Raw genomic sequence first — 57,671 nt, forward strand, 5'->3', positions numbered from 1 at the left:
GAAAATGCAAACGGGAGAACCCTTACCTTGCAGCCACTCAAGGACATCCATTTCTATTCGGCAGATATTGAGAATACGCTAGGCAGAGCCGGAGATATTTTCTATGTCTATGTATTTTCCATTATCGGCGTATTTGTGCTGTTTATTGCCAGCATCAATTATATGAACCTGGCAACTGCCCGTTCGGCCGGTAGAGCAAAAGAAGTAGGAATCCGCAAGGTAGTAGGTGCTCAGCGAGGCAGTTTGATAGGCCAGTTCCTGACAGAGTCCTTATTGATTGCATTTATCTCCCTGATTTTTGCAGCGCTGGTGGTGCAATTTATATTGCCTGCCTTCAATGAATTTACAGAGAAAAAACTTGCGTTAAATTTTGCTACAGACGTGCGAATCTGGCTGGGCGTATTTGGCGCTACCTTGCTCATAGGCCTTATTTCCGGAAGTTATCCGGCCTTCTTTCTTTCCAGATACCGGCCTTATGAAGTGCTGAAAGGAAAGGTAGTAAATGAACGGGGCAATTTGAGTTTGCGCAGAGTATTGGTGGTAGGCCAGTTTACCCTCTCTATCACCATGATTATTGCCACTTTCCTGGTGTATGCCCAATTGCAATATGTGCGGCACAAGAACCTGGGGTTTGATAAAGAAAAGTTAGTGATCGTAGATATTAACAGTGGCAAAGTGAGGCAAAGTGCTCAAACCATTAAAGCAGAATATGCAAAGCTGGCACATGTAAAAGAAGTTTCTGTTACCTCGCGTGTACCCGGTGAATGGAAAAACCTGATGCAGGTGAAAGTAAAAAAAGAGGGAATCACCTCAGCAGAGGGCATGGATAGTTATTTTTTGGGAGTAGATGAGAATTTTATCCAAACCTATGAGATTGATCTGGTGCAAGGTAGAAACTTCAGTACAGCTGCTCCGGCAGATTCAACAGCTATTATATTGAATGAAACAGCAGCCAAGGCACTTGGCATACAGGAAGCTTCCGAACAACTCATAGAAATTCCGGCTATTAACAATGCAGGCAGCCCATCTCCTTTAGACCAACCTTTGAAAGTACGGGTAATTGGAATTGCTAAAGATTTTCATTTTCAATCGCTGCACCAGACGATTGCACCCATGATTCTGGCAAATGCTAAAAATCCTATCCAGTATATTGACTATTTTACCGTACGCCTTTCCGGAGCAGACCTTGCCAGTACCATTAGCCAGATGGAAGCTGTGTTACAGACTATTGATCCTTCCCATTTGTTCGAATATCATTTCCTCGACGAGCAACTGGATTTGTTTTATCAGGAAGATGTAAAGCGGGAAAAAATCTTTATTGCTTCTTCGGCAGCTACTATTTTTATTGCTTGCCTGGGCTTATTTGGTTTAGCGGCCTTCACGGCTCAGCAACGCACCAAGGAAATAGGTATCCGTAAAGTACTGGGAGCCTCGGTAGGGAATATTGTCACCTTGTTGTCTAAAGATTTTCTGACACTGGTAGCCATTGCCTTTATCCTGTCCATCCCTATTGCCTGGCTGGCGATGCATGGCTGGTTACAGAATTTTGCCTACCGGATTTCTATCAGTCCCTGGCTGTTTATATTGGCTGGTGTATTAGCCATATCGGTTGCCTTGCTTACCGTGAGTTTCCAGGCTATTAAAGCCGCCCTGGCCGATCCGGTGAAAAGCTTACGAAACGAGTAAGGATTCTAATTATTGATAAATGAACTTAGAGTAATGCTGATTACTCATTAGGTATTAGATAAAGTATGCTAAAAAACTATCTTACAGTCGCCCTACGTCACCTATGGAAAAACCGTATGTATTCGCTGCTAACCACTATTGGCTTGTCTGTAGGAATAGTGTATCTGTTATTGGCAGTACTTTATGCACAAGATGAATGGAGCTATGACCAGTTTCATGAAAAAAATCCGCATCTGTACCGTATCACGACGGCAATGGTAGAACATCGGGGCGATAAGCCTCAGGTTACCGGCGGCACCGGGCAGGTACAAGGCCCGGCTTTTAAAGCGCAGGTGCCCGAAATAGAGGAATATGTACGGGTAATGGGAGGCGACATTTTTGCGGATGTAAAGGGCAACAATAAAATCCTGAAATTGCAAACATTGTATGTAGATGATTCCTTTTTTAATGTATTTACCTTCAAACTTGTACATGGCAATCCTAAAACTGTATTGCAGGAAGTAAATGCAGTCGTGGTCACCGAACAAACGGCTCAACGGTTCTTTAACCGGACTGATGTAGTAGGTGAATTTTTGTATATGGATGCAGACCCCTCGGTAAAGAGAATTGGCAAGCCGCTGATTATTTCCGGTGTGGTACAAAACCCTCCTAAAAATTCATCTATTCAGTTTGATTTATTGCATCCTTTTCGCTTCATGCAGGTGTCTTTTGATGATACTAACTGGCTCAATGCCTATTTAGGAACATTTGTTGTTCTGCGTCCGGATGCCGATTTGCAAACAGTCACCCAAAAATTTAACCGTATTTATGAGCTGGAAGCAAAAGAACAACTTACCCAACGGCTAAGCGAGCAAGCCCTTAATCCCAGAATCAGTTATGGATTGCAGCGTATCACCGATATTCACCTAAAGCCATTATACCAAACTACCGGCAACCGGGAGGGAGGAATTGTACAGGGCAGTAGTCCGGTTTATGCCTATTTGTTTCTGGGTATTGCTTCATTTATTTTACTGATGGCAAGTATTAACTTTATAAATATCAGCCTTGCCGGTTCCCTCAAACGGGCCAAAGAGGTAGGCATCCGCAAAGTTACTGGTAGCAGTCAGGCTCAGATTATAGGTCAGTTTCTCATCGAATCATTTTTTCTGTGTCTGATAGCCTTTAGTCTGGCATGTATATGGTTACAAATAATGCTACCCGTTTTTAATGAATTATCCGGCAAACAGATCACCTTAGGAAAAGCATGGAACCTTGAATTAGCTGGTTATTTTGCTTGTATACTTCTTGTCAATTGTTTATTAACAGGGCTGTATCCATCTTATGTAGTATCTGGCTTTAAACCAATAGAAGCCCTATATAATAAACAAAAGCTGGGTGGACGGAGCTCATTCGGCCGCGGCTTGGTAGTGTTCCAGTTCATTTTATCCGTTACCATGGTTATTGTCTCTTTCGTATTTTACAGGCAAATGGACTATATCCGTACCAAAGATCTGGGTTATAATCCGCATCAGGTCATCCGTACACACATCAATGGCAACCGGGATTACAAGGCTATTCAACAATTTTTAAAAAATGAGGTATCCCGTGAGTCATCTATTACAGGTATCTCATTTGGCCAGGAATATGGCAGCCAGCTGACAGATACGAAAGTTGGCCACCAGGCACTCCTTAGCAGCTATCAGGCCATTGATGAAGCATACATCCCACTGTTAGGTATTAAAATTAAAGAAGGACGAAACTTCTCGAAGGATTTTCCAAGAGATAAACTGGAGAGTGCTATTGTTAATGAAGCCTTTGTACGGGCAACCGGATTAAAAAATCCTATCGGCGTAACTATTACCAGTGACCAGGTAGACAAACGAAACCTGACTATTATTGGTGTGGTGAAAGATTTTCATTTCGGCTCCTTGCGGGATCGGATTCAGCCTAGAGTATTATTTATGACACCTGGTGAAAGGGGCGGCATCTGGCTTAAAGTGGAGAAAAGCCGTCAACCAGAAGCCATCCAGGCTTTGGAAAAGATTTACCGGAAAGCCATGCCCGATGCATCCTACGAATATGGCTTTCTGGATGAATTGAATGCCCGCGAATACGAGCAGGAACAACGCTGGCAAAAGATAATAGGTTTTACTACCGGCGTTTCTATTGTTATTTGTTGCCTAGGGCTATTTGGGTTAATACACCTGGCGGCGCAACAGCTTACCAAAGAAATAGGTATCCGCAAAGTGTTAGGAGCCTCAGTCAGCCAGATTGCTACGCTGCTTTCCAAAGAATTTCTCCGGCTGGTACTGCTGGCGTTTGTCATTGCTATACCCATCTCCTGGTATGTCATGAATCAGTGGCTGCAAGACTTCGCTTACCGGATTGAAATTAGTTGGTGGGTTTTTGCCCTGTCTGGTGTGTTGGCTTTTACTATTGCCCTACTAACGGTGAGCTTCCAGGCTATTAAAGCCGCCCTGGCCGATCCGGTGAAAAGCTTACGCAATGAATAAGGATTACTGAGGAATAACTACTAAAGTATATACTACGCTAAGTAAGGATACCAAATCAGTCAATAACCATTACAGATATGCTGAAAAACTACCTAACTATTGCCTTGCGGAATCTGCTCCGGAACAAGGTGTATGCTATATTAAATATTGCTGGGTTGGCTTTAGGGGTGGCTTCGTGCCTGCTGCTTTTGCTGGTTGTCCGCAATGAGTTAGGCTATGATAACTTTCATTCAAAAGCCGACCGGATTTACCGGGTAACACTGAATGCGTTGGATTTCAATTCCAATGTTTCCCTGGCCGTAGCCCCAGCCATGCGCAATGATTTCAGTCAACTGGAGCAAATCACCCAGACTTTTTATCAGCGGGATGGCATGGTTGAGATCGGTGGCAACCGGTATAATGAAAAAAGCTTTGCCTATGCAGATGAACATTATTTCAACGTATTTGACTATGAATGGATAGCAGGCGACCGTAATACAGCTTTGCAGGAACCTAATACCGTTGTGCTTACCCAATCAATCGCAGCGAAGTATTTTGGTGATCAAAATCCCATAGGCCAAACCATCCGGCTCAATAACCAGTATGACTTGCAAGTGACTGGTCTTATCAAAGATGTACCCTCTAACACCCATTTTCCTTTTATCTTTCTGGCCTCCTGGAAAACCTTAGAGAAAAATTTCAAAAACGGGTTAACTAATTTCTGGAACATTCCCGGGGGGAGTTACTTATATATTCTGCTGCCGGAAAGCTATTCGGTAAAGCAACTGGAAGCAGGTATTAAACCGTTTCTTAAGAAGAATTGGGGCGAAGAGGTGGCAAAGTCTGCCAATATGCCTATTCAGCCTCTCCACAATATTCATTTCGATCAGCGGTATATAAACAATATTATTACCCCTACCGGCCGGGAAACCTTTTATGCACTGGCTGGCGTAGCCTTATTCATTATCATTACGGCTTGTATCAACTTTGTGAATCTGGCCACGGCACAAGCCATTAAACGTTCAAAAGAAGTGGGCGTGCGGAAAGTACTCGGCGCACAACGGGTAGAACTGATCTGGCAGTTTCTGGGCGAAGTTACGTTATTGGTGCTATTATCTGTGTTCATTGCTTTAGTAACCACCCGGTTGGCATTGCCTGCCATGAGCCAGTACCTGGATATTAACATCAGTGTATCACAGCTACTAGCCCCTTCTTTTATTGCCATTATTCTTACGCTTACCATTAGCATGATCTTACTTTCTGGTATATATCCGGCACTGGTACAATCAGGGTTTAGGCCGGCACTGGCATTGAAAAGCAAAATGGCAGCTCCCTCTTCTAAAGGCTTAACGCTGCGTAAAAGTCTGGTAGTTATTCAGTTCTGCATTTCGCAAATACTGATTATTGGCACTGTGGTAGTAGCCAGCCAGATGGATTTTTTCCGTAATCAAAACTTAGGCTTTAGCAAAGAAGCTGTTTTAACATTCGGGCTCCCGGGAGCCGACCAAAATAAACGCGATGTACTACGGACAGCATTATTGAGTTATCCTGGTGTACAGGAAATCAGCTTTGCTTCGGGTGCCCCGGCTTATAACAATAATTTCACCTCCTTTCAATCCAAAGAACTAGGACTAACGGAAGACGACGTAACAGAAGTAAAATTCGTAGACGAAAAGTATATGGGTATGTTTGGCTTTGAGCTGCTTGCCGGCAAAGCCATTACAGAAGCCAATAGAAAAGACAGCACCTTTAATATAGTCGTGAATGAAACCCTGATACATAAGCTGGGCATTACCGATCCGGGAGAGGCGATTGGCAAAACTATCACCATTAATGGAGATTTGACAGTGCCGATTATGGGCGTAGTACGTGATTTTCAGAGTGAATCGAAACACAAAAAAATACGGGCTTGTGTAATGGCCTATCTGCCAGATGCCTTTGGGCAGGTTAGTGTACGAATAGAGCCCAAACAAATGCGGCAAACTATACAAGCTATAGATAAATTATGGTCGGCTACTTTTCCGGAATACTTATTTGAATATGAGTTTCTAGATGAGCACATTGCCAGTATGTACAAACAGGAAGAACGGATGTATATGGCTTTTCAGTTGTTTTCTGCCATTGCCATATTCATTGGATGCCTGGGTTTATATGGCCTGGTATCTTTCATGGCCCTTCAAAAAACAAAAGAAATAGGTATCCGCAAAGTACTGGGAGCCTCCGTATGGAATATTGTCTACTTGTTTACCAGAGAATTTGCCGGATTAATTCTGATTTCTTTCCTGATAGCTGCGCCAATAGCGTATTATATGATGTATGCCTGGCTCCAGAATTTTGCCTATAGCATTAGTATTGGCTGGACTGTATTCCTGGTAGCTGTTCTGGCTTCCTTTATAATTGCCGCCCTTACGGTGAGTTACCGGTCTATAACTGCAGCTTTGGTAAATCCGGTGAAAAGTTTGAGGAGTGAATAAACCTGGTGCATACGGCAGAGAGCCTGGCAGGTAAATACATTTTATAAGTCCGGCTTTCTGCTAAGCTTGCCATTACGGTTCCGCAATTGATCAAACAAATAATCTGCGATTTAGTTAAGTTATTATTCCTCATAGTTTTATGCTGAAAAATTACCTGCAGATTGCCTGGAGAAATCTGCGCAAACAGAAATTTTACGCCTTTCTCAATATTACGGGTCTTACTTTAGGCCTTGCTTGTTGTTTGCTCATTGGTTTGTATATGCTGGATGCTACCAGTTACGATGCTTTTCATGAGAAAGCCGACCGGATCATGCTTTTTCAGCAGTGGGAAGGGCAGTCGGGCAGCGGCAATGGATTTGCCCCCAGATTAAAGGAGCAAATTTCCCAGATAGAAAAAACGGTGCGGTTAGCCGGAAACAATGCCTTGCTTGCCACGCCTACCACAGCGTATTATGAACCCTATTTCTATTTTGCTGACAGTACGGTTTTTGATGTGTTTACCTTTACATTCTTACAAGGAAATGCCTCCACAGCTCTACAATCGCCGTATGGCCTGGTTATTTCCCGGCGGATGGCTACCAAATATTTTCCTAACGAAAATCCTATTGGTAAAACCCTGAAGTTTGGTAATAAATATCCTTTAACTATTAGTGGTGTGATAGAGAACTTGCCTTCTAATTCGCATATGACGGTAGATTTTCTCTGCAACTATGTGCATGCAAAAGAATTAGCCGGCTTTATGCGTGAATCGTACTGGGAGGCTCCCGGCGCTACGTATTTGTTGCTTTCCGAAGGCAGTACGAAAGAGGATGTACTAGCCCAATTTCCGAACTTTATAAAAAACACCGGCGATCAGAATGCAGGTGTGTGGAAGTTAGGTGTAATTCCGCTACGGGATATTTACCTGAAAGCTACCTTAGACGGGCAGGTAAAGGCACAGCGGGCTATTGAATATGTCTATATTTTTGGCGCAGTAGGGCTGTTTATTCTGATTCTGGCTTGTTTTAACTACATCAACCTGACACTTGCCCGTTCTTCCAAGCGGGGTAAGGAAGTGGGAGTCCGCAAAGTGGCTGGGGCTACCCGTAGCCAGTTAGTATATCAGTTTTTAACAGAATCGGCCATGTTTACTGGCATTGCAGTGGTTCTGGCTTTGGCAATTGTGTACGTATTTTTGCCTTACTTTAATACTCTGGCCGAAAAAAATCTTTCTACAGGAATCCTTTATACGCCTTTCCGGATAGCCGTGCTGGCACTAACAGTGGTTTTGTTGAGTTTACTAACGGGTGTATATCCGGCGCTGGCTTTGTCTTCATTCAAACCCATACGTGTGCTGAAAAGCGATGTGGTGAAGGGGGTGAGTAATGGCCTTTTCCGAAAGGTCCTGGTAGTTACTCAATTTGCCGTATCCGTCATTATGATTGTAGCTACGGTGGTTGTGTGGAATCAGTTGGAGTACATAAATAACAAAAGTCTTGGATACGCGCAGGAACAAGTACTTACCATTTCTTTTAGAGATGTGCCGGAGAATAGCAAAGAAACATTTAAGAAAGAAGTAGAAAGCCTGGCAGCAGTACAATCGGCTACCATTTGTACAGGATTACCAGGCACTGGTGAGGCCAGAGGCGATAAGCTGGTGGCTGCATTTGTACCATCCGGAGCTGCTTCAGGAGGTATCATGCATATCAATACAGACCCTGGCTTTGCAGCTACCTTTGATATACAGGTAAAGGCCGGACGGAATTTTGATAATACCCGCCCCGCCGATAAAGAAGCATTTCTAGTAAATGAGGCGGCGATGAAGTATTTTGGGTGGGAGACAATAGAAGGGAAAAGAGTTGGCTACTATACCTACCAGTATACACCAGAGGGCGGCTATAAAGAAGTACCTGTTACTGGTGAAGTAATAGGCGTACTGGCAGATTATCACCATGCCGATTTAAAAAGCCTGATTATGCCCATGATCTTTTCCTATAATACAGCCTGGGCTAACAAAATGGCTATAAAAGTTAATACAACTGCATCGCTGAGTGAGACCGTGAAGGCGATAGAGAAAAAATGGAATGCCCTTTTCCCCGAACAGCCGTTTGAGTACCAGTTTCTGGACGATACCTTCCAGAAAGCCTACCTCGCTGAAATGAAAACGGGTCAGGTATTTAGCCTGTTTGCCTTGCTGGCTATTACTATTTCCTGTTTAGGCTTATTTGGTCTGGCTGCCTATACCGCCGAGCAACGGACTAAAGAAATAGGTATCCGCAAAGTCTTAGGCGCTTCTGTGAGCAATATTACTTCCCTGCTTTCCAAAGATTTTCTGCTACTGGTAGCCTTATCCACCGGTATTGCCTGGCCATTGGCCTGGTATGCCATGAGCAAATGGCTGGAGAATTTTGCTTATCACATTGATCTTAGCCCATGGATATTTATTGCATCCGGTGGAATAGCACTAGTTATTGCCTTGTTTACTGTCAGCTTTCAATCCATTAAAGCAGCCATAGCAAACCCAGTAAAAAGTCTGAGGAGCGAGTAATATGCATGCGTAAACTGGATTAGCAAATACATGAAATGCATCAATTCTTTTCTAATGCTGTACTAATTACAAGCTTACCACTTGCTGTTCAAGGCTATCATGCAAAATTTAAGATATTCCCCTTTTGGATATGTTGGTATAAAGTTATAAGTTTGCACCTCCAATTAAATTCTTAGTACCATGGGCGTCACTAGATTAAAAAGAAAAGAAAGAAAAAACAGAGCTATAGCTAATAATAAACAGTCGGCTATCAAAGACTTAATTAAAAAGCCTGTTATTAAAAATGTGGATATTGAAGCAATAAAGAAAGAATTTGCTGAGAAAGCTAAATCTGAGAAAAAGGCTTAATTTTACATATATATTCACTGGCAAAATTTAGGTGAGGGCAATAGCTTCACCTTTTTTTGTTTCTATATCGTAAAATATGTTATTTAATGTAATAGTACATCTATTAACAGACTAGTTACACTTTCGTATGAAAAATTATATTCATAGCATTTTTGTTTTCTTTTGGATAGCCATTACTCTACCTGCTTGCACCTCCGGAGAAAAGACAGCTTCAAGTCTGGAACCAAAAGTATTTGCCGAGCAGGTGAACCAGGGAATTGTGCTGGATGTACGTACAACGGAAGAGTTTACAGAAAGCCATTTACCAGATGCCCGGAACATAGACTATAAAAACGAAGCCTTTAAAGATTCTATCCAAACACTAGATAAAAGCAAACCTTATTACGTGTATTGCAAATCCGGCGTGCGATCCGGAAAGGCAGCTGAGATTATGCGGGAAATGGGATTTACCCGGGTGTATAATATGGAGGGAGGCATTGATGCCTGGAAGAAAGAAGGTATGCCACTCAATAACTAAGCAACTAATTTAATCGCACAATCGCCTTTGCAAGCCTGTTTGTGAAGGCGATTATTTTTTCATCGCATCTCATACAACAAAGTACGGGCATTTTTCAGTATATTAATCCATTAGCACCTAATTGCTCCTGTATATGCTTAAAGAAATAGGCCTAGGTTTTTCTACGTATTTTCAAGCACTTAGCTTTATTCAGGCAAACCGGCTTTGGAAATATGTGATTATCCCTGCTCTGCTTAATGTATTGCTGTTTGTAGGTGCTACTGTGCTGGTATGGCAATTTACAGGATTCATCAGCACTTGGATTATTGATATAACAAATCTAGATACAGTTTCTGGAGAGACAGGCAATGTACTGGAGTGGATTGTAAGTGCTCTGATAACAATCATCAGCTTTTTTATTTATTTTAAACTCTACCGCTATACGATCCTCTTTCTGTCTGCTCCGGCACTGGCCCTACTGGCGGAAAAAACCCAGGAAATTCTCACAGGAATTACTCATCCATTCAATAGTGCACAATTAATAAAGGATGTAGTAAGAGGCCTGGGCATTACCTTGAAGAACCTGATTAAAGAACTGGCTTTTACCATTCCATTGTATTTGCTGGCACTCATTCCTCTGATTACGCCTTTTGCAACTGTAGCCATTTTGCTCATAGAAAGCTATTTTGTAGGCTTCTCCATGATTGATTACCGCAATGAGTTCCGAAGATTATCCGCCAGAGAGAGTAACCGCATTATTAAAAAACACCGGGGGCTAGCAGTAGGCAATGGCCTGGCTTTTAACCTGCTTTTGTTACTACCAATAATAGGTGTATTACTTGCGCCACCCTTAGGTGCGGTAGCTGCCGGGCTTGCGTCTAATCAAGTATTAGATAAAGAACCAAATTTGCGGTGAAACTCTACGTTATACACGTATAAATGTTTGTTTCATATTGAATAGCTGGTGCCCCATATTACTAGCCAGTGTTTGTAAGAGGCACTTCAAAAACTCCAGTTTAACCAAATTAACCATGCCCATACAATCCATAAATCCCTATACGAATAAAGTAATCAAATCTTTTGAAGAAGATTCCGAAGATAAGGTAAACCAGGTTGTAGAGCTGGCTGGAGATACCTTCCGGTTCTGGAAAAAAACGACGTTTACCCACCGGAGCGAATTGATGCGGAAAACAGCTAAAATCTTGCGGGCGAAAGCACAGGTATTAGCTAAACTAATGGCTCAGGAAATGGGCAAGCCGCTAAAAGAAGGCATAGAAGAAATAAACAAATGTGCCCTTACCTGCGATTATTACGCAGATAATGCTGAAAAATTTCTCCAGGATGAAGTAATACAGGCTGAAGGCACAAAAAATCTACTTATCTATCAACCCATTGGAGCTATATTGGCTATTATGCCCTGGAATTTTCCCTTCTGGCAGGTATTCCGCTTTGCGGCTCCTACCCTGATGGCTGGTAATGTTGGGTTGTTAAAACATGCGTCTAATGTGCCGCAATGTGCCATGGCTATAGAATCTATCTTTCTGGAGGCAGGCTTTCCGCAAGGCGTATTCCAGACACTTCTGGTTGGTTCCGATAAGGTAGAAAAGCTGATTGCCCATGATTATGTACAAGCCGTTACCTTAACCGGGAGTGAAGCGGCGGGTTCTAAAGTAGCTGCGTTGGCTGGCAAGTATATAAAGAAATCGGTAATGGAACTGGGAGGCAGCGATCCTTTTATTGTTCTTCCCGATGCAGACCTTGATTATGCTGCCCAGATGGCTGTAAAAGGACGCATGATTAATACTGGCCAGAGTTGTATATGTGCCAAACGGTTTATTGTGTTTCAGAATGTAGCCGATAAGTTTACGCAACTGATGACCAATTATATGCTGAAATTGAAGATGGGCAACCCCCTAGAAGAAGGCGTAGATTATGGCCCTATGGCCCGTCAAGATCTGGCTAATGAACTGGTAGATCAGGTAAAACGCTCGGTAGATAAGGGAGCGGTTATTGTCACTGGGGGTGGCCGGCCGGTACGGGAAGGTGCTTTTTTCAACGCTACTATTCTGACCAATGTACGCCCTGGTACCCCTGCTTATGAAGAAGAAATGTTTGGTCCGGTGGCAGCTATTATTACCGTACGGGATGAAGAAGAAGCCATTGCAATTGCCAACGATTCCAGATATGGACTAGGCGGGTCAGTATGGACTAAAGACTTGAAGAAAGGCGAAGCCATCGCCAGAAAAATTGAGTCAGGCTTTGTTACAGTGAATGATATTGTAAAATCTGATCCCAGGTTGCCGTTTGGGGGTATTAAAAAATCTGGCTACGGCCGGGAACTGTCTCACCTGGGTATCCGGGAGTTTATGAATATTAAAACCCTGCGGATAAAGTAATTACGCTTTTCTTACCCGGATAGTAAACGCTTCCATCGGATTTTGGATAAGCAACTGGTCAATATCTTTTTGGCTGAATCCTTTTTGTTTCAGGGCCGGAAGAAATTCGGTAAACAACCGGTTGAATGGCTGGAACTTGCCGCCGTCTGGCTCACCTACATGGTACCAGCCGGCATCTTGTGACACCAGAACCCGGTCCAACAAATTTTGCTTTTTCAGGTGAGTGACCATTTCTACATGCCGGCCTTCGTTGTCCCAGCCTATGCCATCTAATGATATCCAGCCGCCCTGTTTGGCGGCTTTTACATGAAAAGACAGATCTTCTTCGGCCTGGGCATGCACCCATATCCAGGCACTGGGATGCACTTTTTCTGTTTTTAGCACCTCTAGTTCATCCATGGCTCCAGTGGCTTTTCCGGTATGTACGGCTATGGTAAGCCCGGTTTGCAGATGGGTCCGTGCAGCCGCCTGTATCAATTTCTGGTCAATAGCTGATAATTTGCCTTCATCTACGCCAATTTTAATAAAACCAGGCCGGATGCCAGTGCCCTCTATTCCTTGCTTAAATTCTTGTATCCACCGTTGTGCCAGCTGGTCTGCGGATTCGGTAAAGGCATGCGGAGGGAGACTTTCATCGTTGCGGGCACCATAATAACCGGTATTGGTCAGTATCTGCAATCCGCTGGCATCGGCCAGTTGCTTCAAAAGTAAAGGGTCACGGGCCAGGAAAGCAGGCGTACATTCTACCATTGTCTGGCAGCCCAGTTCTCTGGCTTGTTGCAGGTAAGGCAATACCTTGGTAAATACTTCTTCACGGTTGTAGCGGCTGGTACTCACTTTTTCGGCACCCACAAAATCAACCATTACATGCTCATGAATGAGAGATAATCCCATTTGCCGGGCAGGTATTTCACCATTCACCGTAATAATGTTTTTCTCTTTTTGCAAAAATGCAGATATTGGCAAGGATGCAGCCAAACATCCGGCAGCTAGAGATGTTTTAATGAAGTGGCGGCGATTCGGCATAAGGGTTTTCTGGTAAGTCATACACTTAATTTAAGGCATTTGTAGCAGGCATCAAACTCTTTACCAGGGTTTATCATCTCATTGAAAATAATTTACATACATACACCAGGCAGATCATCTGCAAACAACCTATTCCTTTATGACTCCTGAACACATACGGCTGGAAGAAAGCAACAAAGGCTTAAAAAAATGGAAACTCTTTGGCCCGTATCTGGCAGAACGGCAATGGGGCACCGTACGGGAAGACTACAGTGCCAATGGTGATGCCTGGAATTATATTACGCACGACAAGGCCAGAAGTAAAGCATACCGCTGGGGAGAAGATGGCATTGGTGGTATTTGTGACGATCGTCAGCTACTCTGTTTTGCTCTGGCTTTCTGGAATAAAAAAGATAGTATCATTAAAGAACGGATGTTTGGCCTTACCAATGGCGAAGCCAATCATGGCGAGGATGTAAAGGAGTATTATTACTATCTGGACAGCACACCTACGCATTCCTACATGAAAATGCTGTATAAGTATCCGCAGCAGGCTTTTCCCTATGAACAACTAGTACAGGAAAACCGCAGGCGCGGCAAGCAGGATGTGGAATACAACTTAGTAGATACCGGAATTTTCGAGGAGAATAAATACTTCGACATTTTTGTGGAATATGCCAAAGCAGATGTGCAGGATATTCTTATTCAGATAACCATACACAATAGGGGTACGGAAGAAGCTCTGCTGCATGTGTTGCCACATATCTGGTTCCGCAATACCTGGTCATGGGGCTACGATCCATATAAGCCCTCTATGTTTTTAACCAACCGGGATATTATTGATGTAAAACATGAGCTGTTAGGCGACATGTATCTGTATTGCGAAACGGCAGGTCAGGAGTTATTCTGTGAGAATGAAACAAATGCTGCCCGTTTGTATGGATTGCCTCAGGATCATGGGTATTATAAAGATGGCATCAATGACTACCTTGTACAAGGGCAGCATGGAGCCGTAAATCCTGAAAAACGGGGCACCAAAGCAGCTGTTAATTACGAATTAACTATTCGGGGTGGCCAGAGTACCACACTCAAATTACGGCTAACTAACAAAGTGCTAAAAAAGCCTTTCCGGGATTTTGATTTTATTTTTGCTACCTGCTTAAAAGAGGCAGATGATTTTTATGATAAGCTTCATGATAAAGTAACAGATGCTGATGAACGGAATGTGCAGCGGCAGGCATTAGCTGGTATGCTCTGGACCAAGCAATTTTATTATTACGATGTACCTCAATGGCTGAATGGCGACCCAACGATGCCTCCTCCGCCTCCCGACCGTAAAAAAGGGCGTAACAGCACCTGGTTCCATCTCAACAATGCGGATATTATTTCCATGCCCGATAAGTGGGAGTATCCCTGGTATGCTGCCTGGGATCTGGCTTTCCATTGCATTCCACTGGCCATGGTAGACCCGCATTTTGCCAAAGAACAATTAACCCTGCTTACCTGCGAGTGGTATATGCACCCCAATGGCCAGTTTCCTGCCTATGAGTGGAATTTTAGTGACGTAAATCCGCCGGTACATGCCTGGGCATCCTGGCGGGTATACCGGATGGAGCAGCGGATAAACAATGGCGTAGGAGATACGGTATTTCTGGAAGCCATCTTTCATAAACTCTTATTGAATTTTACCTGGTGGGTAAACAGAAAAGATAAAGATGGCAACAACATTTTTCAGGGGGGATTCCTTGGCCTGGATAACATAGGAGTATTCGACCGCAGTTCGGAGCTACCAACAGGTGGGCACATAGAACAAGCCGATGGCACCAGCTGGATGGCTATGTATTCGCTGAACCTGATGCGCATGGCGTTAGAACTGGCCAAAACCAACTCTATTTACCAGAATCTGGCTACTAAGTTTTTTGAACATTTCCTGTACATTGCCGGAGCTATGCGCAACATTGGTGAATTGGATTTTAGCTTGTGGGACGAAGAAGATGAGTTTTTCTACGATGTATTGCATTTGCCGTCTAATAAGCAGATAAGTCTGAAAGTGCGGTCTATGGTGGGCCTCGTACCGCTGTTTGCCGTGGAAGTACTGGACCACGACATATTTGAAGAGATGCCAGAGTTTACCACCAGGCTGAAATGGTTTCTGGAATACCGGCCCGATTTAGCGAATTTAATATCCAGATGGCTGGAGCCTGGGAAAGGGGAGCGTCACTTACTTTCCTTGTTGCGCGGCCACCGGATGAAACGCCTGCTCCGGCGGATGCTGGACGAAACAGAGTTCCTGTCAGAGTATGGGATACGGGCATTATCCAGGTATCATCTGGAGCACCCCTATGTGTTCAATAATAATGGCAGTTCGTTCACCGTAAAATATCAGCCAGGGGAATCGGATACGTATATGTTTGGAGGCAACTCCAACTGGCGGGGGCCGATCTGGTTTCCGGTGAATTATTTAATTATTGAATCACTGCAACGTTTCCACCAGTACTATGGAGATGATTTTAAGGTAGAATATCCGACACATTCCGGGAATTATTTAACTATCCATGATATTGCCGTAGAACTAGCCAAACGGTTATCCAGAATATTCCTCAAAGATGCTACTGGTAAGCGGCCTGTTTTCGCCAATGATCCCAAAGCCCAGAACGATCCGCACTTCCGGGATAATATTTTGTTTTACGAATATTTCCATGGAGACAATGGCAGTGGATTAGGCGCCTCCCACCAAACCGGCTGGACCGGCCTCATTGCAAGACTATTGCAAATGATCAAGGAGTAAAATGGATAGATAGTCTATCAATGTAATTCGACTGCTGCTTATCCTGGTTTTTTAACAAATTTAACAGCCATGCATCTCCACTTATCATTAATTCTTTTACTTTTTTCTGTGTTGACTCAAGCTGTTTTTGGGCAAACTAGTCCTATTTTCAGTTATGAAGGGAGGGGTTTGGATAGTATGGGTCTGGAAAAATTTCTTTATAAAAATATAATATACCCTTCTGCTCTTAGGGAAGATCAAACTAAGGCTGGCTTTATGGTAGGGATGATGTTTGAAGTTAGTAGCCGTGGTACTATAGATAGTATCTATATATATATGCAAGCAGTGATTCTTTGGCTACGGACGAAGTAAAACGGGTACTTAAATTATCAAATGGGCTTTGGTTGCCAAGCAGGTTAGAAGATGGCCGTACGGTTAAGAGTAAACCATTCATCATACCCATTATCTATGTGATAGAAGGGCGGGAAGGCGATGGAGAAGTACGGCAGCGATTTAAAGATTATTTTTCCACCTTGCCTCATTTATCAGAATTTTCAGATTGTAAAATAAATAACCGTTGCATTGTATATAAGCCGATAGAAATTGCAACTTATGAGCCACAGAAATAACCAGCAGGGAAAATGAGCCTGTATGGTAGTGTTTTACTGAAATAACACTTATTAACGGCCATTTATAGAAAACAGGCCATATCCTATGCCGTTTCCTTGGCATTGCGGACATCTTCTGGTTTCAGACGGACGGCTTCCTCTTCTTCTTTAGATTCCAGCAGGTATTGATTAAGCTTGTTGCGTAATTCCTGACCAGAAAGGTTATGCATAACCCGGCCATTTACCACCAGAGATATCTGGCCAGTTTCTTCCGACACTACCAGCACGACAGCATCGGTAATTTCGGTGAGGCCAATAGCTGCCCGGTGGCGCAAGCCGAAAGAGGCTGGCAACGCATCATTTTCAGAAACGGGTAATATACAGCGGGCAGCTTTTATACGGTTTTTCACGATAATTACGGCACCATCGTGCATCGGGCTATATTTATTGAAGATAGAGATTAACAAGCGTTTGGAAATAATTGCATCTAGTTCGTCGCCTGAGTCTGTATAAAATTTTAATTCCGAATCCCGGGCAAACACGATTAAAGCTCCGGTATTGGCTGCCGACATGGTTTTCGCTGCTTCTACAATTGGGGTAATGGAAATTTGTTTTTCAGACAAGGCGCGCCGCCAGGGAAAACTGAATAAATGTTCGTTATTAAAAACTGTACTTTTGCCAATTAATAAAAGAAACTTACGGATTTCCTGTTGAAATAAAATCAGGGCTGCAATAACACCTACACCCATAAACTGCCCAAGAATTGCGGTGAGCAATTCCATTTCAGCCGCTTTTACGATGAGATACGAAAGATAGATAGATAAGAAACCCAGGAAGACTTTTATGGCTACACTACCCCGCATAAGCTTATACAACTGGTAGAGCAGGTAAGTAACTAGAGAAATGTCTATCACATCCACCCAGGAGATCTGTAAAAAGCCTATGGAAAAAAGTAGCCTCATCCAGTTGTAATTTTATCTAGTAATCAAATGTACTTGCTTTTCAATTATCTTATCCGGCATTCAGATAGCCGGTAAAATATTGGGGTGAATGGTATGTATAACGTAATTGTTACCTTTCCACATATAGGTTAATCGTTATATGCCTGAAAAAGTTTTACCGTTTCTACCGCTTCCTTTACATCATGTACGCGCAAAATTGATGCCCCTTTTGTAAGTGCAAGCGTGTTTAACACAGTTGTGCCATTTAGGCTTTCACTCACCGGAATATTCAATTTTTTATAAATTAAAGATTTTCTGGAAAGCCCGGCTAATAGGGGTAATCCTAAAATCTGAAAGACCTCCATATTTTTCAACAGAAAATAATTCTGTTCAATCGCTTTGGCAAAGCCGAATCCTACATCCAGAATAATATCCTTTATGTTTGCCTGCCGCAGCTGGTAAACCTTCTGCTGAAAATAATCAATCAATTCCTTCAACAGATTTTCGTAGCTTGTTAATAATTTCATAGTCTGCGGTGTACCACGCATGTGCATTACTACATAGGGTACTTGCAAACTAGCTACTGTTTCAAACATACGGTCATCGAGTGAACCTCCGGAAATATCATTCACCAGACAAGCGCCAGCTTCTACTGATTGCCTGGCCACTTCTGCCCGGAAAGTGTCTATAGAAATATAGGTATCCGGAAATTGATGAAGGATAGCCTCAATAACAGGTAGAACCCGGTCTAGTTCTTCTTCAAGACTTATGGCTGATGCTCCCGGCCGCGACGAATACCCGCCTATATCTAGTATAGTTGCCCCATCCGTTATCATTTGTCCGGCTCGTTCTACGGCTGTTTCTACATTGCTGGCCCGGCTTCCTGCATAAAAGGAATCAGGAGTAATATTGAGAATACCCATTACCAGAGGTGCAGAAAGGTCTAGAAGATTACCGCGCAAACGAAGTGTACTATTGGTGCGAAAAACACTGTCTCGGGTATCGGGCATTACATTAGTCTACAATTTTTTCTGCGAACAATCAAATTTATGTAAATTTGAGCTCTTACTCACTACAAAATCACTAAAAGTTTTGGTTACGCAGACAGAAAAAGATTATCAGCATATCGTAAGTATATGTCAGGAGTTATTTGAGAAAAAAACCAAAGATTACGGCACATCCTGGCGAATACTACGGCTGCCTTCTATTACCGACCAGATCTTCATTAAAGCCCAGCGTATCCGCTCCATTCAGGAAAAAGGTAGTCAGAAAGTGGAAGATCCGATTGCTTCTGAATTTATTGGCATTATTAACTATTGCATTATCGCCTTAATTCAGATGCGCTTACCGGCAGATGCACCTCTGGATATGCCCTACGAAGATCTGAAGGAGTTATATGAAAAGGAAGCCAGCAATACCCTTTATTTGCTAATGAATAAAAACCACGATTATGGAGAAGCCTGGCGCGATATGCGTGTCAGTTCCATGACGGATATCATTTTGATGAAGCTTTTCCGCATTAAGCAAATAGAAGACAATAAGGGTAAAACACTGGTTTCGGAAGGCGTGGACGCCGGCTATCAGGATATTATTAATTATTCTGTGTTCTGCCTGATAAAAATGGGTTTAGGTAAAAAGGCAGAATGATTGTGCCATTTAAAAGGAAAGATTTAGCCAAGAAAAAGAATATTTCATACGTAGCTTAATATGTCCCTCAAATCAATAATTTAGAAAATTTCTTAAATTCGATGGGGATGTTTATATACTGCTGGTTGCCTATTACAAAGCTACCAGCTAGCAAACCAACAACAAATTTCTAATTTTTCACATCCTCCTAGCAGCTTATGTATCTTCTTACGCAGATAGCCCGGTATTTTGTAGGCATTCTATTTGTATTTTCCGGATTAATAAAACTGAATGATCCGGTAGGTACGCAAATTAAACTGGAAGAATATTTTGATGTATTTGCTACAGATATTCCGGCTATGGCTGGTCTTTTCCATGGGCTGATTCCGCTGGCATTATATATTTCGGTTTTGTTATGTGTGGCAGAGGTAATACTTGGAGTTGCCGTACTTATTAAATATAAGATGCGTACCACTCTATGGATTTTGCTGCTGCTGATTATATTTTTTACTTTTCTTACTTTTTACTCGGCCTATTTTAATAAGGTAACTGATTGTGGTTGTTTTGGCGATGCCATTAAACTTACCCCCTGGAGTTCCTTTACCAAAGATGTGATATTGCTTGTACTCACTCTCTTCCTGTTTAGCCAGAAGAGGCACTTGGCAACTAATACGCCTTCCAGGACTGGAAATGTAGTTATGGGTGCTTCATTGCTAGGTTCTGTCTTCGTAGCGGTCTATGCCATTGTGTACATGCCTCCGGTAGATTTCCTGCCATATAAGCAAGGAGCCAACTTGCCAAAATTAATGCAGCCTTCGGCTAAACTGGAATATGCTTACAAGATGGAAAAAGATGGAAAAATTGTAGAACTTACCCAATACCCCACTGATACCACCTATGTATTTAAGGAAATGGTGTTGCTAAACCCGGAAGCACAACCCAAAGTAACAGACTATGCCGTATGGAACAGCGAAGGAGATCATACGCAGGAAACTTTTACAGGCAACAAGCTGCTTATTATTATTCAAAATGTAGAGAAAACTAACACTGAAGGTGTTAAGAAAGTAAATACACTAGCCAAATCCTTAAAAGGCAGTAACATTGAGCCTGTCGTATTAACAGCAGCAGATGAAGCTACTTTTGAGGCTTTCAGACACGAACATCAACTGGCCATGCCTTACTACTTCGCGGATGCCACGGTACTGAAATCCATGAGCCGGACCAATCCTGGAGTGCTGTTCATGCAAAACGGAACGATAGTAGGCAAATGGCCTACCGCATCTTTGCCTGATGCCGAAACAATACAAACATTAGCTGGCGGAAGTAAAGCAGCTCAGAAGTAGCACTACAAGAACATTTAACTTAAACCATCTAACCAAACCATAAGATTACACATGATACTATATGTATAAAATATTTACCCTATGCTGAAATTTATACTCAAACGGATGGCTTATGGCTCTCTGGTAATTCTAGGAGTATTAATTGTGGTGTTTTTTCTCTTCCAGGCCCTTCCGGGAGATCCGGTAGCTATGATGGCCGGGCAGCGTACCGATGTTTCTACCCGTGAGGCCATTGCCAAAGATTTTGGTCTGGATAAGTCTTTACCAGTGCAGCTGGTACTCTATATGAAAGATTTATCACCGATTGCTATCTACGAAGATACTCCTGAAAATCAGGCTAAATACGATTATTCGGTATTAACTAATTTGGGAGATAATGTCTTGGTGGCTAAAACTCCTTATTTGCGTCGCTCTTTCCAGACAAATAAGCGTGTAGATGAAATTATTATTGAAAACCTGGAAGGCACCCTTTGGCTGGCTTTTGTCGCCATGTTATTTGCTACTGGGGTTGGTATTCTATTCGGGTTAATTGCGGCACTTAAACAAAATACCTTTTGGGACCATGCCTTAGTCAGCTTATCAGTAATAGGTATTTCGGCTCCTTCGTTTGTGGCAGCTATTATTATTTCTATTGTATTTGGGTATTACCTGGCAGACTATACCGGACTAAACATGACCGGTCAGCTCTGGGTTACTGATCCTATTTATGGCCGGGAGTTACATCTGGAAAACATTATTCTTCCGGCATTTACCCTGGGTATCCGTCCTTTAGCTATTATTACTCAACTTACCCGTAGTTCTATGCTGGATGTATTGTCGCAGGATTATATCCGTACGGCCCATGCCAAAGGCCTAAATTTTTATGTAATTGTAGTAAAGCATGCCCTGAAGAATGCTTTGAATCCGGTTATTACGGCGGTGTCCGGTTGGCTGGCTTCGCTAATGGCAGGTGCATTTTTCGTGGAAGTTATCTTCAACTGGAAGGGACTTGGATGGGTAACTATAAAATCCGTTGAAACAAAAGATTTTCCGGTAGTAATGGGGGCAACCCTGTTTGTGGCGCTTATATTTGTGGTAGTAAACATTATTGTAGATATACTATATGCCGCTACAGATCCCCGCATACGGCTGAGCGACTAACCTGCAAGCTTTTATATGAGAATATACCTGGTGGGCATGCCCGGCTCCGGAAAAACAACCTTAGGAAAATCATTAGCCAGTAAACGTAGCTACATATTTGTAGACCTCGACGAACGCATTGTTCATGCAGAGGGAATGCCGATCAGCGAAATTTTCAACCAGAAAGGAGAAGAATATTTCAGGAAGCTGGAAAGCTCACTTCTGCAAGCGACAGGCGCAGAAGATAATATAGTAGTAGCTACGGGTGGGGGGGCACCCTGTTTTTACGATAACATGAAGCAGATAAACCATATGGGTATTAGTCTGCTGCTACAAATTCCTGTTGAACAACTCGCTAGCCGCGTAGCTCCGGCTAAAAATCAGGTCCAGACTCGCCCCTTATTTGCCGGGAAAAATCAGGCAGAGATTATAGAAACGCTGCAGGGAATGTGGCAGAAGCGGGCTCCCTTCTATCAGCAAGCCCATATTCTGCTTTCTCCTAAAGATATCAAAGCGGATAAGGTCTGGCAACTAATTGAAAAGTTTATACAGCAAAAAGCTTCATAAACAGCTTGTTAAAAAAATAGATTGTTCCCCTTCGCACCTCCCGTTCATCAAAAATTTAAACTTTTCTTTTTAAAATTTATACCCATTTTGAACCTTCTCTCATTTTTACCGTTATATTAGGCATAGGGAATTTAAGTCAGATTGTTTTCATAAGTAGTGTTGCGAAGTGACTTAAATTAGTTTATTGTTTTCATTTGTAAAATGCAGAGAGGTTTCTCCCTGCATTTTATTATTTTATGGCCATTCTATTTTTTAGCCTGTATATAATCTGCCAACTTTGCAGCAGACATCTATAGTAGATTGCTGAGCTATTTTCTACATGTGCGACAGATATTCTTTTACACTTTCAAAAGAGAAAACCATCCGGAGGTTTGGATTGAAAATAAAGCAGGTACCTGCGCCTAATTTTAACTTTGCTCCAGGTATGCAAATTCCGGCTATTATGCAACAGGCTCCGGTGGAGATAACATTGCTGCATTGGGGAATGGATATTCCACAAGTTAAAGACCCAAGCAAATTCAAACAGGTATCGGTTATTAGCACAGACCCTCTTCCCTCACAACCTTCCCTGCATGAGCTACTTACTACTAACCGTTGCATTATTCCGGCCGATGGCTTTTACTTATGGAAGCGGGTATCCAAAAAAGGAAAATTACCCTACAGAGTAGTATTGAAGTGGAGTCTGCCGTTTGCTATGGCCGGTGTATGGAATACTAGTAAAACTAAGGAATCGCAGAAAGATTGTTCTATATTAACCACCTCTTCTACTTCTGTCATTCAACATATCAGCAAGCATATGCCTGCCATACTTCCTCTAGAGCATGAAAAAGCATGGCTCTATGAGAACTTATCTGCCGAGGAGACTTTAAAGTTACTGCTGCCTTATCCTGCGGAAAATATGAAAGCTTACCCAGTATCGGCCCAATTGCTACAGGCTAATGAAAATTCTGAGCTGCTTACCAAACCTGCACAGCCCACCGACCAGTTTGGCAATTATATATTATTTGAAGACCTTTAAAAAATAGCTCGACATTTGGCTAATTTAGTTTAATTTCACGGCCGGAAAAGCTAATAGGTTTTTGTAGGAGTTTATATATTAACTGTCCGCCTGATCTTGAAAAAACATATCCCGAATTTACTTACCTGCGGTAATCTGTTTTGCGGATGCATTGGCATTGTAGCTACTTTTCAGGACAACCTGGTATTAGCTGCTTACCTCACTGGCATTGCCGGCGTGCTTGATTTTTTTGATGGTTTTGTGGCCAGATGGCTAAAAGCTTATTCATCCATCGGCAAAGAACTGGATTCCCTGGCCGATTGTGTTACGTTTGGTGTATTGCCAGGCATGATTCTGTTTCACCTAATTGGCAAAAGTATGAGTAACGGGAGTTTACCAGAAGGAAGTAGTTGGTTGCCTTTCGTGGCTTTTGTGATAAGTATATTTTCAGCCTTGCGCCTGGCTAAATTTAATGTAGATACCCGGCAGACTACCTCTTTTATTGGGGTGCCTACGCCTGCAAATGCTTTACTGATCAGCTCTTTTCCCTTGATACTCTGGCAATATCCACCTGCCGAAACCCTGATTCTGAATACCTATTTTCTGGTTGGCCTTACGTTGCTTATGTCTTACTTATTAGTAGCCGAAATACCTTTGTTTGCCTTAAAGTTTACTTCCTATGCATTTTCAAAGAACCGGCCTAAGTACATATTTCTGTTTTTATCTTTAGTTTTGCTTTTTACCTTACAATTCATTGCTATTCCGTTTATTATTGCCTTGTATATTTTAATATCCTTGTTTAACCGGAACGATGTGAGTTAACATCTAGTAACTATTATTTATCAGCCTATCAGCTTATTAACACATTGAATTATGAAATTTATTGCCGAAATTGATGTAATGCCCCTAAAAGAAATTTTGGACCCCCAAGGCAAAGCTGTAAAGCTGGGATTGAGAAATTTAGGTATAACCCAGGTAGAAGATGTACGTATTGGGAGACACATTACCCTGGAACTGGAAGCAGCTGATGAGAATACGGCCCGGCAACTGGTAGAAACAGCTTGTAAAAAATTATTAGCTAACCTTATTATGGAAGGCTATACATACAAAATTACTTCCCTGGCATAGCTATATGCTAAAAAGGCTTTTAGGTCAGTAATTTTAAACACCTGAACCCCATGAAGCCAATACAAGTAAAATTAAAATTTAATGCAGCAACCAAAGACCATGGGGATAGGAAACCCATACGCGATGGGTTGTCTTCTATTGTAAAAGTAGGTGAGTATTTATGGCTTGCCTGTGATGAAGGCATAAGCCTGGAACGGCTAAAGAAAACGGACGATGGGTATCATGAACATACCCTTTTTAAGCTGTCTGATTATATTACTTTATCTGAAGAAGAAATTTCAGAAATAGATATTGAAGGCATAGATTTCGAAAACCATTATCTGTGGATTACAGGTTCTCATGGATTGAAACGCAAAAAACCTTCAGAGGACGATTCTGTTAAAAAGCAGATAAAACACATAGCCAAAGTTGAAGCAGAACCTAACCGGTATTTACTCGCCCGTATTCCACTTGTAAAAGATGATAAAACCGGCGAATTAGTCCTGTGTAAGTCTTGCCCTCATCCGGAAGACCCGGACAAAAAGTTGACAGCCGCCCGGTTAAAAGGCGATGCTAATTCTAATGAGTTAATGGATGCTTTGAAGAAAGATAAGCATCTGAAAAATTTCTTAAAAATACCGGGCAAAGACAATGGGTTTGATATTGAAGGCCTTGCACTGGATGGCTCCAGAATATTTCTGGGCTTGCGTGGTCCGGTACTCAGAGGTTGGGCAATTATATTGGAGATTGAAACCAAAGAGGTAGATAAACAGACAATAGAGTTAAAGTCCATAGGCCCCAAAGACAAAAAATACAAGAAGCATTTTCTATATCTGGCTGGCATGGGCATACGGGAAATAACCCCCGCTGGAAAAGATTTATTAGTATTAGCCGGGCCGACCATGGAACTGGATGGAACTATAGCCGTATACCGCTGGAAAAATGCCTTGGCAGCAACCAAAGAAGTAAAGAAATCTCTAGTGTATGAAGAGCAGGTAGAGCGGGTGTTTGATATTCCACATGGTACGGGGAAGGATGCTGGCAAAGATAAAGCTGAAGGCATTACATTGATATCTGAACACGAACTGCTCGTAGTATTTGATAGTCCGGCAGAGAAACGGAAGAGTGGCAAAACAGACGTCGTAGCAGATATTTACTTATTGGCAGGAAAGAATAAGAAACCGTCAGAAAAATAAAGGCTCTGCATAGCAGATTTTTATAGAAAAAATACCCCCTCACAAGATTCAGGATTGTGAGGGGGTATTTTCAATTTAAAACAATTTAAAGCCTACACTTAGCTGAAATACTTTAGCCCGCTGGTTAAAATAAGAATTAATCAGATTTAACCCAGTTTCATAGCGGGCATCAAATGTAAGGTTACCCAGATCGAATCCTACGCCTGTTTGTATCCCAATGTTAGACTTATTAAACTCATAGCTATTCTCATTTAACAGCTTCAGGTCATTTTCTTTCTCTTTCAACACAAAAGAAGCTACAGGGCCACCATAAATTCTGAAGTTAGATTTTTTGCGTTTGCCTTCAGCCAGTTTATAACCAATAAGTAAAGGAGTATCCAGGGAAGAGAGCCTGATTCGGCCATTCACGTTCTGAGAAGCAGGATTGCTAGGGTCTTGCCGGATTTGCAAATTGCTGCCTTTGGTATTAAAATAGGCTTCGGGTTGTACATAAAATTTACCCAGATTAGCTCTCACAAATGCACCGCCAGACCAGGTACGGATATACTCATAATTTACATTCGATTGATTATCGCTAGAGATTTTGGTATAATTTAGGCCGACACGTGGACCTATGGTAAACGTAGATTGCGCCATTATATGGGAAGCTGCTACAAGCATTACCACTAAAACAAACAGTTTTTTCATAGGATTATATAGTTAGGTGAACAAAATGAAAAACTGCATAATTTGCAGATTTTCAATCGTTTGTGATAAATAGGGAAGGCCTTCCGTGCTTTTGTATATAGCTACTCTTGTGCCAAAAAGTTTTTATCGAACTTTATTCTGATAAAAATTACTTTAACAAATACAGGTTTGGCAAACAAGTGTCTGAAAAACAGCCGATTGAAATTTAAGAAAAGTTAAATTGTTTTTTAAACATACATCTTGCCAGTAAAAGTAAACACTCGGATCTACCTGCAGTTCACATATAAAATTTACCGGTTTAACATGCCTTTTATACAGTTCATCACTATTGACTTTACCGCCTGTGCTCTCCTAGGTATATTTGGTTCACCAATCGGAACCTACCCTTATGAATCGTTTAACCTACCCGTATACAGAAGAATTAAAGAAAATACATAAAATCAAGTTGTTTTATACCCATGCCACCATTTTTCTGATCGTCAATACGCTTCTGTTCATACTCAATATGGCTACGAACCCTGCCTATTTATGGTTCTGGTGGCCATTGTTTTTTTGGACAAAGGGAATTGTACTACATGCCTTAAGCACATTTGATACCTCCCCTGGTATGCCGGCAGAAGATATTAGTCCCAGCTTACTTCAGAATAATAGCAATAAGTAGTAAAGGGATAGTATTTAGTAAAACTTTACGTATAGGAATACATCCCTCCATTATTGTAGTTACCCAATCCTGAGAACATACAGCCTCTTGCCTGCGTACTTACAGCAGAAAGACGTATATTTGCCAGATAAATTATTAGCTTATGACCACAGAACAGATGAAAGATCTGAAAGCGCGAATAGCCGCTTTGAGGAGGTATCTTTGACTATGATGCCAAACATGCCGAAATTCAAGATCTGGAGAAAATAACCGTACAACCTACCTTCTGGGACGATCCAAAAGAAGCCGAAAAGACACTAAAGGCAATGAAGTCCCTTAAAATGTGGACAGATGATTATGACGATATAGAGACTATGTTCGGCGACCTGGAAGCACTGGACGAGTTTTACCAGGCTGGCGATGTGTCGGATGAGGAAATAGGTGCGGAATATAAAAAAGTTGCGAAAGCCGTAGAAGAACTGGAATTCAAAAAAATGCTTAGTAATGAGGAAGACCAACTCAGTGCTATCATAGAAATAAATCCTGGGGCGGGTGGTACCGAAAGCCAGGACTGGGCCGAGATGCTGATGCGGATGTACATTATGTGGGGCGAAAGCCACAAATTTGCTGTGCGGCAGTTAAATTACCAGCCAGGCGAAGGAGCCGGCATTAAGTCGGCAACGCTTGAAATTGATGGGCCTTTTGCCTATGGCTATTTAAAGGCTGAAATAGGCGTACACCGGCTGGTGCGTATTTCTCCTTTTGATTCCGGAGGCAGGCGGCATACCTCTTTTGCTTCTGTTTTTGCTTACCCAGTAGTAGACGATACCATAGAAATTGAAATAAACCCGGCAGATATTGAATGGGATACCTTCCGTTCCGGTGGTGCCGGTGGGCAGAACGTAAATAAGGTAGAAACAGCCGTTCGGGTGCGCCATAGGCCTTCTGGTTTAGTGGTAGAATGTCAGCAAGAGCGTTCGCAGTTGCAGAATAAAGAAAAGGCCTTGCAAATGTTAAAATCGCGCTTGTACCAGTTAGAAGTTGACAAAAGGAATGAAGAGCGCGACAAAGTAGAAAGCACTAAAAAGCGGGTAGATTTTGGCTCCCAAATCCGCAATTATGTAATGCACCCTTACAAGCTAGTAAAAGACTTGCGGACTGGTATAGAACGTTCGGATGTGCAGAATGTGATGGATGGCGATCTGGATGAATATATTAAAGCGTATCTGATGGAGCAATAAACATTATATATTACAAAGCGTATTTTAGGCACATGCTGTATAGTATGTGCCTTTCTATTTTAGATAGGTTTCACGGCTACTACTTGTGCTGCTCCAGGAATAGCAATAAATTTAATCTGTTTTTTTGGTTTGAAACCTGCTTCTTTTTGCCATCTGGAAATTTCATTAACGGCCCATGTACCGGAAGTGGACGTAAGGGCAAAAAAGACATCCAACACGGAACCTACCTGATCGGCCGATGTAGGTGTTTCGGGGCGGATAAACTCCTGAATTATTATATGCCCACCAGGTTTTAAGGCTTTATATATTTTTTTACATAAGGCCACATTTTGCTCATGCGTAAAGTGGTGCACCAAGTTCGCCATAAATACAAGGTCATATTGGTTATTACCTAAATCATCTTGCAACGCATCGCCAGGCAGATAATGAATCTTATCTTTTACTGGCGAAGAGGCTAGAATAGGTTTTGCCTTTTCTACGGCTGCAGGCAAGTCCAGTATGGTGGAGTGAAGGAGTGGATGCCGACGGCACAATTCTTCAGAGTATAATCCGTGTGAGCCGCCTATATCCAACATTTTAGTAGCTCCTTTGGGCAAAGGGGTTCTCTGGCCTACTTCCGGAGACGTAACTCTGGCAATGGCATACATTCCTTTTTGATAACTATCCCATTGGGCCGCTGTAAATGTATCGTGGTATTGAAGTCCTCTGCCAGTTTTCATGAATTCCCTTAATCCTCCCATAAAATCCCACATGATTTCTGAAAACAACATCTGGTAGTATAAGGATTGTTTAGCATCTTTTAAGAGCCATTTTTTAGCCTGTGGTGCCAGTCCGAATTTTTCATTGGCATAGGTTAAATAGTCGGCTGAGGTAAGAGCCCCTAACATACTGCGTAGGGCAGTGGCATTCAGATTGCAGGCAGCAGCAATCTCTGGCAACGATTTTTTTTCTCCTTTTAGTGCCTCGAATATTCCTAAATGTACGGCGTCAAAAATTATTCGGGCTTTTATGAATGCAATATTTGTATGAACCAATGGCATAGGAGCCATGCCACTCCACTTAGCTATAGTTTCCAGAACGTTATCCGGACTTACGGTTAATTTCATAAATAGTATGCAGGCGATAGATATCAGGGCATCTGCCCAAAGCGCAGACAAAATAAAACAGCAGATTTTTCTCAAATCTGCTGCAAACTAAATATATAGAATTTTCACTGTAGTTTACTTACTAAACTTCAAAATACTACAGGTTGTTTTCACCTTATGAAAAATGATTAAAGGTCAAATACAGGTTTATCCTCAGTTCCTGATTTCAGTTGCTTAGTATCAACACTTGAGCTTGACAAACGATTTCTGTTTCTCACAGTGAATTCATAGGCTACATAAGTGCCTATAGCAATAACAAACATTGTTTTAAGTATAGTCATAGTTGTATAAAGTAAAAATTGATTACTTCCTACATGTACGCAAACCTAGCCGGAATGTTATTTCAATCACTTATAGACGATTGTACTCATATAAATCTTATAATGCTTGTTACCAGCCCACACCTATTGTATTTGTTTTTATACGGCACAAATACATATCGGCGGTAATATACAATACCGAGCCATCGTCGCCCCATGCGCAGTTAGCAGTGGGTACGCCAGTTTCTATGCGGCCAAGTAGTTTGCCAGTTGGTGTAAATATATAAATGCCTCCTGGTCCTGTAGCGAATATGTTCCCTTGCTTATCTACTTTCATTCCGTCGGGAGATCCGGGCATTTTGTTCATAGCGGCAGAGGCATCATAAAAAATGCGGCTTTTGCCCAATGTGCCATCGGCGTTTACCGGAAAAGCTTTCCAGATAGCTACATTATCCGATTGAGCTACATAGAGTGTTTTTTCATCCGGTGAAAAAGCTATGCCATTGGGGCGGGTCATCTCTTTGGTGAGCAGGGTTAGTTTGCCATCCGTAGACCAGCGGAATACACCAAAGAAGTCTAATTCACGTTGTGGATCGTCTTGTTTTTTTGGCAGCCCATACGGGGGATCGGTAAAATAAACATCTCCATTAGACTTTACCACAGCGTCATTCGGGCTATTGAACCGCTTTCCCATATAGTTGTCAGCCAGGGTTTGCTTGCCGCCATTCCAGTCCATGCGGGAGATGCGGCGGTCGCCGTGTTCACATATTATCAATCTGCCTTGTTTATCTAGCGTTAAACCATTACTTCCTGGTTCATCTCCGTAGGTGGCTACACCAGTATAGCCGGCTGGTTTCATAAATTCTCGTATTCCTTCTCCGGCTTTCCATTTCATAATAGCATTGTTAGGAATATCTGAAAAAAGTAAATACCCACCGTCCTTTATCCATAAAGGGCCTTCTGTCCATTCGAATCCGGTGGCTAGTACTTCTATTTTTGCATCTTTGGGAATCAACTGATCTAATTGCGGATCCTCCCTTACAACTCTACCTAACGTTGGATAGGGAGGGTTATCCTGAGCAAAAGTTGTAACAGAAATACTTACCAGACATATAATACGCAGAGAAGTAACTAATTTCTTGAATGGCATAAAGCTATTTTATAATCATTACCAGATAAAATAGCAAGTAAGAAGTTTATTCCATCTAACAAAGGGCTTAGCCACATTTTTTATAGGCACTTATTTCTTTATTGCCCTTTAGGAAAAGGAACAGCCTCGTTGTTAAGCTGAGTAGCCATGGAAGCTGCCGGACCCACTAATGTTGCCTGCTGAGGTATATGATCTACATCCATACGGGTGCGTGGCAAGCTATTCGGATAATTTTTCTGCAGGAAGCCAATCATTTTCTCCCGGACCAGGCAACGCAGGTCGAAAGCTTCCCCTGAGTTGGTGGCACTCATAATCATGCGGATTTCTATACTTTTATCCGTAGCATTGGTTACCTGCAAAGCAGCTACTTTTTTGTCCCAAAGGGGAGAACTGTTAAGTGTGCGGTTAAATTCTTCCCGAAGGGCATCAATAGGTGCTGTATAGTCGGCATAAAGAAAAACACTGCCAATTAGTTCGGTAGTGACCCGTGTCCAGTTCTGAAAAGGTTTATCCAGAAAGTAATTAATAGGCACAATGAGCCTGCGTTGATCCCATAATTTTAGCACAACATAGGTTAATGTTATTTCTTCTACCCGGCCGAACTCTCCTTCCACAATTACGGCATCGTCTATCCGGATGGGTTGTGCAATGGCTATTTGAATACCAGCTAGCAAGGTACCCAGGCTTTTTTGGGCAGCAAAACCTACAATTATACCTGCAATACCTGCCGATGCCAGAAGACTTACCCCAATCTCCCGGATCTCATTGAAAGTCATTAAGGCAATACCTATAGCAAAGAGTACAATCAGAAAAACAGCTAATCTTTCAATGATCTTAAACTGAGTATAAACCTTGCGGGCCGTTAAATTATTTGCTGCTTGCAGGTCGTAATACTTAATAAGTACATCACGGCCGAAAGAAATGGCCCGGATAAACATAAACGCTACCGCAGCAATAAGGGAAATGCTTAAAATATGGCCCAGTACATGCGAAATAGAAATGCCTAGCAAGGGCGAAATACTAACGACTGCCAAAATCAACACAACAAATCTGGTAGGATAGTAGAGATGTTTATTTAACAAATGCCCTACAGACATTTCTGACCGGTGGCTCCAGCGTTCCAGTACTTTAAACAGGGCCTTGTGTATAAAAAATGCAGCGATGAGGGTACCTATAAGCAGGCCAACTGAACCGACAATGCCCCACTCGGTACGTACTTGGGTGATTAATTGCTCTAAATTCATTCGTAACGGGTATTCAGTATCTATCTATTACAGTGCTAACCTACGGGTGAAAGGGTATATAGTTTAAAAACAGCCGGCATTCCTGTCAGATTGTAAGAAAATTACTAAAAAATAAAAGGATAGTAGAATATGCTGAAATTTTATTTTAGTGATTCCACAGTAGAAAAAGAAGGTGTTTTATTCTTCCGGCACTTATCGCTACAATACTTAACTGCTTCCCAGCAGTTTTGCCACTTCTTGCGCCAGCTAAAAGGCCGCTTACACACTTCACAGATCTTTTGCGGTAAATCAGCTTTTTTCCGAATCTTCATAGAGCTAAAACAAAGTGCATTTCTAATTGTTTACTTACTATGGGTAACTCTCGTGATACAAACTTAAACACAACTGACCTAAACCGCATTATTGAAATGGCCTGGGAAGACCGCACGCCATTTGAAGCTATTCTGGTGCAGTTTGGGCTGAGCGAACAAGAAGTAATAAACCTAATGCGTAAAGAGCTGAAGCCTGGCAGCTGGCGTTTGTGGCGGGCAAGAGTACAAGGCAGAGTAACCAAGCATGCTTTAAGGCGCAGCAATTTAGTAGGCCGGTTTAAATGCAGCAGGCAAAAAGCTATCTCTCTCAACAAAATTTCCAAACGTGCCGGGAACAAATAGTGCCAGATATAGCTTTAGTCCTGTATACAAGTGTATGAAGTTTTCTGTAGCTAATTGTGTTCTACAGAAATTGCAATTTTTTACTATACATTTGATTTCAGGGTATGTGGGTCAAAAAAATTTGGGGGTACATTTCTATTTTCAAAGATGCTTACGAAAGGTTTAAGTCTAACAAACCTTTGCGTATGGCCTCTTCTACTGCTTATTTCACCATATTTGCCTTGCCTCCTATTCTAATTATTCTTATCAATTTATTAGGGGTGTTTCTGAATGAAAGAATCGTAAGTGGGGAATTGTTTGGAGAGTTGAAGGAAAGTTTTGGGGAAGCAGGTACAGCTCAATTAGAAACTATTTTTAATAACCTTCAGCAAAGAGAGGGCAACTGGCTTTTTACAGTGGGTGGAATTATCTTGCTTTTCTTTATTTCTACTACTCTATTTATTGTAGTACAAGGCTATATTGATGAGTTATGGGATATTAAACCCAGAAAAAGTAGCAAAAAAGAGGAGCTGACCCTTAGATTGAAACAACGGATTATATCTCTGGGTATTATTATTTTTAGTGGCTTACTGGTGCTTTCCTCTCTAGTATCAGATACACTGCTCTATTTATTAGGCAGATACCTGGCCAAAACAATTCCCCGCTACGATTTTGATATCATACATATTATTAGCCATTTTATTTCTATTGTGGTAGAAACTACCTGGTTTGCTGTGCTTTTTAAGTATTTGCCAAGTATGCGTACCGCATGGAAAGCCGTATTTGCCGGAGCAGTAGTAACCGGAATTATGTTTGAGTCGGGCAAAGTTATTATGGGGAAATTACTGGTAAACAGCGGCGTATCTTCTATTTATGGTGCCGCGGGCTCATTTGTTATTTTGCTCTTATTTATCTTTTATTCTTCGATGATCTTGTTTTACGGGGCCTCTTTTACCAAAACATTTGCCCAACATACCGGAAAGTATATGACACCTAAACCGTATGCAATTAAGTACGAAATTAAAGAACTATAAATAAGAGCAGGCTTACATTTTTTGCAAGCCTGCTCCTGTAAATTACGCTACCATTCCTCCATCTACATGCAGCACAGTTCCATTAATAAATCCTGCTTCATCGGAAGCCAGGAACAAATAGGCATGGGTAACATCTTCTGGTGTGCCCATCCGGCCAACTGGTATCCGTTCTTTTGCCTGATTGATTAAATGGGGTGGAATATCTGCAGTCATCTCAGTGGCAATATACCCCGGAGCCACTGCATTTACTGTAATGCCTTTTCTGCCTAATTCCCTAGCCCATACCTTAGTCATGCCAATAATACCGGCTTTGGAAGCGGCATAGTTGGTCTGTCCGAAGTTGCCATATACCCCTACTACGGAAGATGTATTAATAATTCTGCCATGTCCCTGCTCGAGCATATAAGGAGCTACAGCTTTAGTGCAGTTAAAAGCTCCTTTCAGGTTTACATCTATTACTTCGTCAAACTGCTCGGTGGTCATCTTTAGCAGCGAAGCATCTCTGATAATACCGGCATTATTAATCAAGATATCTATCCGGCCATACCGTTCAAAGACTGTTTTAGCTGCTGCTGCGGTAGAAACCAGGCTTGTAATATCTACTTCCGTGGAATCAGCAATCCAACCCTCACTAATAAGTTGTGTTATAAGAGCCGATGTTTTCTGCGCATTAATATCCCATATACAAACAATTGCTCCTTCTTCTGCAAATCGTTGCACAGCGGCCTTACCAATTCCCTGGGCGCCGCCTGTAATAATTGCTACTTTATCGGTTAGCTTGGCCATAGCATTACTGGTTTTAGTTGATGTTAAGGAAATAAGGGTTAATCAGTATTTTGGGCACAAAATATACAAAAAAGTAGGCTGCTAGGCAATATGAGTAGTTAGTAGAGCTAAGCATAAGGGGCTACCTCTCAGCTAAAAACTAGACACCATTTAGGCGACATTAACAATGTTTTCACTATGAAGGACTTACCAGATTGGATACACCACCCGATAAATTTAGAAAGGGCTATTCTTGTAGAAGAAGCGAAAAGCACCTAATTTCACTTACTCAATTATTATCCTCCTATTCCTATGCAACAGTATATAGAGTTGATGCGCCATATTTTAGAAAAAGGTGTGCAGAAAGAAGACCGCACCGGTACAGGTACTCTAAGTGTATTTGGCTATCAAATGCGCTTTGATCTGGCTGAAGGATTCCCGCTGGTTACTACTAAAAAAGTGCATTTACGGTCTATTATACACGAACTGCTGTGGTTTTTAAAAGGAGCAACAAACATACAGTATCTTAAGGAAAATGGCGTATCTATCTGGGATGAATGGGCTGATGTGAATGGGGAACTAGGGCCAGTATATGGAAAACAGTGGCGGAGCTGGGCTACTCCTTCCGGCGAAACGATCGATCAGATTTCGCAAGTTATCCGGCAGGTTAAAAGCAATCCTGATTCTCGCCGCCTCATTGTAAGTGCATGGAATGTAGCAGATGTAGATAAAATGAAGCTGCCTCCCTGCCATGCTTTTTTCCAATTCTATGTAGCCAATGGAAGGCTTTCCTGCCAGTTATACCAGAGAAGTGCTGATGTATTCCTTTTGTAAGAGTAAAAATAAACTGGTGAATACAAGGATTAATTATTACAGCTTTTTAGGATACCATTTGAATTAATTTAAGATGGCATACTAAGTTCTGTTCAAACTTAACATTTATCTATTCTAAACTAGCCCATCAGTAGCGACATACGCATATATATGTCAAACAAAAAGCGGCTAATTAGTCATCCTCCAGGACTTATCAATGGAGTAGCATAAGTTAATCTAATATATTGTAATGGATGATTAATTTAAAAGATACTAAAGAGCAATATATGACAACAAAACTTTTCTCCCTAGCCTTTATTATGCTCTTTAATCTAATAGCCTTGCTAGGCAAGCTCTCATTATCCTGTTTGTAAGATGGATAAGCCAAAAAAGAGAACCCTGTTGGAAAGTTATACTTGCTATGTTCCACCTGTTTCACCTATCACCATGTACATTAGGCAGGATTAGCCTTTCAGAAGGGTTAAAAAACAAACAAAAAAGTACATTTTAATATAGAGAATAAAAAAAGACCGTTAGAGGAAGAAAATACATCCTGTTCAACTTTTAACCCAAGGCTTATTTTATGAAAAAAACTCTTTTAGGCACCCTGTTTCTTCTTTTCACTTTCGCTCTTTCACTGCCAGGCTTTAGCCAGGTTAGCTGGGGTATTAAAGGGGGAGCAAATGTAGCTAATTTCAAAAGCCGGGACATAAATTACCTGGGCGGCAACCATAACCGGCTGGGCTATCACGCCGGTTTGTTTGCAGAGATTACTCTTAGCAGGAAAGTATTCTTTCAGCCCTCGCTGCTCTACTCGCTAAAAGGTTGGCATTCCAAACCGGATGCTGGCTATGGCGCAGGAAGGGTAAGTTTTGATTATATAGATCTTCCCTTGCTTGCAGGCTACAGGCTTACAGATAAACTATCCCTTATGGCAGGGCCAGGGCTTGGCTATCTGATAAAAGCAAGAGCCATCCAGGAAGCTTCAGTAGATATTACAGGCCAATACAAAAAATTTGATGTGGGCATTTCAGGGACGGCCTCTTACAGCTTCACCCCCAGGCTAGGAATGCAGGTTAGCTATAGCTATGGACTGCGAAGGATTCATACGATTGGCATGTTGGAGCAGAATGGGAATTTTCGCAATGTTACCCGTGGAACAAACCGGGTGCTACAGGTGAGTGCCTATTATCTGATCAAAAAAAGGGGTTAGCAAACTAACAATCACAAAACAAAAAAGGATAAAGATGATCTCTATCCTTTTTTGTAATAAGTAGTTTTTATTTCTACAAGGGAGCGATGGGAAGAGCAGTACGCAAATTGAAAGTTCCTACCCAGTCATCTGTTAATGAATTCTGTTCCCGCTTGTAGAAAACTCCAATATTGAGTTTGGACTTGTTTCCATCTCCATAGAAATATACCCCACCTTCCCAGGCATGCGTATTGGCTAGCTGGTAGAGTTCTCTTTCAGCATTTTCAATTACAATAGATTTGACGTTGCCAAAGAGGGCTACTTGTTGGATAGGGGCAAGAATTGCTTCCAATGAATAAGTTGTCGTCGTATACTGACGGAATTCTCCCTCATAGGCAATCTTGCTATCTATCACTTGCCTGACAGTTCCACTACCAGGATCTATATATGCTGAAGTGATCGTTTGAACAGACTGCTTTTTAAGGCCACCTATATTATTATCTAAACCTCTGGTAATGTTAAAATTCATGTATATAAAGTCAGGCCGCCAAGGAAGACCTAAGGTGTATTTTCTGGCAAGCCACCCGACATCGGTTTTATTCCATGAAAAAAGGGTGTTTACGTCAAATCTTACAGACCAGCTACGATGATAAGGGTTGCTCAACTGTGAAGCAAAAACATTTGAAGATTTAAAAAACGCATATTTCGCATAATCAAATTTTGATCTTAAACTAAGCCAAGATATGCGTTTAGCCGTGTATAACCTTCCATTGGCTCCCCCAACTTTGCCTTCAATAATCTTTTCCCGCAAAGGTTCTCTATACTCAAAAGGTGTTTCATAGCCTGGGCTGGCGGTAGGAATAGAACCGAGACTAATAAATGGATTAGCTAATTGAGAAAGATTATTATCTATTTCTGGAGCATAAAAATATTTAGTTGCCGGCGAAGGAAGTAAAAAATGAACAATTACTTCGCCAGAGGAAGCAGGAAGCACCTGCTGGTCAAATAACCCGGTTAGATTCGTCGTCGTTCCCACAGATCCATTTGCTTGAGCATAAAACCTGTGGTAAATTGGCCTTACCAATTTTCCTTCAATACTGGTTTTGTCTTTCGTATAGGCTAGTTCAAATCCTTGCTGAAATCCTTTGATAAGTTTTGTAAAGTCAGTCTTCAGAACTTCTTGAAAGTCTATTGGATTTTCTGTAGAAGGAGATTGATCGTTTTGACACAATGCGGTCAGGCTGAGCATGGAACATGCCAGCAGTACAAGTACTGTTTTTAGCATAAAATTTGGTGTAGTTTTTAGGTAATAACTTTCTGTAAGGAGGGCTTATAGTAAGTCTTTTTGCAGCAAATCTTGTTCCTGAAAAATGCATTTCTCTCTTATACATGAAATTTATTTTTCAAAAAAAACCATTGCTATTTTCCCCTTTTACCCATTCTTTAAAGGCTTAATCTATATTATTTCCGCAAAAGCTTTTGAAAAGGTGTATGCACAAATCAATTAAAAAAACATCATAAAATATACATCAAAATGAAGATATTGATGTGGTAGAACTAGCCTTCCTATAAAATGCAGTAAAGCAGGTGTTTTCTAAGGAGTTTGCTGCAAAAAGGGTGGAGAAGAGAGATAAAGCACGTTGGAAATTACTTAAAGCCTAGAGAGGGGGTTGAATTAGAAAACTTCGTTCTCATTTTTCTAAATAAGATTTCTTTTAATAAACAAAGGCTCTCTTAATGGCAAACTTAGAAAATAATTTTAAACAGCAGTACAAAGTATTAGGCATCATAGATGATGTCAATGAGTGTGGCTGTTGTGGAAGAATCAACTCAAAGGCCACTGTAGCCATGAAATCCTATACTAGCGGACAGGTGAGGTGCATTATTTTGACTCCCATTGTGCGCTGGTGATGAAGCTAATCAGCGTGGAAGAGGAAAAAGAATTTAAAAAGAAGATAGCCCGGATTGCCCCTTATTGGCAGAAAGTGATGAGAGAGGCTCATAGCTATACCTTTGAGCGGGTAATCACCGGCAATGGCTTTAGAGTGAAAGACCATGCTACCCTGCAAGAGCTACGCAATAAAGGCATCTCTTATGCTAAAGAGGCCCTTTCGGATTACCGCCGTATGCTCCATGAGTATGAGACTTCCCATAAGATGAAACTCACCAGATTTGAAGACTAAGTTATGCAAACAAACAAAGTACAGGAGTGGATAGAAACCCTTGCCTGCAGAAAAGGAATTATGGATCTAGCCGGGCGGCTTGAAAGCGGCCTTTCTTTTACTTAATGACATAAAGAAGAGGCTAGCGATAGCCTCTTCTTTATAATTCTTTCCTACTAATTTAACAGATATATCAATAGTTAAATGTAAATATTAATGGCACTGCCCTTATCCTATTCATCATTCTATCTCCTTTCATAAATACAGCTACTTCAGAAACTACCATAAAGGTATGGGTTGTTTGTCGGTTAGAGAAAGTTAAATTCAAGGCATAGTAGGGTATATAAAAGGTATGAGCCATTGTATGGTAAAACTGAGAAGGAACCCACCAATAACCGGTAGTGCCTAGAACGCGTTGTTCCTCACCAATGTACGCTCTATCTTTATGGTGACCATAGATAGGATGTTTTCCGTCAGCTGTATAGAATCGAACGTTTGTAAAACATTTTTTACCCTGTAGGTTCTGAATGTATCCAGGTACCTGGATGATCATTCCTTCAACCTCACCTCTAGAACTGGGAACCCTTACATTATGAATGATTAGCGGTGGATATGCGTTTAAAGCAGGAGTAGTATCAGCAACGGTTCTGGTAGTTACAAACCTCATGTACTCCATCTTATAACCATCAACTATTTTTAATGTATTACTAGCATCAAAAGTTGGGATAGTGCCCTCCTTTACTTCTTTTATAACACCTTCTATAAATTGTCCGGCACCAGGGCTCTTAGAAAAATCTCTTTGTGCCTCTCGTAGTTGTTTTTCAACTGCTTGTTGCATAGCAGTCCCAGGAATGTTTGAAGGGCTAAATATTCCTCCAAAAAAACCTTTTCCTGTATAACTTTGTAAAATATCTTGAACACAATTTACTACGGTTGATGAAACACTCATATTAGTTCCGCCCACTGATACATTAACATTGGCTTGACCGCCCCTAGAGCCTCTGCCGCTCACAGAGTGACCAGCGGCGGCACCCCCACCCCCAGCACTACCACCTGTACCTGGTTCTCTGGCTGGCCCAGCTGGGTCAAGGCTTGCTGGACCTACAGCGATCTCTGCTATAGGCGGTTCTGATGGCTCTTTTGGTTCCATAAATAATCAGTTTAATTAACAAGTAATATTAAAATTAATTGCAAGTGCTGCAAGACAATATTATAGAGAATAATTCCCCGTTGCAATACCTAGAATTAGGTATATTTTACTTAGAAAGCTAAACATACGTATGTAACATGAAAGTATTAGCAGTCTAGTTACAAAATCTCTATATTGCGTTCATAATAGAGTAGGCTGAATGGTTAAGTGCCATCAGTGCGGATTGCGTAGCAATGGCTTGTGCCGCCCGTGTGGAATAAGTAGGTTCGACTCCTGCCCTCTATTTAAAAATCCTCATACCCCAACAACAAGTTACTCCTTGCCTTCAAGGGCTAACTGCTCTTGATAAGTCTTCATCAACGGACCGTTTAGCACACAAAATGTTTTAGGATACATCACAAGAAGGTGTTTTTATACCAGTCGGTTTTGTCTCTGGCGGCCTCTTCACCTAAGTTAAATATGCGGTTATCAATAAAGAGATGATTGACTAGATTAAATATAGTAAATAGAAAGATAGTTTACAGATGGCAGTAAGGAGTAATTTATGAAACAAGGGCTAAAGTAATTACACCATTTTGATTGAAAAGGCGAAGTTTGTATCTTTCTATAGATTGCTTCCCCACAGGGTAGTCCAGCAATGTTTTAAAAGTCGAAGGCTGTCAATTACGGCATTAGATTATTTACAAGGATCATATCCGGGTAGGGGAGGCGGTTTAATTATTTTTCGGAAATATAAAGCAGCAATTCATAGTCATTTTGTATATGATCTATTTGCCGAGAAAAACATTCACTTGTAAAAGCTTTTGCATTATCTAGAAATCTATTTTACCATCATCAATAAGTAAGATAGTGAGAGTTTAGAGATGCGGCTGTCGATAGGATATAAATGGATTATCGTTCTGATTCTTAGCTTTTTTTCCTATCATCTTTAATAAGTCGTTTTTCCTCCTTCTCAACAATCTCTTTAATTTTACTTTCAGCATTTGTTCTTGGAGCCTCATGGATCTTGTCAAAAAAGGAAAAAAATTCGTTCGAATCGTTGAATTGTCTATTTTTAATCTTCTGTTTTTCAAATGAAAGCTTATAACTTGTCGGCACAATACTTGGCTTATCCAACCCTGATTCAAAATCTCTATTTCGACGAAGCAACCAAAACGCATAGAGATCATTAGGAATTAATCCCCATTTCCAAAATACATACTGCTCTTGTTGCAGGCCCCAAAACCTTTCCCAGAACATGTCTTCAGACCATTTGTCATTTTCCGTGCCAATTTCTTTATCAAGGATGCTACCAAAGCGATTATTGAAATGAAGTACCGTATCAGTTATTCTTGCCTGACTGGTAATTTCAAAAGCTTTTTTGCTCACATCTAGTGATGTCGCGTTAATGCTAAGCAAACCTTTACTAATTTGATGCGAATCTTCACTAATGCGGAGTGAATCTTTGCTGATTTGATGTGAGTTTTCACTAATGCGAAGTGACTTTTTAAATAATTTATAATTTAGGATAGCTATGTAAATTGCGAAACCAGTAGCTATAAAAGAGAGCAGTAGTGTAAGATATCTAATATCTACACCTGAAATGTAGAGTTCATTAGGGACCATAAATGAATTTTGGTAAGCAGTGATTTCTTAAAATGAAGGCAACCTAAAATCGTTTAATTTTAATTAATCTCCTATACTTAGCATTAAGTATTTTTAACTATAGTAATTCAGATTTCATTTAAAAATCTGAACTATTTTTTCTTAACAATGATTTGTGAGTTATTACAATAGCTATCACCCTCAAAGCATAACTCTAAGTAGTTAAAACAATCAAAATGATGTGAAAAGAATTATGTGGGAAAAGCAAGATATAAGCACATTCTAGATTTTTGCCTGAAGGCTATCAATAAGTTTGTTAATCTTTTCAATGACATCCCTCCAAGCAGCATCTTTTTTAGGCCAGGAACTAATTGGTCTACCATCTGTCGGAACTGCATTAAATTTTCCAATCTCAAATTGATGCCATAAGGCAGTTTCTTTGATGATAATAGGTACAACTACGCCATTACCTGCATCATATTTGCGAAGAGCTGCCTGCATTTCCTTTCCGAAACAATACTTAGAAGCCATAAAAGTAGGGCTAATTAGCAGACAAACGATATCAGCCTTATCTAGGTTTTCAAAAATATTCTTATTTAATTCGCTTCCTGCGAGTATTTGTCGATCTTCCCAAACCTCAATTTTCCCCAAATTTTTCAACACTTCTAGAGCTTCATCGAATTGTTTTTTTATCTTTTCATCCTTATGAGAATAAGAAATAAAAAGTTTAATAAGTCGTTTGTCCATTTGTTTATTATTTAGTTTATTTCCTTTGGCAGAATCTGTTTCTTGTCCTGTGTCCAGAAATTGGCTCTTTTTATCTAAGTGTAGAAAGATATTAAAATCATTTATTTGAAATTCATTTCCTTCTTGGGATGTAATATGCTGGTGCTGCTTTTTACTTTTTTTTTGCAATTCAACCAAGTTTATAAAATTTGCTCCGTCTAAAGAAACCCATTCCTGTATTTCTGTTTCATTTCCATGAATTTGATAGAACTCGTGATGTATTTTATCCAATAATCGATTAGCGTCTTTATCTCTAACTCGAATCATGATTTTTTTATTCATGGGAAAAGCTTCGATTAGAGCTTCTCCATCAGCATGTTCAATCCACACGCCATTTTTCCAAACTTCATAGATCTTGACATTTTCCAGATTCCCCATTCGCACGATAAAACTCTGTATAATACTATAATGTAAAAATTCATGCTGAAACTGCCAATATAACCCCTCGTTCCTCTTCCAAGCTCCTTCAACACTACTAGGCTTTTGATCCGCAAGCAAGGCTGGAGCTAAATACACACTTTCTTCAGGTGGTAACATCCTATTTTGATTATCCTTGACGTCATAACATAATTCACAGCCTTTCATAAAACTGATAAAAAGTAATTGCTCCGCTAAGGTATAGTCTGCCCACACCCACTTCAATTCTTTTAAGGTAAACTTTCCATTACGACCTTCTTTAATTTGGTAAAACAACTTCTTTCGGTCAAACAAGGCATAAACAGCATCAATGGCCCATTTTTGGTCGAGAATGATTTGATTACCAAATAATCCACTTTGATAGAAGACTACGCCAGAGTTGTGCAGATAACTTAAAACAGTATCAGGAGAAGTATCCTTCAACCCATTTTCGAGGCAAAGTTTCCTAAAGCTTTCTAAATTAATTTGCTGCTGACTGGTCGCCAATTCTGTTATTTTACTACGCAGTTGATACCAGTTCAGAGGTAGTTTAGTGTTAGTAGTTTTAAGAATATTTAGGGCAGTATGTTGAAGGGTATTCTTTAATTGAATAAAACCTGTTCCGATTGATGGAGGGTGGGCAGAATCAATATGTTCAAACCTAACTATGGGATACATAGCTTTTAGATATTCGCTCTTTTGAGGCAACTGTTCTAGGATAGCCTCATTTTTAATAATCTTAGTTTGTACAACAATGATTGGGCTATTCTGTCCTAGTGTTTTGACATAATTTAACCAGTAAGATAATGGGTAGTTAGGATACTGCACCCTTTGTCCAGAAGAAGTATCGATACTATAAGTACTTTGTTCGCTGTCCAGATCCCAAACTAACACAAACAGGGCTTGCGTCTTCATAAATAATCGATGCGTGGCGTGATAAATGTCTTGGCCCCCAAAGTCCCAAATATTAAGGATGAGTTCTTGCAATCCCATAGGTGCTAAAGCCTTAAGATTATCCGGTAAGGCGCAAACCCATTTTACTAACTGGATGGCGTGAGTACTTTCTTCATTCTTATCAAAGGTATTGTAAACTAATCTTTTGTAGAGGCAGGTCTTTCCTACTCGACCATTTCCAAGTAGTACAACTTTAATTTCATTGTTGATTACAAATCCACTTTGAGTCTGGTCTTTAAAATAATCACGAAGATCGTTCAAACAATTGTTAAATATTTCACTTAATTCTTTGGGTATAGCTTTTACTTGATTTCTCTCAAATTTAAGCTCTTCTAAAGAATGGATATCTGTTAAACTTTTTACTTGCTCAATATCAGATACTCTATTTGCACTTATGTCTAACACTATTAAATGTCGCATAGTCAGCAATGGAGAGATATTCTGAAGTTGATTACTATTTAGATTCAGATTCATCAGAGTAGGCAACTGAGGCATACTAGATAAATCCTGAAGTTCATTGTTTTTCAGATTTAATTCACTCAGGGCAGGTAACTGAGGCATACTAGATAAATCCTGAAGTTCATTGCTATTCAGATCTAGTTCAGTTAGGGCAGGCAACTGGGGCATACCGGATAAATCCTGAAGTTGATTATCACTCAGAGTCAGCTTGATCAGAGTAGGCAATTGGGGCATATCAGATAAATTCTGAAGTTTATTATCACTCAGATTCAGCTTGATCAGAGTAGGTAACTGAGGCATACTAGATAAATCCTGAAGTTCATTGCTATTCAGATTTAATTCACTCAGGGCAGGCAACTGGGGCATACTACGTAAATCCTGAAGTTTATTACTATTCAAATGCAGTTCAATTAGGTCAGGCAACTGGGGCATACCAGATAAATGCTGAAGTTTATTATAACTCAGAGTCAGATTCATCAAAGTAGGCAATTGGGGTATACCAGATAAATCCTGAATTCTATTATAACTTAGGTCCAGCTTGATCAGAGTAGGCAACTGAGGCATACCGGATAAATCCTGAAGTTGATTATAACTCAGATCTAGTTCAATTAGGGCAGGCAATTGAGGCATACCACGTAAATCCTGAAGTTCATTGCTATTCAGATCTAGTTCAGTTAGGGCAGGCAACTGGGGCATACCGGATAAATCCTGAATTCTATTATAACTTAGGTCCAGCTTGATCAGAGTAGGCAACTGAGGCATACCGGATAAATCCTGAAGTTGATTATAACTCAGATCTAGTTCAATTAGGGCAGGCAATTGAGGCATACCACGTAAATGCTGAAGATGATTAAAACTCAGATTTAGCTTTGTCAGAGTAGGTAACTGGGGCATTCCAGATAAATGCTGAATTCTATTATTACTCAGATTCAGTTCGATTATTTGTGTTAAATGTTGTAAGGTAGAAGCATCCCTAATCCTATTATTGCTTAAATTTAAACTTTGTAGCCACTTTAATTCAAATAACTCTTTTGGTAGACTTATTAAATTGGTTTGCTCTAAATCCAAATGAATCTCTTTAGTAAGTTTATTGGTTGCAATTCTTCGTAATGCCTCTTCCATAATTAAATACTTGAACTTCTGAATATAACTTAAAAAAATTATTACCTGAGTTTTGACACAATAATTTCCAGTAGTAATATTAAAGCACCACAGATTTTTTAAACACTAGATTGCATGTTTGAGGGTTATAACGTAGCTTATCACCCACAAACCAAAAAACACCATAACGCTATGCCTGAAAAGACCAAAATCACCTCTCTGGAAAAAGTCATACCCTTTGGGGGTGATAAGATTTTAGCGCCCCTGGAAGAGATAAAATCCGTGGAGTCACTAGCTGACTGGATGGCATTTTATTGTGATACGAAGGTAGCCGGAGGGTCGCCTCATACCGAACGGGCCAAATGGGCAGACCTGCAAAAATTCCTCTTGTTCTATACTTCTCAACTGGGACATGACCGCGTGAGTTACTGGACAAGTTCCATGAGTAAATCATTTCAAAAGCATTTACAGAATACTCCAAGGGGAGAGGGGGTAGTAAAGGAAGGGGCTGCTGAAAAGAAAAAGAATGGGGAATGGAAACGAGCCAATCAGCCACTAACCGCAACCTCTATCAACCGGATCATGGCTACCCTTCGCCATTTTGCCCGTTGGCTTCATAAGCAACGGCCATTTGTTACCGGCCTGCCGGTCGAAGGCACTAAAGATATTATGATCGAGCAACCAGTCTGGAACGGACTCACGCCACGGGAAGTGACGTGTCTGAGGATAGCCTGCGATCAACGTATGGCAATCTGCACACGCGCTAATCAGAATCCACTTTTGGAAGTGGCCGTGTTTTATACATTGCTCTATACAGGCCTGCGGGAAAGTGAGCTGGCCAGCCTGAAATTTGGCCAATATCATAGCCGCGGTTTCCATGGCGTAAAGCGCAAAGGCAATAACATCACCCGAAAAGTACCGGTGCCGCAGGAAGCGCGGGAACGAATAGATGCGTATCTGAAAAGCAGGGGAGGGGAGCTACAGCCGGAAGCACCTTTATTCCTCAGCCGCTATGGCAATGCTCTGCACCCAAAAGACGTGTACCGCATTGCCGAGCGCATCTGCAACCAGGCCAATGCTCAAGGCGATAATATCCGCCTCACACCACACATGCTGCGTCATACCTTCCTGAAGCGTGCGGCCGATAAGTACGGAGTACATACCGCCCAAGATATGAGTGGGAATGTGAGTATAAATGAGATATTCCGCTATACTAAACCATCACAAGAGGAAAAAGACCAGCTGGCCGAAAATATGTTTTAAACGCAGGAAATATGAATCAATCTACCTTATTAACCTCTTCCAGAGATTTGTATCAGAAATTGCTACAGGATTATGCGGATTTCAACAATGATCCGCTGTCAGCCTATAAAGCACTGGATTGTGCAGCCGTAGCTTGGCATTTGACGGATTGGGTCTTTCATGAATACGAGAAGCTGGCTTTTCCGAATGTCGGAAGTATGCGGGAAGAATTTTACAAAAGTTGCGATGATCTGAAAACAATGCATGATCTGGCTACTGGCTTAAAACATTTCACAATCTCCAATCCAAAATCCAACATGTCAGGGAGCCATTTACATCAAGGTGGGTTTAGCAGGGCATTCAGCTTTGGATTTAATGTTTCGCGCCTCGAAATACAGTATTCAGATAAAGCGTCTGAACCGATTGATTTACTTTTAGAAAGAGTCGTTAACTTCTGGAGTGATTATTTTAGTGATAAAAACTGATCCTTGACTGGAAAAAAAATAGGAAGAAAACCGCACAAATCCACTATATTAAAGTGATTATAAAACTACTTAAAGAGAGACATTTAAATTAATTATGATTTTTTCGCAGCTAATTACTGCTACCGATTTAATTGAGCGAAATTATCACCTGCAAGAACGGGGTATATTTCCCGATCTTATTCGCCGTCTAATTTTACATTCTGATCCATCTGTGAAATGGATTCATTTTAGAGCGCATGAAGGAACTGCTATCGGTGGTTGGGACGGTATAATAGAAGAAGCAGAAGGCGCTTCACCCTATGTACCTTCTGGTAGGTCAAGGTGGGAGTTGGGCACAAATCAAAACGCACCTAATAAAATTAAGGGTGATTTTGAAAAACGTGATAAAGCCCCCAATCCTGAAATTGATATTTCTCAAACGGCCTTAATTTTTGTGGTTGCACGCCGTTGGTCAGGAAAAGAAGATTGGGCAAAAGAACAAACGGATCAACAAGATTCATGGCGTGAAATTCATGTAATTGATGCGGATGATTTAGAGGCATGGATGCAACTACATCCTGCCGTACATATATGGTTTTCGGCACAATTAGGAAAATATGTTCCGGGGCTGTCAGATATAGAATCCTGGTGGAAAGATTGGGCTCATCAAACTGATCCTATAATGCATCCATCTTTGCTATTAGCGGGTCGATCTACTACAGTAGAACATATAGGCAAATGGCTTAGAAGCTCCGAAATAGTCTTAAATGTATTTGCCAGCACGGCAGAAGAATCTCTGGCTGTGGTTGCTGCTACAATTTTAACTTTACCAGAAGACCAGCAGGAATATTATCTTTCTAAAATAATTGTGGTTCGGGATATTGAGGCCTGGAATCACTTGGTTCTCTCCCATACAAAGTTAATTTTAATACCTGAGATCGAAACAGCCCAACTAACCAAGTTGATTAGTGCTGCTACCAGGCAAGGGCATAGAGTAATACTACCTCGCTCAGCAACAGAAGCTAAACCCGAAGATTTTATCGTAACTCCTTTACAAAAGACCGCTGTTCAAAAAGAATTAGAACAAATAGGAATAGCAGAATTAGAAGCATCTGAGAAAGCTCAATTGGCCCGTCGCAGCTTTACTGCTTTCCAACGGAGTTTACTTACTGACAAGAGTCTGCAAAAACTTTGGTGGTCTGAGCCATCCATAGCAAAGAAACTCTTACCATTAGCTTTGCTTGGCTACTGGCAAGACGAACAGGAAGGTGACCAGCGTATTGTAGAAAAAATAACTGGTGAACCTTATTCAACAACCAAAAGCTTACTAATTGAGTGGGCAAAACAGCCTAATTCTCCGGTGCGCATTTTAGCTGGAGAGTGGTTTATAATTGACCCGGCAGATGTATGGGAACAAACAGTTTACTACTTTTCTGCGGAGCCAAAGCAAAAATTTGAGGAAATTATTTTAGAAGTTTTAGGGACATCGCACCCTCGATTTACCTTACCACCTAATGAAAGGCATACGGCTTCTATCCGTGGAATAAAATCGGATTATTCAAAACGTTTACGAGCAGGCATCACTAATACATTAGCTTTAATAAGTACAACGTCAGTAACAGGTGAAAATTCTCAAGTAAATTGGGTAAATCACCAAGTAAAACAGCTATTAGATAAGGCTAATGCTGATGCTTCAGGGCACTTATGGGCATCCCTTGATAGATACCTTCCAATGCTGGCAGAAGCCGCTCCTGATACTTTCTTAACCATAGTATTAAATGAGTTAAAGCGAACTGATTCGATCTTAACAACTCTGTTTATTGAAGAAGAAGGTTTCCTATTCCCTAATTCAAATCATACAGGATTACTTTGGGCATTAGAAAGCCTTGCATGGCCACCTGCATATCTTTCAGATACAGCTTTGGCATTAGCCAAGCTTGCCCGTATTGACCCAGGTGGTAGGATAGCAAATAGGCCAATTAATTCATTGCGGGAGATTTTTATTCCATGGAATCCTCAAACAAATGTGAATGCAAATGGCCGTTTGGCTGTATTGGATCGCTTGAGAAAGGAAGAACCACAGATAGCATGGGATTTAATGATAAAACTACTACCAAAATCCCATGATTCGAGTGGTCCAACGCATATACCACGGATGCGCTGGCGTGATTGGCAAATCAAACCAAGACACGGTGTTTTGAGAAAGCAATACTTTGAAAGTATTGCTGGAACAACAGAGAGACTGTTGCTTGATGCCAGTACCAACTCAGAAAGATGGGAGCAGTTGATTGATAATATTCCTCAATTAGTTCAACGACTTGACAGTGCTGAATTACGCAACAAGTTATTTGAGCAGTTGGATAACATGGGTTCTGTACCACTTAGTGATAAAGCACGGGCAAAGCTTCGCTCAGAGGTCAGAGAACTGCTAAATCACCATCGTTCTTTTCCTCAAGCTGAATGGTCATTGAATGAAAAAGAGTTAAAACCATTTTCAATTTTATATGAGAAGTTAGAACCGGAAAACTTGTTATACAGACACGCTTGGCTCTTTACTGATAGACCCAAACTCCCAGAAGGCTTTGACATGAAAAAGCGTACTGAGAATAGGGATTTCATTTCACATGCACAAGATGCAGCTTTAGCAGAAATACTCGATACAAAAGGTATATCGTGCATTTCAGAACTATTAAAAATAGTTCCCAAACCTGTCGAATTAGGCCAAGCTATTGGCCGTAGCAGCTTATCTGAGCAAGAAAAAATTGAATTATTAAAAACTTATTTATCCTCCAAAGATAGCCCAGAGCATTCATTTGGAGAAGAAGGGCTTGCATTCAGTTTTGTTTCAATCCTCAATGAATCCGCAGGTGCATTTATTAAAACTCATACCAAAGACTTCACACCCGAACAATTAGGTGTATGGCTTGCTCATTTGCCAATGGAACCAGAGTCTTGGCAGATAGTTAATGAGTTTGGCAATGAAGTGGTAGAAAAATACTGGCTGCAGGCACGTGCTTTTGTAAGAAAAGAAGATGATTCTGAAGAAGCTATCCGGCAATTTCTCCGTTTTAAAAGGGCCGTTGCTGCTACAGAAATATTGGTTCATCTGCATTACACCAACAAAACCCTACCTAACGATCTTTTGCTCCAAACATTAAGTCTCTTAGCAGAAAAGGGGAAGGGGAATGATAATTATATGCCTGATCGCCATAATCTGGAGATTTTACTTGATGAACTTATACATACGCCTGTTGCTGAAAAAGCAAAAGCAATCCAATTAGCTTTCACTTTGAGCTCTGTTGTTTTGTTGAAAAACCCCAAAATTCTTAACCATGAGCTGCAGCAAAACCCAGCTTTCTTTATAGAAGCACTAGGCTTGCTCTATAAAAAAGATTCGCTTCCTAATGAGACTTCAACTGGTGAAAGTAGTGGACAAATTTCCCCCAAATTTGCAACAATGGTTTGGGAGTTATTCCACCACTGGGATAGCCTACCTGGATTACAAGCCGATGGAACGCTTGATGAACAAGCACTTAAGGCGTGGGTTTCGCAGGTAAAAGAACTAGCAATTAAAGAGAGTTTATTCAAAGGATTTAGCTGCCAACTTGGCCAAATACTCAGTCACTCTCCAACGGGGCCTGAAGGAGTTTGGCCACATCCAGCAGTATGTGCCATAATTGAGCAAGAGGCAAACAATGAACATTTAGAGCAATATTTCCGGACTGGTTGTTTTAACCATCATGGTAAGAACCATGCTGTAGATGGTGGACAAAGGGAAAAATTGATTTCGGAGAATTATGCTAGATGGGCATCTGAATTAGAGTTAAGCTTCCCAACTACTGCACGAATACTGCGCAAGCTTGCATCTACCTTTTTAGAAATGTCTGAAAACTTAAAAAACGAAGAGGAAAATGAGGATCAGATAGGAATTTGATCAACTTTCCACCTAGGCTGGTTGGGATTAATATAATTGAATTAATTGGCCTTAACTTTCAATATATTCTCTCAAAGCGTTGTATAGCGTGGAGAAAACATATCTTGGGGAGCATCTGCCAGCTCTGCTTAATAGTACTGCTTGCATGAGTAAGAGTGCCTTTGCCGTAGCGCTGGTTGAGGCTGTCTATGACCTGCGTCAGTACTTCACGGGTGTGGCCAGTAGCAGGCTAATGCTTATTTCTCTACTAAGTCCTGCTGGTAGTCGCTGACTGGGAGATTTCCAGTAAATCAATGCCATATTTTTGGTAGTGATATTCTTGCACATTATCCGTTTCAAAGGGGTAGATACCTTCCTTTTGATGTGTTGATTAGTCCTCCAAGGGTATTTTTGATGAAAAAATACTGATTCTACTATATATTACAGAACAGTATTCGATTGCATAGTTATCTTGTCTTTACAATCTTTTTTTGTATACTTGTTTACTTAATGGTTTGATAAAAGTATATTCACTTGTATAAGTGAAAGATAAAAGGATTATTAAAATTTAGTATAGAAGAAAGATAGTAACATAAACAGTTAGCGTATTTAAGATCCCTGCTCTAGGAAACCGCCAATTTCACAATTGCACAGGGGAGATTAAATCAACGCCTACGTGTCACAAGCGTGGGCTTGGTTTATCTTGTGCAAAGGTGCTTGGCGGTACCTCTAGAACAGATAAATTCAAGTCTCACGCTTTTTGTATTATATGGATTTTCTGTTATTCATCATTATCATAAATAAAGTAAAAGAGGTAGAAATCATGCCACCCATTTTCAATAGTTCGTATAGCCATGCAACAAGACACCCTACACTCATCTAATTTTCTTCCAGAGGGCTCTTCTTTTTTTAATAGTAGGCAGAGATTTTGGGTTATAGAGTACTCTCCAGTAGTCAGAGATTTCTATATTAATAACCTAGATTCGACTACAGTTGAGAACAGGGAAGTTTTACTCAAAGGATATAAAAAAGATGCCTTGTTTCTGGGCATCTACAAAGACAGAGAAACGGCAGAAAACTTTGCCAATGTTTTCAAAGACAAACTCATTACAGGCGGAAGGTGGTATAGCTATCTTCCATCCTATCCTCATTGGCCTTCTGCTGGACAAGATATTAGCTTTTCAGATTGGTTTCAAAGCTATCTTGCTTCCAAAACCTTTCAGGCAAAGGACATAGACTTTGCCCTACTTGAACAAGCGTCCGGTGAATCGCTAAGCTATGAATTGATCAGTAGCTTAATCTGTCACGAATTCAATAAAAAGCCTTATGGCTTTATTGAGGAATTTTGCAATAAAAAGAAGCTACCCTTTGAAAAGATGAAAAGCTTTATTAACAATCCTGAATTTGATCTTGATAAAAGTTTGTTTATAAATCATATTCTGCTTGCCCTAGACTATAGAGTGAAAATGAATATAGTCATCTTATACGAGGATAAAGATGCAAAAAATCATACAGAAGATCTATCTTATTATTTTATCAAACAAAGCGATAAGGCCGAGCAATTGCCCCTTTTATAGACCCTACAATCACCACTGAGTAAAAAAACTTTAACTAGTCAGCTTTGCCTATCCAAAAAGAAAAATAGTATAGTAATAACGTGTAATCATTTCTAGTAACCTATGTCTACAGCCTTACTTAATTCCCAATCAAGCGCTTATCCAGATAAAAGAGCTGTGATCCTAGGATTGATTGAGCGTCAGATTCTCGAATTTCGGTGTGGGATACTTATTTGGTCCCATAAACCCAGGTATCAAATTAATGTGCTTTCTGAAAGTGCAATCCTGCTATTAATGGGTTTTGAAGATAATGATCGTCAAGGGGAACTCTATGGCTACTTCCGAGGGCTGATGGAGCAAACTCTCGCTTTAGAGATAAATCCTAGCCAACATGATCAGGCAAAATTACAGGCAGAAGAGGTATATGAGGCTTTGCTAGCAAGAAAAGAAAGCTTAACAGGCATCTATAATCAGGAGCGAACGATGATAAGTAAGTTCAGTAATCAATAAAGTGTATAAGCGCTGGATGATGGGTGAAAGTTATGGATAGGCAGAAATATAAAGCTAATCTCAAAATAAATATAAATGGCAAAAAAATCGAAGGTCAAAAAGAAAACCAGTAATACAAGTAAGGAGCCTGTCAATACTAAGCTTAGCATACCTAAGAAGGAAGCAGTAGGTCAAGACAATAGAATTGGGATGCATTTTGATGTCTCTGCCTCCTTCAAGCGGGAATATAAGCTATATGCCCTTCAACGAGAGATGAGCATGCTAGAGATCTTCAAAGAATCTTTTGCACTCTACAAGAAGGTCTACCCACCTAAAGAGGGGGACAGATGAATAAATGACCTATAAGCAGCTGCTGAGAAAAGTTGATCCCTTATCCTTTTCTATTATTTAATGATGGATGAGAGAAAATAAGTTATATGAATAAAAGCAGCCCTTCGCTAATCTTGTTTTCTTCATAGGTAGGAAATGTACTAATAAAATAATTTATCCACCTGCCCTCTATCCTATCTATATGAGAGAAATCTAAATTAAACAGCTAATAGCTATATGGAATGATGATGGATTTGTGTAATAATTTATATTTCACATAACCAGGCTATTTTAGTGCATCTTTAAGAAATTGTTTATTGTTGATATGCACGTTGCTACTTTCAGTTAGATCTTTTCTGCAAACCAATATTCTTGTGAGCCTCAATACTAATTGAGGCTATTTCATTTTAATTAAAATATTTTTTGCCCTAAAATGAGGTTAGAGTTATAGCTATTATTGAATCATCTGCTTAATAAAATCATGGCTAGAAAAGCAAAATACCAGTATTTTATTTGAAGAGTTATAGTATTACTTGAATCTAAACTTTAATACAGGTACGTTAACTAACTATATATTAGTGGCATAAGATAAAAAAATCATTGTATGCTAACTAGTTTTATTCTATATTGTTCTCAGCTTTTCTTGCTTAAAGAAAAACAGCCGAAATCACAAAAGCTTATAACAATACTTTTCAGTGTCTATGACAACACACAAAACGATAGTGGAGGAGAAAGGGGAATTAGTTACCCTTTTTGATGATGAAGAGAAAATAATCGAATTGCCTACTCTTTTTGCTCATACTATGGCGCGAAAACCAAGATACAGTAAGAAATCAGTTGGCGAATATACTAAGGATATTATGTATTTCTGTAAAGCTTTACAGAAGGATAAGATATACAAAGTATATTCAATTGATGAGGCTTTACAAATAGTAGGGTCAAGATTTGTTGAGGATTGGCTCTCTCAATTACAACGCCAAGGATTAAGCCAGTATACCATCAGAAAAAGAGATGCTGTATTAAAATCTTTTTTTGATTGGCTTACAACTGAAGAAGCTGGAAGAGTTAGAGATATTGATAATCATCCGTATTCAGACGGCAAGTTAAAAACAGTTGCTCCACACCGACCGCCTCCAAAATATCTGACTTATCTAGAAGTATGTGATTTCATATCGAATGGTTTTAAAAACGAGAGCGAACGCTGCTTAGTACACTTTTTATATGATACCGGATTACGTGTTTCAGAAGTTTGCAGGGTATTAAAGTCTGATTTACCAGATTTAGATCATTACCCTGATAGTTTAATGTATTTTCCGCTTTTAGTTATGGGATCGAAAGGCAGAGGAGGCAATCTTAAACCAAGATATACAATAATTAGCAGGTCTATGATTGAAAGAATTAATCGCCTTCATAATAATTGGAGGGTTTATAGAAAGGCGGAATTGAATTTTGAAAGGCAAGAAATTCCTATGTTTCTCAATGTGAGGGGAAAGCCTATAACTCGCCATGCTATACAAAAAAAATTTAATTCTACCTCAGAAGCTCTTTTAAATGCAGGCATACTGAATAAAACAATAAGCCCTCACAGGTTAAGACATGGAACAGCATTTTCCATTCTAAAGTCCGAGCATGGACGGGAATTTTTGGAAAATTTAGTTGTCTGCCAAAGAGCCTTAGGTCATTCTCACATCAAATCCACAGAAATGTATACTGCTATACCTGCTCCTATTATAGCCAAAATTCAACAGTTAGGAGATAGCAATGGCATAAATAATAGGTATGAAGAGGCTATATACATTTATAGGAATACCTTCAAGCCACAAAAAAATCACACAGAAAAAAGAGGACATGGATCTAAAACTAAAAGCTAATGGCTAAGACAATCAAAATGTATCATGAAAGTGGACTCGCTAAAATTTTACCTAAACCTACTACTGAAGATCCATATGCTCAACTAAAATTCATCTTTAACCGTGTTGCTAATCTTAAAATAAGTAAAAGCACAAAGGAAAATTTCAAAACAGCACTATCCTTTTATATAAATACCTATTTACCAAAGACACATAATTTTGATAGTAAATTAGAAAATAATAAGCTTTTTTTTCTGAATGAGCAGTGGGATAAGTTTGCTTTACATAATGTTGAAAAGTACTTCAAAAAATACAATGTAGAAGGAAGTAAGACCAGACTTTCTTCCTTTACAGTGACTTCACATATGTCTGCTATTAGGCAAGTAATGGAGTATGCCTTATTTCATCAATTGACTAAGGATGAAAACCTGCTTCAAGCAGGAGTAGGTTTGCCTATAAAAGAAACGGAGCAAAATACAGCCTATAGCGATTTTGAAGTAAATGAAATAAACAGGATGTTGAAGGAAGAACTTGAATTTACTTCTAAGCTTCTTAGTAAAAAAGGATATCAAAAAACAGGGATTGGGCGGGACCCTCGCATCAAACCCTGCATGAAAGGATTTCCTAGGGGCTCAGTCCATCCGGAAGGATTTGGTTGGAAAGAGACTGATAATATGCGATGGTACTTTGAAAATGTAATGGATTGTGAAGCATTATCAGGCGTACCTGAAAATAAAATAAAACATAATAATTTTTTTCACAATGTAACTAGGTGCTATAAAGGAGGGCTACCTGCCCTCTACCGTGCGTGGGGTGTAACTTCTTTGATAGATGCAGATGTACTTATGCCCTTTGCAATGAAACTAGCCTTATACACAGGCATGAACCCTGACTCTCTGTGGGATTTAACAGCAGATTGTTTTCAAGAAAAGCATCCTTTATCTAATGTGCCATACATAAAATACTTTAAGCAGCGAAGTCTGGGCCATAAGGAAATGCATTTAAACATATATGATAAAAATGTAGCTATCAGAGAACTGAAAGAAAATGAAGCAAATGTTATCCGGACGATTTTTAAACAGATCATTGAACTTACTGCGGCTGTTCGAGAGAGAGCTCCTAAAGAATTAAAAAGCTTTCTGTTTATTTATGAAGTATCTAGTAACAATAATTATGGTGTAGTTAGTAGAATCAATATTAAGGTTACATCAGAATGGTGCAAAAGAAAGTTAATACGATATAATCTTAGATCACAAAATGATAAAAGACTACAACTTAATATAGTTCGATTCCGCTCAACTAAAATTTCACAAATGGTAAAAGAGGGCTATGATTTTTTTGAAATTCAAAGTAGATGTGGCCATAAATCGATTGCACAAACGCTGAGATATATATCAAAAAATAACCTCGAGATTAATGCTAGAAAAATCATTAGGACTGCTTTAACTTATATTCATGAGAATCGTGCATGGCAATTGCAAGAACAACCTGAGTATGCTCTAGAACACACGTCTTCAAATAAAACCGTTATTTATAAAGGTATTATAGCAGATTGCAGGAATGTTTTAGATCCCCCAAAAGAGGTACAAATGCTAAAAGGTTATCAAAAAGGGGAAGTTTGTACCCGGTATAATATGTGCCTATTCTGTAAAAATGTAGTTATTTTAACTTTACACCTCCCATTGTTAATTGTTTATAAGAATCAAATTGTAAATGCTATAAAAAATATGCCAATAGAGCTTCCTACTATAAAGCATTATAAAAAAAGCCTTAGCATAATAGAAGAAATATTAGATCCCGAGAAATCAGAGTTTAGCAAGGAAGACCTAGAATGGGCGCATAGTGCTGCCGAATGTATGAATGAGTTAACAGATACAGTAGTTTATAGACCTATCTTATAATAGTAGCTAGATGGAGCCTTTTAAAACTAATTTTATGGATAGTTTTCACGAGATAATTTCTGGAAAACTAAAAATAGAAGACAATTTTCCTGTATCTGTAAAGAGTAAATTTGCAGATACAGTATGGGATTTCAGTAACGAGAACAAGCCACGCAATTTATCTATAAATAAATCTAAGCAACTGATTGATTGGGGAACTTCTGGCTTCATTCTGCCTGAAACCATTATGTATGAAGTAAAGATAGTAGCTTTCTTTCACGCTCAATGCCCCCGAGTTATATCAAATAGGAGTAGAGTAATAAATCATGGATTGAAGCCTAATACCTATTGCCCTGCTTTTAAGAAGTTACTTCAATTTTTAACTCATTTATATAAGAATTGTGAGAATAATAACTTTTTTAAGCATTCTAAATTTGAAACTAATGAAAATGGAAGGAGGATACAGTCAATTTATGATATAACAATTCACTCCTTAAACGAAGCTGCACAAAGCTTTTATTCAGAACGCCAAAATGATATTAAAAAGTTATTAATGTTATTTAATAACCCTATAATTCAACAACAAATAGCTACAAGGAACCCAAGAGATAAAAGGCTAGGTTGGAATAAAAATGATATAAATAATTTATGCTTTAAAATACAACCTAGTGTAGAACCAGGCGATAGTAAAGGATATAGTGACAAGCCAATATCTGATAAATTATTTCAATTGTTGGTCAAGGGATCAACTGCTGATCTACTATCTTTTTTAAGAAGGATGAAGATTCCCCTTTCATCTAATTATAATTTAAGTATTGAGCATGACATTGAATCAAATTTCATCTATAGCTCTTTAACAAATTTAGGTTCTATGTTTA

At 40.3% G+C, this 57,671-nt stretch carries 46 protein-coding genes and 3 pseudogenes (2 of these 49 cut by a window edge); 35 read left to right on the forward strand and 14 right to left on the reverse strand.

Annotation, left to right across the window (positions count from 1 at the left end; all coding sequences use genetic code 11):
- The 8 genes from Q0590_RS13985 to Q0590_RS14020 all read left to right on the forward strand — a co-directional run.
- Positions 1-1,686: the 3' portion of an ABC transporter permease gene (locus Q0590_RS13985; RefSeq protein ID WP_302038178.1), read on the forward strand. Its footprint begins 759 nt before the window's first position; 1,686 of the gene's 2,445 nt are visible here — the last part of the coding sequence; the start codon falls outside the window, past its left edge; the stop codon is at positions 1,684-1,686.
- Positions 1,687-1,751: 65 nt separating this feature from the next.
- The gene (locus tag Q0590_RS13990) at positions 1,752-4,178 is read left to right on the forward strand and encodes an ABC transporter permease (RefSeq protein WP_302038179.1); all 2,427 of its coding nucleotides are present in this window, start codon (positions 1,752-1,754) and stop codon (positions 4,176-4,178) included.
- Between the two features lie 77 nt (positions 4,179-4,255).
- Entirely contained in the window at positions 4,256-6,631 is a 2,376-nt protein-coding gene (locus Q0590_RS13995; protein ID WP_302038180.1) for an ABC transporter permease, read from the forward strand.
- Between the two features lie 139 nt (positions 6,632-6,770).
- On the forward strand, positions 6,771-9,158 hold the full coding sequence (locus Q0590_RS14000) for an ABC transporter permease (protein ID WP_302038181.1): 2,388 nt from the start codon (positions 6,771-6,773) through the stop codon (positions 9,156-9,158).
- A 180-nt stretch (positions 9,159-9,338) separates the two neighbouring features.
- Complete coding sequence (locus Q0590_RS14005) at positions 9,339-9,506, forward strand: hypothetical protein (protein WP_302038182.1); 168 nt, start codon at positions 9,339-9,341, stop codon at positions 9,504-9,506.
- A 127-nt stretch (positions 9,507-9,633) separates the two neighbouring features.
- Positions 9,634-10,023, forward strand: a complete 390-nt coding sequence (locus Q0590_RS14010; RefSeq protein WP_302038183.1) for a rhodanese-like domain-containing protein — start codon at positions 9,634-9,636, stop codon at positions 10,021-10,023.
- Positions 10,024-10,156: 133 nt separating this feature from the next.
- On the forward strand, positions 10,157-10,918 hold the full coding sequence (locus Q0590_RS14015; RefSeq protein ID WP_302038184.1) for an EI24 domain-containing protein: 762 nt from the start codon (positions 10,157-10,159) through the stop codon (positions 10,916-10,918).
- A gap of 115 nt (positions 10,919-11,033) precedes the next feature.
- Positions 11,034-12,398, forward strand: a complete 1,365-nt coding sequence (locus Q0590_RS14020) for an NAD-dependent succinate-semialdehyde dehydrogenase (protein WP_302038185.1) — start codon at positions 11,034-11,036, stop codon at positions 12,396-12,398.
- Here the strand turns inward: Q0590_RS14020 and Q0590_RS14025 are convergent, their stop codons facing one another.
- On the reverse strand, positions 12,399-13,445 hold the full coding sequence (locus tag Q0590_RS14025) for a phosphotriesterase family protein (protein WP_302038186.1): 1,047 nt from the start codon (positions 13,443-13,445) through the stop codon (positions 12,399-12,401). It abuts the gene before it with no gap.
- A 118-nt stretch (positions 13,446-13,563) separates the two neighbouring features.
- Between Q0590_RS14025 and Q0590_RS14030 the strand changes: the two genes are divergently transcribed.
- Complete coding sequence (locus Q0590_RS14030) at positions 13,564-16,191, forward strand: MGH1-like glycoside hydrolase domain-containing protein (protein ID WP_302038187.1); 2,628 nt, start codon at positions 13,564-13,566, stop codon at positions 16,189-16,191.
- A 332-nt stretch (positions 16,192-16,523) separates the two neighbouring features.
- Positions 16,524-16,799 (forward strand): hypothetical protein, encoded by a 276-nt coding sequence (locus Q0590_RS14035; RefSeq protein ID WP_302038188.1) that lies wholly within the window; start codon positions 16,524-16,526, stop codon positions 16,797-16,799.
- An 83-nt stretch (positions 16,800-16,882) separates the two neighbouring features.
- Here the strand turns inward: Q0590_RS14035 and cdaA are convergent, their stop codons facing one another.
- Both cdaA and folP read right to left on the reverse strand, forming a co-directional pair.
- The gene (gene cdaA, locus Q0590_RS14040; protein ID WP_302038189.1) at positions 16,883-17,740 is read right to left on the reverse strand and encodes a diadenylate cyclase CdaA; all 858 of its coding nucleotides are present in this window, start codon (positions 17,738-17,740) and stop codon (positions 16,883-16,885) included.
- 128 nt (positions 17,741-17,868) lie between these two features.
- Positions 17,869-18,729 carry a dihydropteroate synthase gene (gene folP, locus Q0590_RS14045; RefSeq protein WP_302038190.1) on the reverse strand — a complete coding sequence of 287 codons (861 nt, stop codon included), beginning with the start codon at positions 18,727-18,729 and terminating at the stop codon, positions 17,869-17,871.
- Positions 18,730-18,811: 82 nt separating this feature from the next.
- Here folP and Q0590_RS14050 point away from each other — a divergent pair, with 82 nt between their 5' ends.
- From Q0590_RS14050 to Q0590_RS14085, 8 genes are all read left to right on the forward strand, one after another.
- Positions 18,812-19,366, forward strand: coding sequence for a DUF1599 domain-containing protein (locus Q0590_RS14050; protein ID WP_302038191.1), 555 nt, complete (start codon positions 18,812-18,814; stop codon positions 19,364-19,366).
- A gap of 197 nt (positions 19,367-19,563) precedes the next feature.
- A complete protein-coding gene (locus Q0590_RS14055) occupies positions 19,564-20,688 on the forward strand; it encodes a BT_3928 family protein (RefSeq protein WP_302038192.1) in 1,125 nt (374 codons plus the stop codon).
- An 81-nt stretch (positions 20,689-20,769) separates the two neighbouring features.
- Positions 20,770-21,828 carry an ABC transporter permease gene (locus tag Q0590_RS14060; protein WP_302038193.1) on the forward strand — a complete coding sequence of 353 codons (1,059 nt, stop codon included), beginning with the start codon at positions 20,770-20,772 and terminating at the stop codon, positions 21,826-21,828.
- A gap of 15 nt (positions 21,829-21,843) precedes the next feature.
- On the forward strand, positions 21,844-22,374 hold the full coding sequence (locus Q0590_RS14065; RefSeq protein WP_302038194.1) for a shikimate kinase: 531 nt from the start codon (positions 21,844-21,846) through the stop codon (positions 22,372-22,374).
- A 319-nt stretch (positions 22,375-22,693) separates the two neighbouring features.
- Entirely contained in the window at positions 22,694-23,392 is a 699-nt protein-coding gene (locus tag Q0590_RS14070) for an SOS response-associated peptidase (RefSeq protein WP_302038195.1), read from the forward strand.
- A 90-nt stretch (positions 23,393-23,482) separates the two neighbouring features.
- The gene (gene pssA / locus Q0590_RS14075) at positions 23,483-24,193 is read left to right on the forward strand and encodes a CDP-diacylglycerol--serine O-phosphatidyltransferase (RefSeq protein WP_302038424.1); all 711 of its coding nucleotides are present in this window, start codon (positions 23,483-23,485) and stop codon (positions 24,191-24,193) included.
- A 51-nt stretch (positions 24,194-24,244) separates the two neighbouring features.
- Positions 24,245-24,499, forward strand: coding sequence for a phosphoribosylformylglycinamidine synthase subunit PurS (gene purS, locus Q0590_RS14080; RefSeq protein ID WP_302038196.1), 255 nt, complete (start codon positions 24,245-24,247; stop codon positions 24,497-24,499).
- Between the two features lie 50 nt (positions 24,500-24,549).
- Positions 24,550-25,674: a DUF3616 domain-containing protein gene (locus Q0590_RS14085; protein WP_302038197.1), complete on the forward strand. Its 1,125-nt coding sequence runs from the start codon at positions 24,550-24,552 to the stop codon at positions 25,672-25,674.
- A gap of 75 nt (positions 25,675-25,749) precedes the next feature.
- On the opposite strand, the gene Q0590_RS14090 is transcribed toward Q0590_RS14085, so the two are convergent.
- Positions 25,750-26,361 (reverse strand): porin family protein, encoded by a 612-nt coding sequence (locus Q0590_RS14090; RefSeq protein WP_302038198.1) that lies wholly within the window; start codon positions 26,359-26,361, stop codon positions 25,750-25,752.
- Between the two features lie 388 nt (positions 26,362-26,749).
- Here Q0590_RS14090 and Q0590_RS14095 point away from each other — a divergent pair, with 388 nt between their 5' ends.
- Positions 26,750-27,022, forward strand: a complete 273-nt coding sequence (locus tag Q0590_RS14095) for a 2TM domain-containing protein (protein ID WP_302038199.1) — start codon at positions 26,750-26,752, stop codon at positions 27,020-27,022.
- Positions 27,023-27,164: 142 nt separating this feature from the next.
- A protein-coding gene (gene prfB, locus Q0590_RS14100) for a peptide chain release factor 2 (RefSeq protein WP_302038200.1) occupies positions 27,165-28,242 on the forward strand; the annotation gives its coding sequence in 2 pieces (ribosomal slippage) (positions 27,165-27,224 and positions 27,226-28,242; 1,077 coding nt in all).
- A gap of 59 nt (positions 28,243-28,301) precedes the next feature.
- On the opposite strand, the gene Q0590_RS14105 is transcribed toward prfB, so the two are convergent.
- The 4 genes from Q0590_RS14105 to Q0590_RS14120 form a co-directional block, all read right to left on the reverse strand.
- Complete coding sequence (locus tag Q0590_RS14105) at positions 28,302-29,348, reverse strand: class I SAM-dependent methyltransferase (RefSeq protein ID WP_302038201.1); 1,047 nt, start codon at positions 29,346-29,348, stop codon at positions 28,302-28,304.
- Between the two features lie 429 nt (positions 29,349-29,777).
- On the reverse strand, positions 29,778-30,797 hold the full coding sequence (locus Q0590_RS14110) for an SMP-30/gluconolactonase/LRE family protein (protein WP_302038202.1): 1,020 nt from the start codon (positions 30,795-30,797) through the stop codon (positions 29,778-29,780).
- Between the two features lie 98 nt (positions 30,798-30,895).
- The gene (locus tag Q0590_RS14115) at positions 30,896-32,041 is read right to left on the reverse strand and encodes a mechanosensitive ion channel family protein (RefSeq protein WP_302038203.1); all 1,146 of its coding nucleotides are present in this window, start codon (positions 32,039-32,041) and stop codon (positions 30,896-30,898) included.
- 140 nt (positions 32,042-32,181) lie between these two features.
- Positions 32,182-32,352 (reverse strand): DUF2256 domain-containing protein, encoded by a 171-nt coding sequence (locus Q0590_RS14120; RefSeq protein WP_302038204.1) that lies wholly within the window; start codon positions 32,350-32,352, stop codon positions 32,182-32,184.
- 39 nt (positions 32,353-32,391) lie between these two features.
- On the opposite strand from Q0590_RS14120, the gene Q0590_RS14125 reads away from it, so the two are divergent.
- The 3 genes and pseudogenes from Q0590_RS14125 to Q0590_RS37775 all read left to right on the forward strand — a co-directional run.
- Positions 32,392-32,694, forward strand: coding sequence for a TIGR03643 family protein (locus Q0590_RS14125; protein ID WP_302038205.1), 303 nt, complete (start codon positions 32,392-32,394; stop codon positions 32,692-32,694).
- Between the two features lie 104 nt (positions 32,695-32,798).
- On the forward strand, positions 32,799-33,707 hold the full coding sequence (locus tag Q0590_RS14130) for a YihY/virulence factor BrkB family protein (RefSeq protein WP_495560967.1): 909 nt from the start codon (positions 32,799-32,801) through the stop codon (positions 33,705-33,707).
- A gap of 66 nt (positions 33,708-33,773) precedes the next feature.
- Positions 33,774-33,827, forward strand: a pseudogene (locus Q0590_RS37775) (hypothetical protein); the annotation flags it as partial.
- Here Q0590_RS37775 and Q0590_RS14135 read toward each other — a convergent pair.
- Positions 33,816-34,493 (reverse strand): annotated as a pseudogene (locus tag Q0590_RS14135) (SDR family NAD(P)-dependent oxidoreductase); the annotation flags it as partial. The pseudogenes Q0590_RS37775 and Q0590_RS14135 sit on opposite strands and share 12 nt — an antisense overlap.
- Before the next feature lie 291 nt (positions 34,494-34,784).
- On the opposite strand from Q0590_RS14135, the pseudogene Q0590_RS14140 reads away from it, so the two are divergent.
- Together Q0590_RS14140 and Q0590_RS14145 are read left to right on the forward strand one after the other, a co-directional pair.
- Positions 34,785-35,300, forward strand: a pseudogene (locus tag Q0590_RS14140) (thymidylate synthase); the annotation flags it as partial.
- Between the two features lie 568 nt (positions 35,301-35,868).
- Positions 35,869-36,498, forward strand: a complete 630-nt coding sequence (locus Q0590_RS14145; protein WP_302038208.1) for a porin family protein — start codon at positions 35,869-35,871, stop codon at positions 36,496-36,498.
- A 73-nt stretch (positions 36,499-36,571) separates the two neighbouring features.
- On the opposite strand, the gene Q0590_RS14150 is transcribed toward Q0590_RS14145, so the two are convergent.
- Positions 36,572-37,762 carry a hypothetical protein gene (locus Q0590_RS14150; protein WP_302038209.1) on the reverse strand — a complete coding sequence of 397 codons (1,191 nt, stop codon included), beginning with the start codon at positions 37,760-37,762 and terminating at the stop codon, positions 36,572-36,574.
- Between the two features lie 452 nt (positions 37,763-38,214).
- On the opposite strand from Q0590_RS14150, the gene Q0590_RS14155 reads away from it, so the two are divergent.
- Positions 38,215-38,388, forward strand: coding sequence for a hypothetical protein (locus Q0590_RS14155; protein WP_302038210.1), 174 nt, complete (start codon positions 38,215-38,217; stop codon positions 38,386-38,388).
- Positions 38,388-38,660: a hypothetical protein gene (locus Q0590_RS14160; RefSeq protein ID WP_302038211.1), complete on the forward strand. Its 273-nt coding sequence runs from the start codon at positions 38,388-38,390 to the stop codon at positions 38,658-38,660. Before Q0590_RS14155 ends, Q0590_RS14160 begins: the two co-directional genes overlap by 1 nt.
- 172 nt (positions 38,661-38,832) lie before the next feature.
- Here the strand turns inward: Q0590_RS14160 and Q0590_RS14165 are convergent, their stop codons facing one another.
- The 3 genes from Q0590_RS14165 to Q0590_RS14175 form a co-directional block, all read right to left on the reverse strand.
- Positions 38,833-39,789, reverse strand: a complete 957-nt coding sequence (locus tag Q0590_RS14165; protein WP_302038212.1) for a hypothetical protein — start codon at positions 39,787-39,789, stop codon at positions 38,833-38,835.
- Positions 39,790-40,695: 906 nt separating this feature from the next.
- Positions 40,696-41,394, reverse strand: a complete 699-nt coding sequence (locus Q0590_RS14170) for a hypothetical protein (RefSeq protein WP_302038213.1) — start codon at positions 41,392-41,394, stop codon at positions 40,696-40,698.
- 261 nt (positions 41,395-41,655) lie between these two features.
- A complete protein-coding gene (locus Q0590_RS14175) occupies positions 41,656-45,090 on the reverse strand; it encodes a leucine-rich repeat domain-containing protein (RefSeq protein ID WP_302038214.1) in 3,435 nt (1,144 codons plus the stop codon).
- 114 nt (positions 45,091-45,204) lie between these two features.
- Here Q0590_RS14175 and Q0590_RS14180 point away from each other — a divergent pair, with 114 nt between their 5' ends.
- The 3 genes from Q0590_RS14180 (at position 45,205) to Q0590_RS14190 (ending at position 50,709) form a co-directional block, all read left to right on the forward strand.
- A complete protein-coding gene (locus Q0590_RS14180) occupies positions 45,205-46,332 on the forward strand; it encodes a tyrosine-type recombinase/integrase (protein ID WP_302038215.1) in 1,128 nt (375 codons plus the stop codon).
- 11 nt (positions 46,333-46,343) lie between these two features.
- On the forward strand, positions 46,344-46,796 hold the full coding sequence (locus Q0590_RS14185) for a hypothetical protein (RefSeq protein WP_302038216.1): 453 nt from the start codon (positions 46,344-46,346) through the stop codon (positions 46,794-46,796).
- Positions 46,797-46,890: 94 nt separating this feature from the next.
- Entirely contained in the window at positions 46,891-50,709 is a 3,819-nt protein-coding gene (locus Q0590_RS14190) for a hypothetical protein (protein ID WP_302038217.1), read from the forward strand.
- 58 nt (positions 50,710-50,767) lie between these two features.
- Here Q0590_RS14190 and Q0590_RS37550 read toward each other — a convergent pair whose 3' ends face one another.
- Complete coding sequence (locus Q0590_RS37550; protein WP_366970445.1) at positions 50,768-50,911, reverse strand: DUF4113 domain-containing protein; 144 nt, start codon at positions 50,909-50,911, stop codon at positions 50,768-50,770.
- Positions 50,912-51,542: 631 nt separating this feature from the next.
- Between Q0590_RS37550 and Q0590_RS14195 the strand changes: the two genes are divergently transcribed.
- The 5 genes from Q0590_RS14195 to Q0590_RS14215 all read left to right on the forward strand — a co-directional run.
- Entirely contained in the window at positions 51,543-52,265 is a 723-nt protein-coding gene (locus Q0590_RS14195) for a hypothetical protein (protein WP_302038218.1), read from the forward strand.
- 102 nt (positions 52,266-52,367) lie between these two features.
- A complete protein-coding gene (locus Q0590_RS14200; RefSeq protein ID WP_302038219.1) occupies positions 52,368-52,754 on the forward strand; it encodes a hypothetical protein in 387 nt (128 codons plus the stop codon).
- A gap of 1,010 nt (positions 52,755-53,764) precedes the next feature.
- Positions 53,765-54,934 (forward strand): tyrosine-type recombinase/integrase, encoded by a 1,170-nt coding sequence (locus Q0590_RS14205; RefSeq protein WP_302038220.1) that lies wholly within the window; start codon positions 53,765-53,767, stop codon positions 54,932-54,934.
- Positions 54,934-56,814, forward strand: coding sequence for a site-specific integrase (locus Q0590_RS14210; RefSeq protein WP_302038221.1), 1,881 nt, complete (start codon positions 54,934-54,936; stop codon positions 56,812-56,814). Before Q0590_RS14205 ends, Q0590_RS14210 begins: the two co-directional genes overlap by 1 nt.
- A gap of 34 nt (positions 56,815-56,848) precedes the next feature.
- A protein-coding gene (locus tag Q0590_RS14215) for a site-specific integrase (protein WP_302038222.1) crosses the window boundary here: on the forward strand, positions 56,849-57,671 show its 5' portion. Its footprint extends 1,202 nt past the window's final position; 823 of the gene's 2,025 nt are visible here — the first part of the coding sequence; it begins with the start codon at positions 56,849-56,851; its stop codon lies off the right edge, out of view.

The organism is Rhodocytophaga aerolata, from assembly GCF_030503435.1.
Taxonomy (GTDB): domain Bacteria; phylum Bacteroidota; class Bacteroidia; order Cytophagales; family 172606-1; genus Rhodocytophaga; species Rhodocytophaga aerolata.

Coding starts and splice junctions, on each gene's coding strand:
- Q0590_RS13990 (WP_302038179.1), top strand. CDS start 1,752: ATGCTAAAAAACTATCTTACAGTCGCCCTACGTCACCTATGGAAAAAC.
- Q0590_RS13995 (WP_302038180.1), top strand. CDS start 4,256: ATGCTGAAAAACTACCTAACTATTGCCTTGCGGAATCTGCTCCGGAAC.
- Q0590_RS14000 (WP_302038181.1), top strand. CDS start 6,771: ATGCTGAAAAATTACCTGCAGATTGCCTGGAGAAATCTGCGCAAACAG.
- Q0590_RS14005 (WP_302038182.1), top strand. CDS start 9,339: ATGGGCGTCACTAGATTAAAAAGAAAAGAAAGAAAAAACAGAGCTATA.
- Q0590_RS14010 (WP_302038183.1), top strand. CDS start 9,634: ATGAAAAATTATATTCATAGCATTTTTGTTTTCTTTTGGATAGCCATT.
- Q0590_RS14015 (WP_302038184.1), top strand. CDS start 10,157: ATGCTTAAAGAAATAGGCCTAGGTTTTTCTACGTATTTTCAAGCACTT.
- Q0590_RS14020 (WP_302038185.1), top strand. CDS start 11,034: ATGCCCATACAATCCATAAATCCCTATACGAATAAAGTAATCAAATCT.
- Q0590_RS14025 (WP_302038186.1), bottom strand. CDS start 13,445: ATGACTTACCAGAAAACCCTTATGCCGAATCGCCGCCACTTCATTAAA.
- Q0590_RS14030 (WP_302038187.1), top strand. CDS start 13,564: ATGACTCCTGAACACATACGGCTGGAAGAAAGCAACAAAGGCTTAAAA.
- cdaA (WP_302038189.1), bottom strand. CDS start 17,740: ATGAGGCTACTTTTTTCCATAGGCTTTTTACAGATCTCCTGGGTGGAT.
- folP (WP_302038190.1), bottom strand. CDS start 18,729: ATGCCCGATACCCGAGACAGTGTTTTTCGCACCAATAGTACACTTCGT.
- Q0590_RS14055 (WP_302038192.1), top strand. CDS start 19,564: ATGTATCTTCTTACGCAGATAGCCCGGTATTTTGTAGGCATTCTATTT.
- Q0590_RS14060 (WP_302038193.1), top strand. CDS start 20,770: ATGCTGAAATTTATACTCAAACGGATGGCTTATGGCTCTCTGGTAATT.
- Q0590_RS14065 (WP_302038194.1), top strand. CDS start 21,844: ATGAGAATATACCTGGTGGGCATGCCCGGCTCCGGAAAAACAACCTTA.
- Q0590_RS14070 (WP_302038195.1), top strand. CDS start 22,694: ATGTGCGACAGATATTCTTTTACACTTTCAAAAGAGAAAACCATCCGG.
- purS (WP_302038196.1), top strand. CDS start 24,245: ATGAAATTTATTGCCGAAATTGATGTAATGCCCCTAAAAGAAATTTTG.
- Q0590_RS14085 (WP_302038197.1), top strand. CDS start 24,550: ATGAAGCCAATACAAGTAAAATTAAAATTTAATGCAGCAACCAAAGAC.
- Q0590_RS14090 (WP_302038198.1), bottom strand. CDS start 26,361: ATGAAAAAACTGTTTGTTTTAGTGGTAATGCTTGTAGCAGCTTCCCAT.
- Q0590_RS14095 (WP_302038199.1), top strand. CDS start 26,750: ATGAATCGTTTAACCTACCCGTATACAGAAGAATTAAAGAAAATACAT.
- Q0590_RS14105 (WP_302038201.1), bottom strand. CDS start 29,348: ATGAAATTAACCGTAAGTCCGGATAACGTTCTGGAAACTATAGCTAAG.
- Q0590_RS14110 (WP_302038202.1), bottom strand. CDS start 30,797: ATGCCATTCAAGAAATTAGTTACTTCTCTGCGTATTATATGTCTGGTA.
- Q0590_RS14115 (WP_302038203.1), bottom strand. CDS start 32,041: ATGAATTTAGAGCAATTAATCACCCAAGTACGTACCGAGTGGGGCATT.
- Q0590_RS14120 (WP_302038204.1), bottom strand. CDS start 32,352: ATGAAGATTCGGAAAAAAGCTGATTTACCGCAAAAGATCTGTGAAGTG.
- Q0590_RS14125 (WP_302038205.1), top strand. CDS start 32,392: ATGGGTAACTCTCGTGATACAAACTTAAACACAACTGACCTAAACCGC.
- Q0590_RS14130 (WP_495560967.1), top strand. CDS start 32,799: ATGTGGGTCAAAAAAATTTGGGGGTACATTTCTATTTTCAAAGATGCT.
- Q0590_RS14145 (WP_302038208.1), top strand. CDS start 35,869: ATGAAAAAAACTCTTTTAGGCACCCTGTTTCTTCTTTTCACTTTCGCT.
- Q0590_RS14150 (WP_302038209.1), bottom strand. CDS start 37,762: ATGCTAAAAACAGTACTTGTACTGCTGGCATGTTCCATGCTCAGCCTG.
- Q0590_RS14155 (WP_302038210.1), top strand. CDS start 38,215: ATGGCAAACTTAGAAAATAATTTTAAACAGCAGTACAAAGTATTAGGC.
- Q0590_RS14160 (WP_302038211.1), top strand. CDS start 38,388: ATGAAGCTAATCAGCGTGGAAGAGGAAAAAGAATTTAAAAAGAAGATA.
- Q0590_RS14165 (WP_302038212.1), bottom strand. CDS start 39,789: ATGGAACCAAAAGAGCCATCAGAACCGCCTATAGCAGAGATCGCTGTA.
- Q0590_RS14170 (WP_302038213.1), bottom strand. CDS start 41,394: ATGGTCCCTAATGAACTCTACATTTCAGGTGTAGATATTAGATATCTT.
- Q0590_RS14175 (WP_302038214.1), bottom strand. CDS start 45,090: ATGGAAGAGGCATTACGAAGAATTGCAACCAATAAACTTACTAAAGAG.
- Q0590_RS14180 (WP_302038215.1), top strand. CDS start 45,205: ATGTTTGAGGGTTATAACGTAGCTTATCACCCACAAACCAAAAAACAC.
- Q0590_RS14185 (WP_302038216.1), top strand. CDS start 46,344: ATGAATCAATCTACCTTATTAACCTCTTCCAGAGATTTGTATCAGAAA.
- Q0590_RS14190 (WP_302038217.1), top strand. CDS start 46,891: ATGATTTTTTCGCAGCTAATTACTGCTACCGATTTAATTGAGCGAAAT.
- Q0590_RS14195 (WP_302038218.1), top strand. CDS start 51,543: ATGCAACAAGACACCCTACACTCATCTAATTTTCTTCCAGAGGGCTCT.
- Q0590_RS14200 (WP_302038219.1), top strand. CDS start 52,368: ATGTCTACAGCCTTACTTAATTCCCAATCAAGCGCTTATCCAGATAAA.
- Q0590_RS14205 (WP_302038220.1), top strand. CDS start 53,765: ATGACAACACACAAAACGATAGTGGAGGAGAAAGGGGAATTAGTTACC.
- Q0590_RS14210 (WP_302038221.1), top strand. CDS start 54,934: ATGGCTAAGACAATCAAAATGTATCATGAAAGTGGACTCGCTAAAATT.